53 protein-coding genes and 1 pseudogene (2 of these 54 running past the window's edge) are annotated in these 55118 nt (G+C 71.9%); 19 read left to right on the forward strand and 35 right to left on the reverse strand.

Annotated features, from left to right (window positions below; translation table 11 throughout):
• On the forward strand, positions 1-414 hold the 3' portion of the coding sequence (locus K311_RS0108870; protein ID WP_043797436.1) for a YceH family protein. It extends 261 nt beyond the left edge of the window; 414 of the gene's 675 nt are visible here — the last part of the coding sequence; the start codon falls outside the window, past its left edge; the stop codon is at positions 412-414.
• A gap of 3 nt (positions 415-417) precedes the next feature.
• On the opposite strand, the gene K311_RS0108875 is transcribed toward K311_RS0108870, so the two are convergent.
• The 5 genes from K311_RS0108875 to K311_RS17700 all read right to left on the reverse strand — a co-directional run bounded on the left by K311_RS0108875 (position 418) and on the right by K311_RS17700 (position 4044).
• Positions 418-993, reverse strand: a complete 576-nt coding sequence (locus K311_RS0108875) for a hypothetical protein (protein ID WP_026817016.1) — start codon at positions 991-993, stop codon at positions 418-420.
• Positions 994-1070: 77 nt separating this feature from the next.
• On the reverse strand, positions 1071-1964 hold the full coding sequence (locus tag K311_RS0108880) for a DMT family transporter (protein ID WP_245570644.1): 894 nt from the start codon (positions 1962-1964) through the stop codon (positions 1071-1073).
• 39 nt (positions 1965-2003) lie between these two features.
• Complete coding sequence (locus K311_RS0108885; RefSeq protein WP_026817018.1) at positions 2004-2426, reverse strand: hypothetical protein; 423 nt, start codon at positions 2424-2426, stop codon at positions 2004-2006.
• A gap of 202 nt (positions 2427-2628) precedes the next feature.
• On the reverse strand, positions 2629-3120 hold the full coding sequence (locus tag K311_RS18770; protein WP_051239799.1) for a hypothetical protein: 492 nt from the start codon (positions 3118-3120) through the stop codon (positions 2629-2631).
• Positions 3121-3150: 30 nt separating this feature from the next.
• Entirely contained in the window at positions 3151-4044 is an 894-nt protein-coding gene (locus K311_RS17700; protein WP_026817019.1) for a BON domain-containing protein, read from the reverse strand.
• Between the two features lie 299 nt (positions 4045-4343).
• Here K311_RS17700 and K311_RS0108900 point away from each other — a divergent pair, with 299 nt between their 5' ends.
• Both K311_RS0108900 and K311_RS16190 read left to right on the forward strand, forming a co-directional pair.
• Positions 4344-4841 carry a hypothetical protein gene (locus K311_RS0108900; protein WP_154659498.1) on the forward strand — a complete coding sequence of 166 codons (498 nt, stop codon included), beginning with the start codon at positions 4344-4346 and terminating at the stop codon, positions 4839-4841.
• Positions 4842-4925: 84 nt separating this feature from the next.
• Complete coding sequence (locus K311_RS16190) at positions 4926-6572, forward strand: ABC1 kinase family protein (RefSeq protein ID WP_051239801.1); 1647 nt, start codon at positions 4926-4928, stop codon at positions 6570-6572.
• On the opposite strand, the gene K311_RS16195 is transcribed toward K311_RS16190, so the two are convergent.
• Complete coding sequence (locus tag K311_RS16195) at positions 6569-7222, reverse strand: transposase (RefSeq protein ID WP_051239803.1); 654 nt, start codon at positions 7220-7222, stop codon at positions 6569-6571. The genes K311_RS16190 and K311_RS16195 overlap by 4 nt on opposite strands.
• Positions 7223-7317: 95 nt before the next feature.
• The gene (ku, locus tag K311_RS0108915) at positions 7318-8208 is read right to left on the reverse strand and encodes a non-homologous end joining protein Ku (protein WP_026817021.1); all 891 of its coding nucleotides are present in this window, start codon (positions 8206-8208) and stop codon (positions 7318-7320) included.
• Positions 8209-8609: 401 nt separating this feature from the next.
• On the opposite strand from ku, the gene K311_RS0108920 reads away from it, so the two are divergent.
• The 5 genes from K311_RS0108920 to K311_RS0108940 all read left to right on the forward strand — a co-directional run bounded on the left by K311_RS0108920 (position 8610) and on the right by K311_RS0108940 (position 11729).
• The gene (locus K311_RS0108920) at positions 8610-9188 is read left to right on the forward strand and encodes a DNA-deoxyinosine glycosylase (RefSeq protein WP_081683368.1); all 579 of its coding nucleotides are present in this window, start codon (positions 8610-8612) and stop codon (positions 9186-9188) included.
• Positions 9185-10126 (forward strand): NAD(P)/FAD-dependent oxidoreductase, encoded by a 942-nt coding sequence (locus K311_RS0108925; protein WP_026817023.1) that lies wholly within the window; start codon positions 9185-9187, stop codon positions 10124-10126. The genes K311_RS0108920 and K311_RS0108925 overlap by 4 nt, the downstream gene beginning before the upstream one ends.
• 62 nt (positions 10127-10188) lie before the next feature.
• Positions 10189-10626 (forward strand): PA2169 family four-helix-bundle protein, encoded by a 438-nt coding sequence (locus tag K311_RS17705; RefSeq protein ID WP_051239805.1) that lies wholly within the window; start codon positions 10189-10191, stop codon positions 10624-10626.
• A 154-nt stretch (positions 10627-10780) separates the two neighbouring features.
• Positions 10781-11407 (forward strand): ferritin-like domain-containing protein, encoded by a 627-nt coding sequence (locus K311_RS0108935; RefSeq protein ID WP_026817024.1) that lies wholly within the window; start codon positions 10781-10783, stop codon positions 11405-11407.
• 16 nt (positions 11408-11423) lie between these two features.
• A complete protein-coding gene (locus K311_RS0108940) occupies positions 11424-11729 on the forward strand; it encodes a PQ-loop repeat-containing protein (protein WP_026817025.1) in 306 nt (101 codons plus the stop codon).
• A gap of 90 nt (positions 11730-11819) precedes the next feature.
• Here K311_RS0108940 and K311_RS16205 read toward each other — a convergent pair whose 3' ends face one another.
• On the reverse strand, positions 11820-13856 hold the full coding sequence (locus tag K311_RS16205; protein ID WP_081683370.1) for a S9 family peptidase: 2037 nt from the start codon (positions 13854-13856) through the stop codon (positions 11820-11822).
• 66 nt (positions 13857-13922) lie between these two features.
• The gene (locus tag K311_RS0108950) at positions 13923-14114 is read right to left on the reverse strand and encodes a DUF1289 domain-containing protein (protein WP_026817026.1); all 192 of its coding nucleotides are present in this window, start codon (positions 14112-14114) and stop codon (positions 13923-13925) included.
• Between the two features lie 121 nt (positions 14115-14235).
• Between K311_RS0108950 and K311_RS0108955 the strand changes: the two genes are divergently transcribed.
• Entirely contained in the window at positions 14236-15666 is a 1431-nt protein-coding gene (locus K311_RS0108955; protein ID WP_161627308.1) for a sigma-54-dependent transcriptional regulator, read from the forward strand.
• Entirely contained in the window at positions 15653-15886 is a 234-nt protein-coding gene (locus K311_RS0108960; protein WP_026817028.1) for a hypothetical protein, read from the forward strand. The genes K311_RS0108955 and K311_RS0108960 overlap by 14 nt, the downstream gene beginning before the upstream one ends.
• Before the next feature lie 3 nt (positions 15887-15889).
• Here the strand turns inward: K311_RS0108960 and K311_RS18905 are convergent, their stop codons facing one another.
• From K311_RS18905 to K311_RS0108980, 4 genes are all read right to left on the reverse strand, one after another.
• On the reverse strand, positions 15890-16012 hold the full coding sequence (locus K311_RS18905) for a hypothetical protein (protein ID WP_281168216.1): 123 nt from the start codon (positions 16010-16012) through the stop codon (positions 15890-15892).
• Between the two features lie 165 nt (positions 16013-16177).
• Positions 16178-16357: a hypothetical protein gene (locus tag K311_RS16210; RefSeq protein ID WP_043797454.1), complete on the reverse strand. Its 180-nt coding sequence runs from the start codon at positions 16355-16357 to the stop codon at positions 16178-16180.
• Between the two features lie 77 nt (positions 16358-16434).
• Positions 16435-17301 (reverse strand): SDR family oxidoreductase, encoded by an 867-nt coding sequence (locus K311_RS0108975; RefSeq protein ID WP_026817029.1) that lies wholly within the window; start codon positions 17299-17301, stop codon positions 16435-16437.
• A 12-nt stretch (positions 17302-17313) separates the two neighbouring features.
• Positions 17314-17562 (reverse strand): hypothetical protein, encoded by a 249-nt coding sequence (locus tag K311_RS0108980; protein WP_026817030.1) that lies wholly within the window; start codon positions 17560-17562, stop codon positions 17314-17316.
• Between the two features lie 190 nt (positions 17563-17752).
• Between K311_RS0108980 and K311_RS0108985 the strand changes: the two genes are divergently transcribed.
• Complete coding sequence (locus K311_RS0108985) at positions 17753-18406, forward strand: hypothetical protein (RefSeq protein WP_154659499.1); 654 nt, start codon at positions 17753-17755, stop codon at positions 18404-18406.
• Positions 18406-19128, forward strand: coding sequence for a DUF4142 domain-containing protein (locus K311_RS0108990; RefSeq protein ID WP_026817032.1), 723 nt, complete (start codon positions 18406-18408; stop codon positions 19126-19128). The genes K311_RS0108985 and K311_RS0108990 overlap by 1 nt, the downstream gene beginning before the upstream one ends.
• A 106-nt stretch (positions 19129-19234) precedes the next feature.
• On the opposite strand, the gene K311_RS0108995 is transcribed toward K311_RS0108990, so the two are convergent.
• Entirely contained in the window at positions 19235-19831 is a 597-nt protein-coding gene (locus K311_RS0108995; RefSeq protein ID WP_154659500.1) for an RES family NAD+ phosphorylase, read from the reverse strand.
• A gap of 137 nt (positions 19832-19968) precedes the next feature.
• Between K311_RS0108995 and K311_RS0109000 the strand changes: the two genes are divergently transcribed.
• Both K311_RS0109000 and K311_RS16215 read left to right on the forward strand, forming a co-directional pair.
• Positions 19969-20466: a hypothetical protein gene (locus K311_RS0109000; RefSeq protein ID WP_026817034.1), complete on the forward strand. Its 498-nt coding sequence runs from the start codon at positions 19969-19971 to the stop codon at positions 20464-20466.
• Positions 20466-21800, forward strand: a complete 1335-nt coding sequence (locus K311_RS16215) for a mechanosensitive ion channel family protein (RefSeq protein WP_051239809.1) — start codon at positions 20466-20468, stop codon at positions 21798-21800. The genes K311_RS0109000 and K311_RS16215 overlap by 1 nt, the downstream gene beginning before the upstream one ends.
• 48 nt (positions 21801-21848) lie before the next feature.
• Here the strand turns inward: K311_RS16215 and K311_RS0109010 are convergent, their stop codons facing one another.
• Positions 21849-22082, reverse strand: a complete 234-nt coding sequence (locus tag K311_RS0109010; protein WP_026817035.1) for a hypothetical protein — start codon at positions 22080-22082, stop codon at positions 21849-21851.
• A gap of 148 nt (positions 22083-22230) precedes the next feature.
• On the opposite strand from K311_RS0109010, the gene K311_RS0109015 reads away from it, so the two are divergent.
• On the forward strand, positions 22231-23229 hold the full coding sequence (locus tag K311_RS0109015) for a magnesium transporter CorA family protein (RefSeq protein WP_026817036.1): 999 nt from the start codon (positions 22231-22233) through the stop codon (positions 23227-23229).
• Between the two features lie 127 nt (positions 23230-23356).
• Here K311_RS0109015 and K311_RS16220 read toward each other — a convergent pair whose 3' ends face one another.
• The 11 genes and pseudogenes from K311_RS16220 to K311_RS16240 all read right to left on the reverse strand — a co-directional run bounded on the left by K311_RS16220 (position 23357) and on the right by K311_RS16240 (position 34434).
• The gene (locus tag K311_RS16220) at positions 23357-24868 is read right to left on the reverse strand and encodes an ATP-binding response regulator (RefSeq protein ID WP_081683372.1); all 1512 of its coding nucleotides are present in this window, start codon (positions 24866-24868) and stop codon (positions 23357-23359) included.
• Entirely contained in the window at positions 24865-25677 is an 813-nt protein-coding gene (locus K311_RS0109025) for an EcsC family protein (protein ID WP_043797455.1), read from the reverse strand. Before K311_RS0109025 ends, K311_RS16220 begins: the two co-directional genes overlap by 4 nt.
• A gap of 204 nt (positions 25678-25881) precedes the next feature.
• A pseudogene (locus K311_RS18775) lies at positions 25882-26070 on the reverse strand (KGG domain-containing protein); the annotation flags it as partial.
• A 355-nt stretch (positions 26071-26425) separates the two neighbouring features.
• Positions 26426-27067 carry a hypothetical protein gene (locus K311_RS17710; protein WP_051239815.1) on the reverse strand — a complete coding sequence of 214 codons (642 nt, stop codon included), beginning with the start codon at positions 27065-27067 and terminating at the stop codon, positions 26426-26428.
• A gap of 169 nt (positions 27068-27236) precedes the next feature.
• The gene (locus K311_RS0109040; protein ID WP_026817038.1) at positions 27237-29501 is read right to left on the reverse strand and encodes an alpha,alpha-trehalose-phosphate synthase (UDP-forming); all 2265 of its coding nucleotides are present in this window, start codon (positions 29499-29501) and stop codon (positions 27237-27239) included.
• Positions 29498-31276 carry a glycoside hydrolase family 15 protein gene (locus K311_RS0109045; RefSeq protein WP_026817039.1) on the reverse strand — a complete coding sequence of 593 codons (1779 nt, stop codon included), beginning with the start codon at positions 31274-31276 and terminating at the stop codon, positions 29498-29500. Before K311_RS0109045 ends, K311_RS0109040 begins: the two co-directional genes overlap by 4 nt.
• On the reverse strand, positions 31273-32043 hold the full coding sequence (otsB, locus tag K311_RS0109050) for a trehalose-phosphatase (RefSeq protein WP_051239817.1): 771 nt from the start codon (positions 32041-32043) through the stop codon (positions 31273-31275). The genes K311_RS0109045 and otsB overlap by 4 nt, the downstream gene beginning before the upstream one ends.
• The gene (locus K311_RS0109055) at positions 32040-32492 is read right to left on the reverse strand and encodes a DUF421 domain-containing protein (RefSeq protein ID WP_026817041.1); all 453 of its coding nucleotides are present in this window, start codon (positions 32490-32492) and stop codon (positions 32040-32042) included. The genes otsB and K311_RS0109055 overlap by 4 nt, the downstream gene beginning before the upstream one ends.
• A 9-nt stretch (positions 32493-32501) precedes the next feature.
• Positions 32502-33044: a hypothetical protein gene (locus tag K311_RS17715; RefSeq protein ID WP_154659501.1), complete on the reverse strand. Its 543-nt coding sequence runs from the start codon at positions 33042-33044 to the stop codon at positions 32502-32504.
• Between the two features lie 164 nt (positions 33045-33208).
• Positions 33209-33571, reverse strand: coding sequence for an SH3 domain-containing protein (locus tag K311_RS18395; protein ID WP_026817042.1), 363 nt, complete (start codon positions 33569-33571; stop codon positions 33209-33211).
• A gap of 71 nt (positions 33572-33642) precedes the next feature.
• Positions 33643-34434: a hypothetical protein gene (locus K311_RS16240; RefSeq protein ID WP_051239820.1), complete on the reverse strand. Its 792-nt coding sequence runs from the start codon at positions 34432-34434 to the stop codon at positions 33643-33645.
• 182 nt (positions 34435-34616) lie between these two features.
• Between K311_RS16240 and K311_RS16245 the strand changes: the two genes are divergently transcribed.
• Together K311_RS16245 and K311_RS0109080 are read left to right on the forward strand one after the other, a co-directional pair.
• Positions 34617-35018, forward strand: a complete 402-nt coding sequence (locus K311_RS16245; RefSeq protein ID WP_043797473.1) for an HIT family protein — start codon at positions 34617-34619, stop codon at positions 35016-35018.
• 38 nt (positions 35019-35056) lie between these two features.
• Positions 35057-35491, forward strand: coding sequence for a hypothetical protein (locus K311_RS0109080; RefSeq protein ID WP_211223643.1), 435 nt, complete (start codon positions 35057-35059; stop codon positions 35489-35491).
• A gap of 62 nt (positions 35492-35553) precedes the next feature.
• Here K311_RS0109080 and K311_RS0109085 read toward each other — a convergent pair whose 3' ends face one another.
• From K311_RS0109085 to K311_RS16250, 5 genes are all read right to left on the reverse strand, one after another.
• Complete coding sequence (locus tag K311_RS0109085) at positions 35554-36609, reverse strand: 2-oxoacid:ferredoxin oxidoreductase subunit beta (RefSeq protein ID WP_026817044.1); 1056 nt, start codon at positions 36607-36609, stop codon at positions 35554-35556.
• Positions 36606-38513 carry a 2-oxoacid:acceptor oxidoreductase subunit alpha gene (locus K311_RS0109090; RefSeq protein ID WP_026817045.1) on the reverse strand — a complete coding sequence of 636 codons (1908 nt, stop codon included), beginning with the start codon at positions 38511-38513 and terminating at the stop codon, positions 36606-36608. The genes K311_RS0109085 and K311_RS0109090 overlap by 4 nt, the downstream gene beginning before the upstream one ends.
• Positions 38510-40318, reverse strand: coding sequence for an FAD-dependent oxidoreductase (locus K311_RS0109095; RefSeq protein WP_026817046.1), 1809 nt, complete (start codon positions 40316-40318; stop codon positions 38510-38512). The genes K311_RS0109090 and K311_RS0109095 overlap by 4 nt, the downstream gene beginning before the upstream one ends.
• A 366-nt stretch (positions 40319-40684) precedes the next feature.
• A complete protein-coding gene (locus K311_RS0109100; protein ID WP_154659503.1) occupies positions 40685-45046 on the reverse strand; it encodes an autotransporter outer membrane beta-barrel domain-containing protein in 4362 nt (1453 codons plus the stop codon).
• A 77-nt stretch (positions 45047-45123) separates the two neighbouring features.
• Entirely contained in the window at positions 45124-46692 is a 1569-nt protein-coding gene (locus K311_RS16250; protein ID WP_043797474.1) for a M4 family metallopeptidase, read from the reverse strand.
• Between the two features lie 240 nt (positions 46693-46932).
• Here K311_RS16250 and K311_RS0109110 point away from each other — a divergent pair, with 240 nt between their 5' ends.
• Complete coding sequence (locus tag K311_RS0109110; RefSeq protein ID WP_026817048.1) at positions 46933-49626, forward strand: LuxR C-terminal-related transcriptional regulator; 2694 nt, start codon at positions 46933-46935, stop codon at positions 49624-49626.
• A 55-nt stretch (positions 49627-49681) separates the two neighbouring features.
• Here the strand turns inward: K311_RS0109110 and K311_RS0109115 are convergent, their stop codons facing one another.
• The 3 genes from K311_RS0109115 to K311_RS0109125 form a co-directional block, all read right to left on the reverse strand.
• Positions 49682-50254, reverse strand: coding sequence for a hypothetical protein (locus K311_RS0109115; RefSeq protein WP_026817049.1), 573 nt, complete (start codon positions 50252-50254; stop codon positions 49682-49684).
• Between the two features lie 13 nt (positions 50255-50267).
• Positions 50268-51038, reverse strand: coding sequence for an energy transducer TonB (locus K311_RS0109120; RefSeq protein ID WP_026817050.1), 771 nt, complete (start codon positions 51036-51038; stop codon positions 50268-50270).
• 142 nt (positions 51039-51180) lie between these two features.
• Positions 51181-53253, reverse strand: coding sequence for an alkaline phosphatase D family protein (locus K311_RS0109125; protein ID WP_026817051.1), 2073 nt, complete (start codon positions 53251-53253; stop codon positions 51181-51183).
• Between the two features lie 137 nt (positions 53254-53390).
• Here K311_RS0109125 and K311_RS16255 point away from each other — a divergent pair, with 137 nt between their 5' ends.
• On the forward strand, positions 53391-54035 hold the full coding sequence (locus K311_RS16255) for a rhomboid family intramembrane serine protease (RefSeq protein WP_081683373.1): 645 nt from the start codon (positions 53391-53393) through the stop codon (positions 54033-54035).
• A gap of 74 nt (positions 54036-54109) precedes the next feature.
• Here the strand turns inward: K311_RS16255 and K311_RS18400 are convergent, their stop codons facing one another.
• Positions 54110-55118: the 3' portion of a hypothetical protein gene (locus K311_RS18400; protein ID WP_154659504.1), read on the reverse strand. The gene runs 461 nt beyond the window's last position; only the last 1009 of its 1470 coding nucleotides appear in the window; its start codon lies beyond the right edge, outside the window — the gene reads right to left on this strand; its stop codon occupies positions 54110-54112.

Below are 55118 nucleotides of genomic sequence, written 5' to 3' on the forward strand. Positions count from 1 at the left end.
GAGCACCGCCTCGCCGAAGCCTATTCGCTGACCCGCGCCCAGCAGGCGCTGCTGGCGCTGCTGCTGCTGCGCGGCGCCCAGACCGTCGCCGAACTGCATGCGCGCAGCGAAAGGCTGGCGAAGATCGCCGACCTCGAGGAAACGCGGCAGGTGCTCGAGCGCCTGGCCCAGCGCGGCATCGTCGCGAACCTCGGCCGCGGCCCGGGCCAGCGCGAGGACCGCTGGATGCACCTGCTCTGCGGCCCGGTCGAACTCGCCGACCTGCCGCCGCCGCGGGCGTCCCGCGGCCGCGACCAGGACGACGGCGACGCGCGGGACGACACGCGCGCTGCCCGCATCGATGCGCTCGAGGCGCGGGTGGAAGCTCTGGAGGCGCAGGTCGCCGGACTGGTCGCCGCGCTGGGCGGCGGCTGATCCTCAGGGATCCGGTTCCATGCTGTCGGTGCCGCCGATGACGACGGTACCGGTGCGCATCGTGTACACCGCATCGTGGCCGCGGCCGAACACCGCCTCGGCGACTTCGGCGTAACCCGGGCCATCGCCGTCGCGGCGCCAGTAGCGGCCGCAGGGCTGGCCGGTCGCCGCCGACACCGCGAGCCGCGCGTCACCCAGCCGCTGGCCGGTGATCCGCTGCGATTCGTCGCCGCTGGCGAACACCGCCTGGACTTCGGTCTCCGGCGACACCCGCACCATCCACACCGTCATGTCGGGCGCGGTCAGCAGCAGCGACACCGGCCCGGGCACTTCGATGTCGACCCGGCGGATCGCTTCCCGGCCCGGTTCGGCGCCCGGCGCAGGCCGGCCACCATCGACCACGAACAGCCGCCCGCCGACCGGCAGTGCCGAGGCCGGCAGCCGGCAGGCGCTCCAGTCGATCGCCGTGGCGTCCTCGACGACTTCGGTGCCGGGCGCTTCGGCGACGGCGGCGTCCGGCGGCGCGCCACCACAGGCGGCGAGCAGCAGCAGCGTCGGAGCGGCGTAACGCAGGGACATCGGAACCTCGAGGGCGTCGCGGGGGGCCCCAAGGTTACGCGGTCGCGGCGTTCCGGGGACGTGCACGCGCAGCTGCTTCAGGGCGGCGTCACGACCGCAGCCGCAGCGGCGAGCCGGCGCTCGCGGTGGATCAGATACAGGCCGCTGGCGACGACGATGCCGGCGCCGACGAAGGTCCAGCCGTCGGGCAGCGTGCGCCAGATCAGGTAGTCGAGCCCGAGGCCCCAGGCCAGCGCGCTGTATTCGAACGGCGCCACCACCGAGGCCTCACCGGCGCGGAAGGCTTCGGTGATCGCCACCTGGCCGATGAAGCCGCACAGGCCGACCGCGGCGATCACCCAGGCATCGCCGCCGCGCAGCGGTGCCCACTGCGGCCAGGCCAGCACGGTCGCGCCGATGCCCGACAGCAGCAGCGTCCACAGCACCATGCTCTGGGCGCTGTCGGTGCGGTGCAGCACGCGCACGGTGATCGCCGACAACGCATAGGCCACGGCCGAGCCGATCACCGCCAGCCCGGCGAAGGTCATCACGCCTTCGCCGGTCGGCCGCAGCACCACCAGCACGCCGAGCATGCCGACGGCGATCGCCACCCAGCGCCGCGGCCCCACCTTCTCGCCGAGCAGGGGCACCGACAGGGCGGTGATCACCAGCGGCGCGATGAAGAACAGCGCATAGGCACTGCTCAGCGGCATGCGCTTGATGGCGTAGGTGAAGGCGGCCAGCATCGCTACCGACAGGCCGCCACGCAGCAGGTGCAGCGGCCAGCGGATTCGCCAGAGGCTGCCGACGGTGGCGCCGCTCGCCAGCAGCCAGGCGGCCACCAGCGGCAGCGACGCCCACGAGCGGATCGCCGCCACCTGCAGCGGCGGATAGTGGCCCGACAACTGCTTCAGGCCGCCGTCCATCAGCGAGAACATCGCCACCGCGCAGAGCATCGCGACGATGCCGCGCAGGTTGTCGGACCGGGTCATGGCCGAATTCTGACGCATGCCGCCGCGCGGTGGACGACCTCAGCCTGAATCGCGGCGCGCGCCCTCCACCTGTCGGGCCAGCCAGTGCCAGGCCTCGGTGCGGTCGCTGAAGCTGCGGACGCGGCGGCCACCGCGGCAGGCCAGGTGCTCGAAGCTGCGGTCCGGCAGGTGCATCTCCGGCAGGACCAGCACCGCCATCGGCACTTGTGGCGGCCAGGCTTCGGCCAGCCGGAAGCCGAGGCGGAGCCGGTCGCTGGCACAGACCAGGTCGTCGGCTTCGGTCAGGTCGACGAGCACCGCCGCGACCGGCCGGCGCCGGCAGTCCTCGGCGACCTGCACGAGATAGGCATCGAGGGTCTCCAGGCGGGTACAGCCGCTGACCCGGCAGGTCAGGCGGTCGCCGCGCCGGAGCAGGCTGAGGCCGGAAGCCCCCGCCGTCGCCATTTCCGCCCGTCCGTCCATCGCCGCTCTCCCTGCGTCGCGATGGCTGCATTGGAGCGTGCGGCGGCGCCCGCCGGCATCGGCGAACGGCGCGAAGCGAGTGCGAAAACCGCGCGGCGGGATGGCGGCAACGATGCCGCCGCGCGAGGAAACCGCCGCGACCGGCGGCGGTCGCAGGCGTCGCCCGGTTCGGTGTTTCCGGACCCGCGCGCGGGGCGAACGCTCAGCGCAGCGAGAGCGGAACCGCGCTGCCGCCAGCGCCCGGATCGCGGCATTGTTGTTCCACCCATTCGCGCAGGCGGGTGCGGGCCGCGTCGCTGAGGTCGAGCCACGGTTTGGCGTCGACGTCACGGGCGAAATCGTGGGCCTTCGAGCATTCGGTCACCCGCGGCGGCGCACCGGACGCTTCCTCGGCGCGGGCGCGCTCGGCGGCGGCGCGGCGGGCCTCGTCGGCGAGACGGGCCTGCTCGGCCAGCCTCGCCTCCTCGGCGGCACGCTGCGCCTGCGCCTGGGCGAGCGCGGCACGGGCGGCCAGTTCCTCGGGCGTCGGACCCGCCTCCGGCGTCGCATCGCGGCGCCAGACCTCGACCGCGCCCCGCGGGCAGGGATCGGACTGGATCGTGATCGCCCCGCCGGCATCGCATTTGTAGAGCGTGCCGGGCGCGGCGACCGCGACGGCGGGCAGGCAGAGCAGGGCGAAGACGAGGCGCTTCATCGGAGGTGCTCGTGGCGCGAGACCGCCAGCTTACGCCGGCGGCGCATCCCCGGCAGCGTCGCGGCGCACGGTCAGGTGGTTGCGGATGTCGACGACTCCGCTGCACTGCTCGACCAGGTCCTCGACCCGGTGCTTGATCGCGCGATGGCCGACGCTGCCTTCGAGGGTGACGACGCCGTCCTGGGTGCTCACCGAAATGTCGCTGGCGTCGATCTCGTGGTCATCGCTCAGCCGCTCGCAGACATCCTCCTGGATGCGCGCGTCGGAACGCTTCCAGCCTTTCGGACCCTTGCCACGCAGGCTGCCGCCACCGGCAGCCTCGCCCTGGCCGCCCCAGTAGCCGCGCGCGCCGCGCTGCCCCTGCCACTGGCCGCCGGCGCTCTCGCCGTAGCCGCCGTAACCGCCCTGACCACCGAAATCACGGCCGCTGCCGTAGCTGTCCTGGCTGCCGCCGCCGTGCCCGCCGCGGCCGCCGCCGCGACGGCCGTCCTCGCGCCAGGGCGAAGGCCCGTAGCCGCCGCTGCCCTGCCCGCCCATGCCGCGCCCGCCGGGAGCGTTGTCGGCGTAGTAGTCGTTGCGGCTGTAGTCCTGGGTGCCGAAACCCTGGCCACTGCCGAGATCGCTGTAGCCGTGGCCGCCCTCGCGATAACCGCCGCCCTGGGTCTGGCTGACGAATTCGGTTTCGCGGAAGGAACGACCGCCGGCCCCCTCGCCGAAACCGGGATCGCGCGCGTCGTAGTCGCCGCCGCGGGTTCCGCGATCACGATGGTCGAACTGCCCGCCGGCCTCGTGGCCGTAGCCGGGCGCGCCGCCGGAGGCGTCGCCCCCGCTCGCACCCCAGGCCTCGCCGAAACGTTCCTGGGCACGGCCGTGCTGCTGCCGTTCCGGTGCCGGTCCGCGTCGGTGGTCCGCATTGCGCTTCATCGTCGTCTCCTGGGTCGGGTGGGAAGGAAGCCGCGGCGCGACCTCCTGCCGGAACCGTTGCAATGCACATGCCAGCGGCGTCGCGAGCGTCACCCGATTGCACGGTGGACGCGGGGGCCGCCGTGGCGCCCCCGGGGTGACCTCGCGGCCGTCGCCAGAGGGCGGAAAACGCCAGCCGGGCCGTGTAAGGATTTCGCGCCTCCGTTCCGGGAGGAAGACACGGCGTCGACATTTCCGACACGCGGTCGCGACGGCCACCGGCGGATCGTCCTCGTCCCCGTTCCACGCCGGAGGCCAACATGGCCACCTCCGCTCGAAGCCTGCCCTTGCTGTCGGCCTGCGCGGCCCTGCTCGCCACGGGCCTCGCCGCCTGCGCGCCCGACCCGGCCGACGCGCCGCCGATCGGCGCGGCAGAGGTGGACGCCGCGAGCCCGGCCGATACCGCGGTGATGGCGGTGCGCGACCGCGTCATCCCCGGGCGCGCCGACGGCATCGATACCGGAGCTGCCGCGGAAGTCGGCTTGATCGACGCCAGCGACGTCTACGCACGCGCGCAGGTGGAGTTCCGGCTCGCGCACCACGACGCCCGCGAGCGCCTGCTCGCCGCCCTCGAGGTCTGCGACGGCAAACAGGATCCGGAGCCCTGCGCCGCGCGTGCGCTGCGCGCCTACGACGCCGAGGTGGCCGACATCGGCCGGCGCACCGGCCTGCGCGCCGACGAGATCGTGCCGCTGGATTTCGCCGGCGGCGTCGGCGACGGCTTGCCGGTGGTGCTCGCGGGCGGCAACCGCGGCTGAGGCACGGCGGCAGGAAAGGATTTCGCATCGCAGCGACGCCGTGCCCGCGATAGTCGGCGCCACTCCCACGACGCCCCGCCTGCCATGAACGAAGCCTCGCGCCTCGCCGCCATCACCGCGTTCCTGCTCAAGCACCGCAGTTCGCCACTGTTCCGTCGCGCCGGTGTCGGACGCGAGGAAGCCTGCGATCCGGCGAAGGCGAAGGAATTCGCCGACGACCTCGAGGCGCTGGGGCCGACCTTCGTCAAGGTCGGGCAGACGCTGTCGACGCGACCCGACCTGCTGCCGCGCGAATACCTCGACGCGCTCGAGCGCCTGCAGGACGAGGCCGAGCCGGTGCCGCTCGAGCAGATCGAGGCGCAGATCGAGAAGGAACTCGGGGCGCCGGTGCGCAAGCTGTTCAAGGCGTTCTCGCCGGAGCCGATCGGCACCGCCTCGCTCGCCCAGGTGCACGCGGCGACGCTGCCGAGCGGTCGCCGGGTCGCGGTGAAGGTCCAGCGGCCGGACCTGTCGACGCAGGTCGAGACCGACCTCGCGTCGCTCAAGCGCCTGGTCGCCGCCGGTGGCGCGGTCGGCCTGGCGCCGGGCCGCTACGGCTTCGCCGAGTGGCTGGAGGAATTCCACGCGGCGATGCTCGCCGAGCTCGACTACCTCCAGGAGGCCGAAAACCTCGAGACCTTCCGCAGCCGGATGGAGGAGTTCCCCGACATCCTGGTGCCGGCGCCGGTGTGGGACTACACGACGTCGCGCGTGCTGACGATGGAGCTGGCCACCGGCATCCGCGTCACCGACATCCCCGAAGTGCGCCGCACCGAGATCGACCTGGTGCCGCTCGCGCACGACCTCGGCCGCGCCTACCTCGACCAGATCTTCGTGCACGGGCTGATCCACGCCGATCCGCACCCGGGCAACATGCTGCTCACCGCCGAGCACCAGCTGGTGCTGCTCGACCTCGGCATGGTCGGCCACGTGCCGCCGCGCCTGCGCGACCAGCTGCTGAAACTGGTGCTGGCGACGGTCGAGGGCCGCGGCGAGCAGGCCGCGGAAGTGTTCATGCACATGGGCACGCGGCTGGAGGAATTCGACGAGCCGCGCTTCACCCGCGAGATCAGCCGCAAGGTGTCGCGCTTCTGCCACGCCGAGGTCGGCGTCGAGTCGGAAGGCGAGGTGCTGCTGGAGATGATCCGGGTCGCGATCGACTGCGGCCTGAAGCCGCCGACCGAGCTGACGATGCTCGCCAAGACGCTGCTGAACCTGGAAGGGGTGATGCTGGCGCTCGACCGCGACGTGTCGATCAAGGGCATCCTGCGCGAGCACATGGAAAAGCTGTTCCGGGCGCGCGCGACGTCCAGCCTGGACCTCGGCCGCCTGGTCACGGATGCGCTGGACGTGCAGGAGCTGGTGCGCGAGGCGCCGCCGCGGCTGTCGGTGCTGCTGCGCACGTTGGCCGACAACCGCTTCCGCGTGCACATCGCCGGGCTCGAGGAATCGAAGCTGATCGAGGGCATCCAGAAGGTCGCCAACCGCATCACCGCGGGGCTGATCTCGGCGGCGATGATCGTCGGCGCGGCGTTGATCATGCGCATCGACGCCGGCCCGAAGCTGTTCGGCTACCCGGCGCTGGCGCTGGTGATGTTCCTGATCGCGGCGGTGGTGGGCGGAATGCTGGTGTTCGCGTCGCTGGTCGGCGACCGGCGCGCCCCGCCCGCCGACCACAAAGACCCCATTTAACAACTGGGGTCAGATTCCTCCGTTAAGCGGTCGTTCGCCGGCGGCTTCCCGAATGGCTCGCGCCGGCGCAGACAGAACCTGATCTCGTCGACGACGTGCGCCGGGAGCGGCCTGTCGAAGAGCCGCGCGTAATTCTCACCGCGGCGCCGGTCCTCGTCACCCAGACCGAGGAACGCCGCATGCGGCGTCAGCAGCCCGTCCGGCAACCCGGTCGCGTTCGCAATGTGGCTCGACCATGGCCACTCCCCGGCCGTGCCGACCATCCGCGCCCGCACCGGGTTCTCCTCGATGTAGCGGTAGCAGGCGAGCGTGTGACCCAGGCCGTACACCGGCGTCGAGTGATACCGCCCTTCCCAGAGCGTTCCGCTGCGTCCGTGCGTGTCGTTGACGTGGCGAACGAACTTGCGGCCCAGTGATTGCATCGTCGCGGCCACCGCGCCTTCCTCGCCCGGGGTCACGAGCAGATGCACGTGGTTCGACATGAGCACGAAGGCGTGCACCAGGCAGACGTTGCGCATCGCTGCCTCCCGCAACGCGCCCAGGTAGGTGCGCCGGTCCTCGTCGGCGAAGAAGCAGAGCCCGCGGTTGTTTCCGCGCTGGACGATGTGCTGGGTGAGGTCGGGATGGGTGATTCGTGGACGACGGGGCATGGCGGAACCTCCGGTTCGCGACGATCGTCGCGATCCGGAGGTCTGAAGTCGTCGGCAATTTCCCGATTCTTAACGGAGGAATCCGACCCCGGTTGTTAAGCCTTTTTGCGTTTGGCGGGTGCCTTTTTCGCCGCGGCCTTCCTCGCCGGCGCCTTCTTCGCTGCGGTCTTCTTCGCCGCCGGCGTGCGCTTGCCGCCCTCCAGGCTCTTCTCGAGCAGCGACATGAAGTCGACCACATTGGTGGCGGCGTCCTCGCCCGGCTCCTCGTCGCCGTCGCTGATGCGGGTCGTCGTGCCCTTCTGCTTCAGGCGCGCGTCGATCGCCTTGCGCAGCCGCGTGCGGAACTCGTCCTTGTACTGCGACGGATCCCACGGCGCCGCCATGCTCGACACCAGCCTGGCCGCCATGTCCTTCTCCTGCTTGCTGATCCGGTATTCCTTCTCGGCCTTGTCCGGCAGCTTGTAGTCGTCGAGGTCCACCAGTTCCTGCGGGAAGCGCAGCAGCACCAGGATCAGCGCCTTCTCGAAGGGCTTGACCATGCACAGGTATTCCTTCGTGCGGATCACGACCCGGGCGATGCCGACCTTGCCCTCGTCGCGCAGCGTTTCGCGCAGCAGCACATAGCCCTTCTCGGCCTTCTTGCCGGGCACCAGCACGTAGGGTTTCTCGAAGTAGCGGGCGTCGATCGCACCCTCGTCGACGAAGCCGGAGATCTCCACGGCCTCACGCCCCTCGGGCGCCGCGTTCTTGAAGTCCTCCTCCTCCAGCACGACGTAGTTGCCCTTGTCGTATTCGAAGGCCTTGACGATCTCCTTCCACGGCACTTCCTCGCCGGTCTCGGCATTGACCCGCTCGTAGCGAACCGCGGCGTTGTTGCGGCTGTCGAGCATGCGGAAGTGCAGGTCGGTCCTGCGCTCGCCGGCCATCAGGCTCACCGGGATGTTCAGCAGGCCGAACGACAGGGTGCCGGTCCAGATCGGGCGCATGGATCGTCTCCAGCGGTGGGTCGTGAAGACTCGCGCGGGCGCCGTGGTCTTCCGGTGAAGCCCGGCTTCCGGCGCGTTGCTCTTGCGCGGGGCCGGGCGATGCGAGGGCCACGAGCTCGTTTCCTCCTCGCGGCTCGGAAAGCGACTCGTGGCCCTCGCACCGCCCGGCACGGAGATCGTCGCGCGCCGGAAGGGCTTCGCCGGCTGGCGTGGCCCGCGTTCCTCTCCACGCCTCGCGGGCGCGGGCCCACGCTAACGGGGCCGGCACATCCCCGTGGTTACGCTTCCCGCGGACGCATCCCCGCTTCGTCCAGGCCGGTGCCCCCCCGCCCCTCGGGCCGCGACGCCGCCGCTCCTGACTACGAACTACCTCGTACGAACTACGAACTAGCACTCAAGCCATGCCCAAACGCCCCGCCGCCGCCAACCCGCAGATCCTCACCGGCCTGCCGCCGATCACCTCCCCTGCCGCGCGGGTGCTGGTGCTGGGCAGCATGCCGGGGGTGGAGTCGCTGCGGCAGCAGCAGTACTACGCGCATCCGCGCAATCACTTCTGGCCGATCGTCGGGGAGCTGTTCGGGATCGCGCCGGAACTGCCGTATGCCGAGCGCACGCAGCGGCTCGCGGACGCCGGTGTCGCGGTGTGGGACGTGCTCGCGGAGTGCGTGCGGCCTGGCAGCCTCGACAGCGCCATCGACGCGGCGACCGCCCGCGTCAACGACTTCGCCGGCTTCTTCGCCGCCTTCCCGGGCATCCGCGCGGTGTTCAACAACGGCACGTACTCAGCGAACACCTTCCGCACCCGAGTGATGCGGCCTGGGCTGCTGCCGGCCGGGATCGCGGTGACGCGGCTGCCGTCGACGAGCCCGGCGAACGCCTCGCTGGACTTCGCGGCGAAGCTGCGGGCCTGGCGCGTGGTCGCCGAGGCGGTGGCGGCTTCGAAGCGACACGAACCCACAAGCCGGAGAGCCGAAGCATGAGCCGTCGCCCGCTGGACTGCCTGATCGTCGGCGGCGGCCCCGCCGGCCTCGTCACCGCGACCTACCTGGCGCGCTATCGCCGCGAGGTCGTGCTCGTCGACGCCGGCGACAGCCGCGCCGCGAAGATTCCGAAGGCGCGCAACGTCCCGGGCTTTCCCGACGGCATTTCCGGACGCCGGCTGCTGCAGCGGCTGCGCGCGCAGGCCGAAACGGCTGGTGTCACGATGATCGCCGGCAGCGTCGAGACGCTGCGGCGCGAGGCGGATGACGACGACGGCCACTTCGTCGCCGGCGCCGGCCGGCGCCGCTTCCAGGCCCGCCGCGTGCTGCTCGCCACCGGCATGAGCGACCACGCGCCGGTCCCCGGCCTCGGCCGCCGCGAGACGCTGACCGGCGTCGTGCGCTGGTGCCCGATCTGCGACGGCCGGGAAGCGCTCGACAAGCGCGTCGTGCTGCTCGGCGAGGCCGATCACGGCGTCGCCCACGCGCTGTTCCTGCGTACCTGGACGCGCCGGCTCACGCTCGTGCTGGACCCGGCGGAGAAGCTGCCGGCGAAGGCCCGGCGCGAGCTGGATGCCGCCGGCATCGGACTGATCCGCGAGAAGGTGCGGCGCGTGCACGTGCCGCTGATGGCCGACGCGGAAGCGGCACGTGCGACCGGCGGCGAAGTCGAGTTCGCCGACGGCGACCGCCTCGGTTTCGATGCGATCTACCCGATGACCGGCGGCCGCGCCCGAGTGGAGCTGGCGCGGGCGCTCGGCGCCCGTTGCCGCAGCGGCGAGGGCATCCGCGTCGGCGCGCGCCAGACCTGTTCGGTGCCGGGCCTGTATGCCGCCGGCGACGTCGTCGCCTCGCTGCGGCAGATCAGCGTCGCGGTCGGTGAAGGCGCGCTCGCGGCAACCGCGATCCACAACAGCCTGCCGCGCAATTCCCGCTGATGCCGCACGCGGCATTCACGGCGGGCGAAATCCAATGGCCTCCGATTCCTCCGGAGGCCGCCATGAGCACCGAACGCGCAACCCTCGACGACCTGCTGCAGGCCCTGCTCGATGCGATCGCCTTCTTCGGCGACGCCGCCGACCACAGCCGCAACCCCGCGCATGCGCAGCTCTTCCGCGACCTGCGGATGAACAAGCAGAAGATCGCCGACGACCTGCGCGCCGCCGCGCCGATCGGCAGCTCGCCGCCGCAGCGCAGCAGCGTCGCCGCCGGCCTGCTCGCCGGTTGGACCGACCTGCGCGCGCGCCTGGCCGACGATCCCGATGCGCCCTACGCGCGCGCGCTGGAAGCGCAGGAGGACCGCCTGCTGTCCACCTTCCACGACGCCGTGAACCACGGCCCGCCCGGGCCGGTGCGCGACATCGCCCGCAGCTACCTGCCGCAGGTGCAGCGCATGCACGACCTGCTGAAGGCGCTGAAGGACCAGTACGACCACTGACGGGGTACGTCCCCTTCCTACAGGGTACGTCCCCTTCCTACAGGGTACGTCCCCTTCCTACGGGGTACGTCCCCGTTCAGGGGCGTGTGCACGCGGGCAACACGTGCGCGCTGCTCCACTGCCGGCCCCAACCCCCGAACCACGAGAGACCGCCATGGCCAGGAAGAAGTCCGACATCGAAAACCTCGACGAGCTGCTGTACCAGGCGCTGGAAACCGAGATCGGCGGCATCGCCGTCTACGAGAAGGCGATCGAATGCGCCGTCAACGACGACCTGCGCAAGGAGTGGGAGGAATACCTCGAGGAGACCCGCACCCACCGCCAGGTGCTGCTGAACGTCTTCGAGCAGCTCGGCATGGATCCCGACGTGCGCACGCCGGGCCGCGAGGTCTGCAACCACATCGCGATGTCGCTCGTGCAGGCGATGACGATGGCGCAGGAAGCGGGTGACCCGGCCAAGGCCGAGATCGTCGCCGGCGAGTGCGTCGTGCACGCCGAGACCAAGGACCACATGAACTGGGAACTGATCGGCATGGTCGCCGAGAAGGGCAGCGGCGACTTCACCGACGTGCTGAAGCAGGCCTACGAGGCGGTCGAGGATCAGGAAGACCACCACATCTACCACTCGAAGGGCTGGACCCGCGAGCTGTGGATCCAGGCGCTCGGCATGCCGGCCGTGCTGCCGCCGCCGGAAGAGGTCAAGCAGGTCGAGACGGCGATCGGTGCCTCGCGTGCCGAGCAGGCCCGCGACGACATGCTGCGCGGCCGCCGCAAGAACTGACCGGCACGACTCCGCGATGGAACCTGCGGACTGGCTCGGCTGGGGGGCGTCGGCGATCCTGCTGGCGACCCTCATCCGCCAGGTCGTCGTGCAGTGGCGCGAGCGCAGCACCGAGGGCGTCTCGAGCTGGCTCTTCGTCGGCCAGTGCGCGGCCAGCGTCGGCTTCCTGCTCTACAGCTGGCTGGTGGGCAATGCGGTGTTCGTGTTCACCAACGCCGCGATCCTGGCGACGGCGGTGATCGGGCAGCTGATCTTTCGGCGCAACCGGAGACTCGAGGAGCGAGGAGCGAGTAACGAGCGGAGAGTAACGAGTGGAGAGTGAGGGCCCGCGCTGCGCGCGAATGCCGATGCCGCCGACTGCTTCCCGCGCAATAGCGCCAGCCCCTACTCGTTACTCGTTGCTCTCCACTCTCTACTCGCTCCGCGGAATTTCCGCATTTTCCGTCCCATCCGCCCCCACCGGAATCCGCGCCGGCCGCGGTGCCGGCGCCGGCACCGGCGCGTTCTTCAGGTGCTCGTCGAGGAAGGCCAGCACGGCGCCGTAGCCGGCGATCTGGTTGGCCTTCTTGGTGAAGCCGTGGCCCTCGTCGGGGAACACCACGTACTCGACCGGCACGCCGTTCGCGCGCACCGCGGCGACCACGTCGTCGCTCTCGGGCTGGATCACGCGCGGGTCGTTGGCGCCCTGCAGCACCATCAGCGGCACGTCGATGTTGCCGGCGTGGTTCAGCGGCGAGGTCGCGAGCAGGAAGTCGCGCTGCGTCTCCGGGTTGCCGATCTCGCGGTACAGGGCCTCGCGGAAGGACTCCCAGTACGGCGGGATCGATTCCAGCGTGCGCACCCAGTTGGCGACGCCGAAGATGTCGACGCCGGCGCGGAACTCGCCCGGGTGGTAGGCCAGCGCCGCCAGCACCATGTAGCCGCCATAGCTGCCGCCGATCACGCCGATGCGGTCGGGGTCCACGTAGTCCTGCTGCGCCAGCCAGCGCTTCGCCTCGATCACGTCCCACAGCGGCTCACGGCCATGGCGGCCGTCGTCGGCGGCGTAGAAGGTCTTGCCGTAGCCGCTGCTGCCGCGGTTGTTGATGCCCAGCACCACGTAGCCGTGGTTGGCGAGGAACTGCTGCACCTGCGCGAATGCGCGCGTGGTCTGCCCGCCCGGGCCGCCGTGTACCCACACCAGCGCCGGCGCGCGGTTGTCGGCGCTGGCCTGGTGCGGCTTCCACAGGATGTTGGGGATCTGCAGGCCGTCGAAGGACGGGAAGCGCACGACCTGGCTGTCGACGAGGTCGGCGGCGTCGATCGCCGGGTTCAGTGCCCGCGTCAGCGCCCGCGGCTCGCCGCCGAGGTCGAGCACGTACAGGTCGCTCGGCTGGCGGTCGCCGTTGAGGTAGAAGGCCAGGCGCGCGTCGGAGCGGCCGATGCGCAGGTTGCGGATCTCGCCGCCGGGCAGTTCCGGCAGCGCCACTTCGGTGTTCGTCGTGGTGTCGAACAGCTGCACGCCGGTGCTGCCGTCGACATTGGTCGACACCGCCAGGTAGCGGCCGCTGTCCGACAGCGCGGCGTCGACGATGTCCCAGTCGGCGGAGCGCACGTCCTCGTGCGTCCAGTCGCGGGTGGAGACGCGGCGCAGCGCCGCGAACTCGCCGGCGTCGTTGGCGGTGTAATAGAGCCACTCGCCGTCCGGGCTGAAGTCCTGCGCGGCGAAGATCGCGTCGCCGGTGTGCTCCGAGACCTTCGTCGCCTTGCCGGTGGCCAGCTCGACGACGTGGAGGTCGCCGTCGTTGGTGGTGTTGGGGTCGGCGAAGGCGGCGAAGCGGCCGTCCGGCGACACCTCCGACGGCTCCCAGCCCTGGTCGTTGCGGAACACCAGTTCGCGCGCGTAACCGTCGCTGGCGTAGCGGTAGAGGTCGAAGAAGCGCGGGTCGCGTTCGTTGCTCACGACCCAGAAGTGGTCGCCGTCGCCGCTGAAGCCGAGGAAGTCGGCCTTGAGCGCGTGCTCCGGGCCGGTGCCCGGGGTCAGGTCGGTCTCGCTGCCGTCGGCGGCGATCACGTAGAGGTGGTCGAGTTCGTCGCCGCCCTTGTCGCGGGCGATCAGGATGCGGTCGTCGTTCGGGAAGAAGGACACCGCCCAGCTGTTGTCGGTGGTGGAGTTCGTGACCGGCATCCAGTCGCCGCCTTCGACCGGCACCGTGAAGACGTTCCAGACGCCGTCGCGGTTGGCGGCGAACAGCAGCTTCGACTCGTCGCCGTTGAAGGACACGCCGCCCATCTGGGTGCTGGCGACGAATTCCTCGATCGTGTACTGCCGCGACGGCCGGGCGACGGCCTCGGCGGCCGCCGCGGCCGTGCCGCCGCTGGCGGGCCCGCTGCCGCGCTCGCAGGCGGCCAGCGACAGCGCGGCCGCGAGCGCGGCCAGGGCAAGGATCAGGTGGCGGCTCGGGCGCATGCGGACTCCGGGGCGGTCGGCGGTGGATGCGCCGATCCTATCCCGACGTGAAGACAATCCAGAAACTCACGCGTTCGGCGGCCGCCGCTGCTCGCGGCGTTCCCGTGCCCGCGCCAGGATCCGCCGCTTCTCGTCTGCGTCGGCCGCGTGCCAGGCGACGATCTCGTCGATGTGGCGGCCGCAGCCGAGGCATACCGAAGCGTCGTCGAGGCAGCAGTTGCGCACGCAGGGCGAGCGTGGTTCGTCGGCGGTCGTCATCGTTTCCGGATTGCAATGCGCACGGTCGGGCACGCGCGGTGAATGCGCATCCTCACGCGACCTAGACCCGCCCGCAACATCCGCTGCGACAGAATCGCCGCACCCCCGGAGCAAGACGACGATGACCGCAACGCAGTCCCCCGCCTCACGGCGCGTGGCGATCGTGACGACGCCTGCGCCCACCCTGTTCATCCTCGACGACGACGTCGGCTTCGTGCATGCGGCCGCCGAACTCGCGCGCGCGCACGGCTGGGAGATCACCATCGCCGGCACGCTCGAGCAAGCACGCGCGCGCCTCGCCTCGGCGCAGTTCGACCTCGCCCTGCTCGACCTCAACCTGCCCGACGGCGACGGCCTCGCGCTGATCGACGCGATCGACCTCGGCCGCACCCAGGTCGTGCTCTGCACCGGGCGGCCGACGGTGGATTCGGCGCTGAAGGCCTTGCGCGTGCACGTCGCCGACTACCTGGTCAAACCGCTGCACGCCAGCCAGTTCACCGCCCTGCTCGACACCGCCGCGCGCCGCCGCCCGGCGACGGCTTGCGCCCCCGGCCGCGACTGGCACGGCATCGCCGGCGAATCGAAGGCGATCCGCGAACTGCGCCGGCAGGTGCAGCGGGTGGCGCCGACCGATGCCGCGGTGTTCGTCGAGGGCGAGAGCGGCACCGGCAAGGAACTCGTGGCCGGCGCGATCCACGCCGAGAGCGGCCGCCGCGGCGCCTTCGTCGCGATCAACTGCGGCGCGGTGCCGGCCGACCTGCTCGCGACCGAGCTGTTCGGGCACGAGCGCGGCAGCTTCACCGGCGCCACCGGCCGCCACATCGGCGTGTTCGAACAGGCCCAGGGCGGCACCCTGTTCCTCGACGAGATCACCGAGATGCCGGCGAAGCTGCAGGTGCACCTGCTGCGGGCGCTGGAGTCGCGGCGCATCCGCCGCGTCGGCGGCAGCGACGACATCGCCGTCGACGTGCGCATCGTCAGCGCGACCAACCGGCCGTTCGCCGACGCGATCCGCGAAGGCCGCCTGCGCGAGGACCTGTACTACCGCCTCGCCGAATTCCCGCTGGCGGTGCCGCCGCTGCGCGAACGCCCGGACGACATCCTGCTGATCGCCGACGTCTTCCTGCAGCGCCTCAACGCCCGCCACGACGTCTGCCGCCGGCTGTCGCAGGACGGCGCCGAGCGGCTGCTGCGGCACGGCTGGCCCGGCAACGTTCGCGAGCTGAAGAACGTGCTGCAGCGCGCCTTCATCCTCGCCGAGGACGAACTGGTGACGCCGGTGCCGGGCGCCGGCGCCACCGACGCGCCGCTGGCCGAAACCCAGGGCACGATCACCTTCGCGGTCGGCACGCCGATGCACGAGATCGAGCGGCGGATGCTGTTCAAGACCCTGGCCTATTTCGACAACAACAAGGCGCGCGCGGCGCAGGCGCTCGGCATCACCACGAAGACGATCTACAACCGCCTGCACGCCTACCGCAGCGCCGGCATCCCGGTGACCGAAGGGGAACCCGCCGGCGCGCGCCGCGGGACCGACCATGACGAGGCCTGAGCCACCGGGGGCAGCGGACGACGAGACCGCAGCGTCCGCCGCGCGCCTGCTGCACGACCTGCGCAACCGGCTCGGCTCGCTGCTGCTCAATGCCGAGGTGCTGATCGCGCGCCTGCCGGAAGGCGAGCGCGAATCGGCCTCGGCGCGTCACCTGGTCGCCGACGGGCGCCGGTGCGCGGCGCTGATCATGCAGCTCGAGGAAAGCCTGAAGCAGCGGTGACGCTCAGCCCTCCGGCTCGCCCTTCTGGAAGTAGTAGAAGCCGAGTCCGAAGATGATCACCGGCAGGGCGATCGCCACCACGCCCTGCTCCGCCACGCGGCCGGCCGCCGCTGGCTGCGGCGGCATCCGCTGCGTCGCCGCAGGCCGCGCAGACTAGCCGACGCCGGCGGCCGCCGCCTAGCCGTCCGAAGGACCGATGGCGGGCGACGTCATTCCGCCTTCCCCGACACGTCCTCGCCGAAGTCCTTCAGCGCGCCGGCGGCCGGTGCAGTTCGCGCCGCACGACCAGCTTCAGCCCCGACATACCGCGTCGACCGCGCACACTTTGACGTCGACTTCGGCTTCGTCCATGCGCAGCATGATGCCGCCGAGCGAGAGTTCGTCGACGGCGATTTTCGGGTCGTCGGCGCGCGCGGTCGTCGACGCGATGGACGCGAACAGCAGGGTCAGGCAGGCGAGGTGTTGCGGCATGGCGGCGCTCCCCGGGTTGGCCCGGGACATCCTACGCCCGGGCCGGCGCGCCCGCCCGCGCGGCAGGCGTCCGCGGATCAGCCGCCGAGGAACGAGCCGCCGTTGACGTGCAGCACCTGGCCGGTGATGAAGGCGCCGTCGGCACTCGCCAGCAGCACGTACACCGGCGCGATCTCCGCCGGCTGGCCGGCACGCCCGAGCAGGGTGTTGCTGCCGAACTTCGCGACCTTGTCGGGCGGGAAGCTGGCGGGGATCAGCGGCGTCCACACCGGTCCGGGCGCGACCGCATTGACGCGGATGCCGCGATCGGCGAGCGCCTGCGCGAAGGACTTCGTCATCGCCGCGATCGCGCCCTTGGTGCCGGCGTAGTCGAGCAGGCTCTCGTGGCCGCGCGCGCCGGTCACCGAACCGGTGTTGATCACCGCCGCGCCCTCGCCCAGATGCGGCAGTGCCGCGACCAGCACGTTGTAGTAGCTGAAGACGTTGGTCTCGAAGGTGCGCCGGATCTGCGCCGCCTTCAGGTCTTCCGGCTCGGCGGTCTCGTGCTGCTCGCCGCAGTTGTTGACGAGCACGTCGAGGCCGCCGAAGGCGCGCACGACCCGGTTCACCGCGGTGCGGCAGTTGCGTTCGTTCGCGAGGTCGGTGGCGAGCAGCAGGCAGCGCCCGCCCTCGGCCTCGACCAGCCGCTTCGTCTCGCGGGCGTCCTCGTTCTCCTCGAGGTAGGCGATTGCAATATCCGCGCCCTCGCGGGCGAAATGCACGGCCACGGCACGGCCGATGCCGCTGTCGCCACCGGTGATGAAGCAACGCCGGCCCTGCAGCTTGCCGCTGCCGCGGTAGTCGTCGCGGATCGTCACCGGCGCGGGTGTCATCGCCTTCTGCCGGCCGGGCTGGCGGGACTGCTTCTGCGCGGGGCGCAGCTTGCGCGTGGACTTCGACTTCATTAGCGGCTCCGCTTACATCGTCAGGAAGGAATTTCGCGGTCTCGGGATCGCCACCTCGACGTCGTCGTCGCGCCCGTCGAAATACTCGGCGGGAACGATCTGCCGCGACTCCGGCGCCTCCAGCAGCTGGCGCAGGCTGTCGTGGGCCGCGGCCGCGAACGTGCCGTGGCCCTCGGCCGCCGAGAACACCACCAGGTGCACCAGCGCATCGATCGCATCGGCCGCGGCCTGCGGCAGGGTCTGGGCTTCGCGGACGCTCATGGGGTTCTCCTCGCGGTGATCCTTCCGTGGTGCCTGCATCGTCCGTGCCAACCGGCGGCGGCCGGCACGCCTTTCCCCCCGCTCGGAGGCGGCCGGATCCGTGCCGAAAAAGCTTCCCCGCCGCCGCCCGGTGGCACGCGTGTTGCAGCGGTTCGGGTGAGCGCGCCGGTTGCGCGCGAAGGAGAACGTCATGGCACGACAGGACACTGCAGGCGAGCGCGAGCGACCGTTGCCGGTCGCCGATCGGGGCCAGTCGTACGAGCGCGCCGGTGCGAAGGATTTCGAGGACGAGAACTTCGGTGCCGGCGGCGATTACCGCGGCGAGCGCGACTTCGGCGGCTTCAGCGACCAGGACTACGGCAGCCAGGGCTATTCGGGCCAGGGCTACGGCGACCGCAGCTATGGCGATCCCGACTACGGCGGCCAGACCTTCGCGCGGCGCGGTGGCGGCGAGCAGGGCGACGACGGCGCCCAGGCCGCGGAACCCCAGGCGCCCGAACTGGCGGAAGGCACGTGTGGTTTCGCGCACCATTCCGCCGCCTACGCCGACCACGGGCGCGGCTACGGCGACCAGGGCTTCGCCGGACTGACCTACGGCGACCACGGCTCGGCACCGGCGGACGCCGGCAGAGGCCAGGGCTTCGGCGGCCAGAACTACGACGGCAAGGGGCGCATCCGCGTGCCGAGCGACGACATGACCACCGCCGCGCAGCCACGCCCGGACGCTCAGGACGAGGAATTCGCGCACGCGTCCGAGGCCGACGGTGACGATCGCGGGAGCAGCGGCCGCCCGGGCGAGGCCGGTGAGGCCGGCACCGGCGACGGCGACGAGGAGGAATCGTGATGCGCCGCCGCCCGGCGCGCGGCCGCGCCCTGGGCCGCGGCGCCCTGCTGCTGGTGCCGGCGCTGGTGATCGGCAACGCCCTCGCCGCGCAGAATCCGCAGGGCCCGACCGAAGAACCGACGTCGCCGCCGGTTGGCGTGGAAGGCGTCGACGGCCGCCAGGTCGACCCGCTGCCGACGAACCCGCCGCCGGCCATGCAGCCGCCGGTCGACGAAGACGGTTCCGTCGCCACCGCGGTCGACACGACCCAGCCACCCGCGCCGGAACCGGCGCCGCTCACCAGCGACGACGCTACTTTCCTCGCCGCGGCGATCGCTTCCGGCGAACGCGAGGTCTCGGCGTCGCGTCTGGCGCGCACCGCCGCGGCGGACGAAGAAGTCCGCGAGTTCGCGGCGCGGCTGGAGCGCGAACACGCCGCCGCGAACGCCGATCTCGATGCGCTGCGCGGCGGCAGTGCCGCCTCGCGCGTCGCGCCGTCGGCGCCGCGGAGCGAAGCCGGCCTGGTCGGCCTGCGCACCCTGCCCTCGACCGAGTTCGACGCCGCCTGGCTGCGCTGGCAGGCCGACGAGCACACGATGGCGATCGCCCTGTTCGAGCGCGCCTCGGCCGATGCCGCGCACAGCGAGGCGGTCCGTCGCGCCGCCGCCGGCCGCCTGCCGCAGCTGCGCCTGCACGCCGCCCGGGTCGCCGAACTGCAGCGCCGGATCGCCATCGCCGACTGAGGGTCCTCGTCTGGAACGCCCGCGCCGGCGACAGGACACCGGCGAGCCCGGGCATCCGGACTTTCGCGCCGCCCGCCTCGGCGTGGCGGCGCACTTTTTCCAGGCTCTAACGCAGCCGCGAGTCGATCTCGAGGGGCTGCGCGTCGCCGCGGCTGAGCTTGGCGAAATCCGGGTGCAGCGTGTTGATCAGGATGTTGTACTCGCCCGGGCACAGCGCGCTCGGCACGCGCAGTGCCAGCGACTGCTGCTCGAGCGCCCAGCGGTCGCCGCACATCCGCACCTCGTTGCGGTAAGGCCGCTCGCGCCAGAGCTCGTGCGGGTTGTCGAGCCGGCGCAGGGTTTCGCCGGGAAGCTTCAGCGGCACCAGCTTCCACTCGTCGCGGCATTCCTCGAGGTGCTGGTTGACCAGCGCCTCGAGCAGCGCGCCGGCCGGGCTCAGCGAGGCGATCAGCGCCGGCACGTTGGGGCTCAGCCAGCGGCCCTGGCCGCAGGTGCGCCACTGCTCCACCGGCTTGTCGACGCAGGGCGCGGCGAGTACCAGCCAGGCGCAGACCTCGTCGATCTCATTGGCCGCCTCGGCGGTGGTCGGTGGGGTGAAACCGGTGGCCGCCGGCGGGTCGCTGGCCGGGAAGGTATCGCGCAGCGCGGCGTCGAGCGCCGGCTCGGGATTCGCGGATTCGAGTTCAGGCTTGGTGGTCGGCATGTCGGCACTCGTCATGGCGGAAGGGAACGGACGTGGGTATTCCGTGCACGGACCATGCCGATGCCGCGTGACGACGCGGCGCACGTCGCTTTCACGAGCCGCCGCCAAGAATCGCCGTCAACCAAGAGGATGCCGCGATGAAGAGAAAGCACGTCTACCTGACCGACGACCTGGAACAGGCACGCGAGGCGATCAGCGCCGCGCGACGCGCCGGCGTGCTCGACGACGACATCGTCCTGATCGCGCGCAACGACATCGAGATGGAGGTGCTGCCGGAGAACCGGCGCTCCGCGGACACCGACTTCCAGCCGGCGGCGGTGAAGGGCGCGATGACCGGCGGCAGCGTCGGCATCGTCGCCGGCCTCGTCGCGATGGTGATCCCGCCGCTCGGCGTGACCGTCGCCGGCGCCGCGGCGATCGCGGCCCTCGGCGCGGTCACCGGCACCTGGGCCTCGTCGCTGATCGGCTCGGCGTTGCCGGATCCGATCCGTCGCCGCTTCGACGACGAAATCCAGGCCGGCCGCATCCTCGTGGTGGTCGACATCCCGGACGAGTCGCTGGCGCTGGTCGATGCCGAAGTGCAGCGGACCGGCGCGTCGCAGCTGCCGTTCGAGGAACCGTCGGCGATGACCTGATGCGGCGCCTCCCGTCGCTGCCTTCCCTGCTGGCGCCCGCGCTGGTCTCGGCCGCCCTGGTGCTGCCCGGGCCCGCGCGTGGCACTGCCGAAGTTCCGGTCGTTCCAGTCGCGACCGAAACTTCCGGAACCCCGGCCGAACCGGCGACCCCGCCGGCGACGGCCGAACTGCCCGGCACCCCCGATCTGCGGGCGATCCCCGGCCTCGAGGACGTTCGCGTCGTGCGCCGCGGCCGCGTGCTGGTGCTCGAGGGCAGCGTCGGCCGCGAAGCCGACCGCGAGCTCGCGCGCCGGGTCGCCGCCGCCGAGCCCGACGTCGCCGAGGTGCTCGACCGCCTGGTGATCGACACCGACGTCGGCGATCGCCTGCGCGACTGGCGCGCCGACAGCCTGGACCGGCTCGGCCGGCTGCTCGCGGCGACGCCGCTGCTGGTGGTCGCGGCGCTGATCGTGGCGCTGTTCTGGTGGCTCGGGCGCCGGCTGTCGCGCGGGCGCTGGGGGCCGCTGCAGCGCAAGGACGCCAATCCCTTCCTCGCCGGCCTCGCGGCGCAGGCGATCCAGCTGGTGTTCGTGCTGGTCGGCCTGCTGATCGGCCTGCAGTTGCTCGACGCGCTGGCGCTGGCGGGTGCGCTGATCGGTTCCGCCGGCGTGGTCGGCATCGCCGTCGGCTTCGCCTTCCGCGACCTCGCCGAGAACTACATCGCCAGCATCCTGCTCAGCCTGAAGCAGCCGTTCGCGCCGGACGACAGCGTGGTGATCGACGGCAACGAGGGCATCGTCGTCGGCCTGACCTCGCGCGCGACGCTGTTGATGACGCCGGACGGCAACCACCTGCGCCTGCCGAACGCGCTGGTGTTCAAGTCGGTGATCCTCAACCACACGCGCAACGGCCGCCGCCGCTTCTTCTTCGAAATGCGGCTGGCGCCGGAAGCGGACATCGACGCGGCCCTGCGCGAAGCGCTGGCGGCGGTGACATCGGTGCCCGGCATGCTGGAGAACCCGGCCCCGTTCGTGCAGATCGGCAATGCCGACCACGACTGGCTGTTGCTGCAGGTTTTCGGCTGGGTCGACCAGCGCGAGGCGAATTTCGGCTGGTGCCGCAGCGAGTCGATCCGGCGCGTGCGCGCGGCGCTGATCGCCGCCGGCATCGCCTTCCGCCGGCCGGTGCAGCGCTGGATCGAATGCGGCGAGCCGGAGCCGGTGGCAGCGACCGTCGAGGCGCCGCCCCCGCCGCCGCCGAAAGCCGAGCACCACGCGGTCGGTGAGGCGGTGGCCGAGGCGCGCCGGGACATGGGCGAGGAGGATCTGCTCTCCGCGGCCGCGCCCCGGGAATGACGCGGCGTCGGTGAACGCCCTGCGTCAGCGTCGGCGAGCTCCGTGCTTTCAGACCCTGTCTTCCAGCCCCCGCACTCCGCTGTGCGTCGCGCAATGCGCGCAGCAGAACATCTTCCCGTCCGCCTCGGCGCCGTGGCCGATGATCCGGCAGTCGCAGTGGGCGCAGCGTGGGGCGAAGGCGTGGATCGCGCATTCGAAGCTGTCGAAGGTGCCGCGGCGGTCGCCCTGGCTCAGGGTGAAGGCCTTGTCGTAGTCGTTGCCGCAGACGTCGCAGACGGCCATCGCTGTTCTCCTTGCGAATCGCGAACGGGTCTCCAGCCTCGCCGCCGGCCCGTGAGTCGGGCGCGAACGCTTGCCCGGTCGGCGCCGCCGCCACGGCGCACTCACGGTGCGGCTGGCATGGTCGCGCGGACCTTTCCCCGAGGTGGCGATGGCCGTCGTGGTTCCCCCTGCCGACCTGCCGCCGCTGCGCGCGGTGCTGTTCGACGTCGAAGGCGGCGGCGAGCGTCACCTCGACCTCGTCGAACTCGAAAGCCTCGAGGTCGGCCCGGGGCAGATGCTGTGGGTGGACCTGTGCGGGGCCGGCGACGACCTGGTCGCCGACGTGTGGCGGGCGCTGCGGCTCCCCGAATGCCACCTCGCCGGCAACGGGCATCCGGCGCTGGCGCGGCTGGGCACCCGCTTCGCGCTGCGTGTCGTTTCGGTGCGCGGCAGCCCGGCGGCCGGCTTCGAGGGCGACGTGCTCGACGTCTGCGCCGGCGACAACGTCGTCGTGACCAGCCACGCCGCGCCGCTGGCCTTCCTCGAGGAACTGCGCGGCGGCGTCGACGCCGGCCGCGGCGGCCGCGGCGAGCTCGGGCGGCTGAGCGCCGAAAGCTTCGCGGCGACGGTGCTGGACGCGCAGCTGTCGACCTATTTCGACGCGGTGTCGGCCTTCGAGATGGCGGTGGAGCGCCTGGAGATGGAGATCTTCGACGACCGCCGGCAGGAATGCCTCGGCGAGCTGCGCGAGCTGCGGCGGGCGGCGTCGCGGCTGCGGCGGATGCTGGCGCCGCACCGCACCGTGTTCGCGTCACTGTCGCGGCCCGACTTCCGGCCCGACGAGGGCGCGCAGGCGGACCGGCATTTCCGCTCGCTCGACGTGCGTTTCGAGCGGGCGATGGACATGGTCGAGAACTGCCGCGACCTGGTGATGGGCAGCTTCGACCTGTTCAGCAACCAGACCGCGCTGCGAATGAACCGCACGATGTACGTGCTGACCTTCGCGACCGTGGTGCTCGGCCTGATGGCGGTCGTGGTCGGCGCTTTCGGGATGAACTTCGCGACCCGGCTGTTCGACGCCGAGTTCGGCTTCTCCCTCACGGTCGGCGCCCTGGCCCTGCTCGGCGTCTCCGCCCTCCTGTTCGCCCGCTGGCGGCGGTGGTTCTAAGGGGTCGGCTTAACAACTGGGGTCAGATTCCTTCGTTAAGGCGCGGGCGGAGTGGCTGCTGCTGACGGATCTGCGAGCGTCTTAACGAAGGAATCTGACCCCAGTTGTTAAGCCCGGTCGTCGAGGCTTATCGGGGCTTGAGGGCCGGGAGGGTCTTGAAGAGCATGTCGAGCGCCAGCGGCTTCGCGAGGTGGGCGTCGAAGCCGGACTCCGCCGACAGCTCCCGGTCCGCCTGGGTCGCGTAGCCGGAGATCGCGACGATCTGCATGCCTTTCAGCTCCGGCTCGCCGCGGAACGCGCGCGCCAGTTCGTAGCCGCTCAGTCCCGGCAGGCCGAGATCGAGCAGGGCGATGTCCGGCTTCTCCGCGCGCGCCAGCGCCAGCGCGGTCTCGCCGTCGAAGGCCATCACCGCGCGGTGGCCGCCCATCTCGACGACCTCGCGCAGGATCTGTGCGGCGTCGACGTTGTCGTCGACCACCAGGACGGTCAGCCCGGCCTCCGCGGCCGTCGACTGCATCGGCAGCGTCACCTCGACGCGGGTGCCGCAGCCCGGCCCCGCGCTCTCGACGACGATCGTGCCGCCGTGCAGGTCGACGATCCGCCGCGCGATCGTCAGCCCGAGGCCGAGTCCGCCCGGGCCCCGGTCGAGCGCGCGGCGGTCCTGGGTGAACGAGTCGAACACCCGCGGCAGCACCTCGGGATCGATGCCGATGCCGTTGTCGGCGACCGTCAGCACCGCATCGTTCTCGCGCACGTCGACGGCGATGTCGATGCGGCCGTCCGGCGGCGTGTACTTCGCCGAATTGCCGACCAGGTTGCTGACGACCTGGGTCAGGCGCACGGGGTCGCCGCGCACCACCGGATCGTGCTTCAGCTCGACGGTCAGCGTGTGCTGCTTCTGGTCGGCGATCGGCCGGACGGCTTCGATGCCCTGCGCGACCGCGTCCGCGAGGCGCATCCGCCGCAGCTCCAGACGCACGTCGCCGCGGCTGATGCGGCTGACGTCGAGCAGGTCGTCGACCAGGCGGCCGAGATGGCGCGCCTGCCGCTCGATGATCGTCAGCGCGCGCGCGGTGCGTTCGGGATCGCTGGTGCCGAGCTGGGCCGCCGACGAGGCCATCAGGATCGGCGCCAGCGGATTGCGCAGTTCGTGCGCGAGCATCGCCACGAACTCGGTCATCTGCCGGTTGCTGGTTTCCAGCGACTCCATGCGCTTGCGCTCGGTCAGGTCGCGGGTGACCTTGGCGAAGCCGCGCAGGTGGCCGCTGTCGTCGTGCAGCGCGGTGATCACCACGTTGGCCCAGAAGCGGCTGCCGTCCTTGCGCACGCGCCAGCCTTCGTCCTCGAAGCGGCCCTCGGCGGCGGCGAGCTTGAGTTCGGTCTGCGGCCAGCCGGCGCGCAGGGCCTCCTCCGGATAGAAGCGCGAGAAGTGGTGGCCGACGATCTCCGCCGCCGCATAGCCCTTGATGCGCTGGGCGCCGCGGTTCCAGCTCATCACGATGCCGGCCGGGTCGAGCATGAAGATCGCGTAGTCGCGCACGCGTTCCACGAGCAGCTGGAACATCTCCTCGCGGGCGTGCGGCGGCATCTGTTCCGGATCCTGTACCGGTGGATCCGGGCGCGCGGCTTCCTGAGTCATGCGGCTTCCCCCAGCCGTTGCCACTGCTCGCGGATCACCAGCGCGCCATGTGTCCGCTCGAGCCGGCGGACGATGAAGTGGCCACGGGCCATGCGCTGGAAATGAGAGATGAAGATCAGGTTCAGCGCCGCGCCGCTGGCGGCGCCGACGATCGGCGCGGCCTGCGCCAGCGCCTTCTGGCTGACCGGGATCGAGAAGCGGCTGGCGATGCCCTCGATCAGCCGCACCAGCACCGGCGCGCTGCCGTTGGCGGCGGCGCCGGCGAGGTGCCTGGTCGCCGCGCTGATCTGCTGCGCGAGCGCGGCACGGGTCGCGAAGTAGCCCGATTCGGCACCGTCGTCGCTGCGGCTGCGGCCACCGAGCGCCAGCACTTCCAGACAGGCCAGGCGGGTGTCGACCTCGCGCGGGTCCTCGCCTTCGCTACGGGCGATGTCGGCGATCGAGCGCAGCATCGCGGTCGTCGTCAGCGGCAATTCGACCGCCAGCCCGGCCAGGCCGAAGAAACCGCCGACCGCGCCGGTACCGAGCACCGCGGCGCGGTGCAGGCCCTCGCGCGCGATCACGCCGGGCCTGCGGTCGCGCAGCGTGCGCACCGCGGCCGCGAAGGCCGTCTCCACCGCCTTGCGGCTGGCGCTTTCGACCAGGCGGCTCGCGGCCGCGGGCAGCTGCCGGGTCAGCAGGTATTCGATCGGCGCGCCGACCAGGTTCGCGAGTTGCACCGCCATGCCGGGGCTGGTCAGCAGCTCCCGCGCCAGTGCGAGATCGGCGAGGTCGGCATCCGGTGGGGTGGTGACGAGCACTGCTCTCATCTGGCGCCATCCTAGCGCCGGACGGCGAGCCGGCGGCGGGAAACCTGCGATCGGTGACGGGTCCTTCACATTGCCGACCGCCGTGTCGCCTGCGTGTGAACGGGGACGTACCCCGTAAGAAAGGGACGTACCCCGTAGGAAGGGGCGTAGCCGCAGACCGCAGGAGGCGGGCGGCCGAGGACGGGCCGCCCGCTCCGTCGCGGACTAGCGACCGCCGCGATTGCCGCCGCCGCTGGCCTCACCGCCCTTGCGGCCGGCCTCGCGGGCTTCCTGGCTGTCGAACTCGTGGGCGTTGCCGCTCCGGTGCGCGGCCTTGCCGCCTTCGGAGGCGATCTCGCGCTGCCGCTCGGGATCCATGCCTGCGAATCCGCGACCCTCACTCTGGTTCTGCTGACCCTGGCTGCCGCGGTTGCCGCCGCCCTGGCTCTGGCTCTGCTGGCCCTGGCTGCTGCGGCTGCCGCGCTGGCTGCCCTGGCTCTGGCTCTGCTGGCCGCGGCCGCCCTGCTGGTTGCGATTGGCCATTTCCGGTCTCCGTGGGGTTCGCAGCGACGTTGCTGCGAAGGAGAGCGCAGCAATGGCCGTGCCAAGCGGCGGGCAGGCGCGGAAAAGCGGTGGCGGCCCCCCTGCCCCACGCACGGCACCGCGTTCTTTCGGCTCCTTTCCCGCAGCGCACGCGCAGCGCCTCGTCAGCCTCCGGAGGCGCAGCCGGAAGAAATTGCGTGTCCGGGAATTCCGTTCCCGGCTGTCGCTAGTCGTCGTCGAGCGAAATCCAGCCGGCATTGACCCAGCCGGCGCGGCAGGGCCCCCGGTAGGGGCCGCCGTCGCCGCGCGCGCTGGCGAGGCCGCAGTCCTGGCCGCCGCTCACGGGGTAGACGATGCCGAGCCATTGCTCGTCGGCGCTGCCGTCGCAGACGAAGACGCGGCGGCCGTTGCCGAGGCCGTCCTGGCGCGGGTGCCGGGTGCCGGGGCCGTTGCGCACGTTGAGCTGGCCCGTGCGCAGCCCGGCGACCGTGCCGGCCAGCGCGCAGGCGCTGCCGGAGCCGTCGCCACCGACCAGCACCGCGACGGCGCCGCCGACGTCGCCGGGGACCACGGCCGATGCGCCGTTGCTGCCGTCTCGAGGCCCGGCCGCGGCGGCGATCGCCCGCGCCTCGCCGCCGCGCTGGCGGCAGTCGCCGGCCGTCGTTCGCACCACCCGTCCGGCGGCAAGGATGCTGACGTTGCCGTGCAGGCGGCGGACCTGCGGCGGCAGCCTGCAGCTGACCGGGTCGCCATCGGCCAGCGCCCGGGCGCCGTAATCGGCCGGCGCGGAAACCGACGTGGTGGTGGCGCAGGCGACCAGCGTCGCCGCGAAGGCGGCCGCGACGGCCGCGAACCTGAGCGTGGTCATGGCGTCTCCTGCCGGCTCCCCGCCGGTGGGGCTTACTGTGCGCCTGGAAGGGAGAAACGGGAAACGAGGAACGAGGAACGAGTGACGGCCCGCGCCCATGGCGCGGACGCGCTTTGCGCGAGTGGGAGTGATCGCGGCTGAAGCCGCTCCTACGGCGCGTTTCTCATCGTCAGCGTTGCCGATGCCGCCGCAGCCGCGCCTCGACGCGGGCGCGCAGCCGCCAGCGGCCCGCGTCGACGAGCATGCGGCCGGCCCAGCGGAAGACGTTGAACTCGGCGACATTGGTGCGCAGGCTGGCCATGCGTTCGCGCTGTTCGGGCTCGGACATCGTCACCGCGCGGTGCAGCGCGTCGGCGGTTTCCTCGACGTCGTAAGGGTTCACGATCAGCGCCTCGTGCAGCTCGCGGGCGGCGCCGGCGAAGCGGCTCAGCACCAGCACGCCGCGCTCGTCGTCGCGGGCGGCGACGAACTCCTTGCAGACCAGGTTCATGCCGTCGTGCAGGCTGGTCACCACGCAGGCATCGGCGGCGCGGTAGAGCTCGATCAGCTGGGCGTGGTCGTGGTGTTCGGCGAGCAGGTGCACCGGCTGCCAGCCCTCGCGGCCGAAGCGCGCGTTGACCCGCGCCACCAGCGCCTTCACCCGGTCCTGGAAGCCGTGGTACTCGTCGAGTTCGCTGCGCGTCGGCGAGGCCACCTGCACGAAGGCCAGGCGCCCGAGGTGCTCCGGATGCTTCTCCAGCAGCCGCTCGACCGCGTTGATGCGCTCGATGATGCCTTTCGTGTAGTCGAAGCGGTCGACCCCGACCGCGATGCGCGCATCCTCCGGCAGCCCGAGCCGCGCCCGCACCGCCTCGCGGCTGGCCGCGACCGCCGGCCAGGCCGCGCTCTCGGTCTCGTCCGGCCAGGCGATCGAGATCGGATAGCTCTCGACATAGGTCTCCTTGCGCCCGACCGAGATGATCGAGTGCTCGTGCTCGATGCGCGCCTCGAGATAGCGGTCGACGGTCTCGAGGAAGTTGCGGCAGTGGAAGCGGGTGTGGAAGCCGAGGATCGTGCTGCCGAGCATCCCGCGCAGCAGTTCGCGCCGCCACGGACAAATGCCGAACGACTCCGGATTCGGCCACGGGATGTGCCAGAACGTCAGGATCGTCGCCTGCGGCAGCTTCTCGCGCACCATCGCCGGCACCAGCGCCAGGTGGTAGTCCTGCACCAGCACGATCGGGTCCTCGCTGCGCGCCTCGGCGACCACCGCATCGGCGAAGCGCTGGTTCACCGCCTTGTAGGCCTCCCAGTCCGAGCGCCGGAACACCGGCCGCACATGCGCGACGTGGCACAGCGGCCACAGGCCTTCGTTGGCGAAGCCGTAGTAGTAGCCCTTCTCTTCCTCCTCGGTGAGCCAGATGCGGCGCAGCCAGTAGTCCTGTTGCCCGCCGGGCACGACGACGCGGTCGTCGGCATCGACCATGTCGCGGTCGGCGCTGCCGCTGCCGTGGGCGATCCACGTGCCGGAACAGGCCTGCATCACCGGCTCGACCGCGGTGACCAGACCGCTGGCCGGCCGCTTCACGAGCACGCCACCGTCGGCGCCGCGGTCGTGGATCAGCGGCTCGCGATTGGACACGCAGATCACCTGGTCGCCGCGCAGCTGGGTCAGCAGCAACGCGCGCAGGCGTTCGGCGGTCCAGGCGACTTCCGGGCCCTGCGAGCGCCGGTACTCGTCCTCGAGGTCGCGCAGGCGCGCACGCAGGTCGTCGGCCAGCGGCTCGAGCTCCGGCGGCAGCACCGCCGCGATGTCGTTGCCGTTGCCGGCGTCGCCGTCGCGGCCGAGCAGCGCGCGCACGCCGCGCACCCAGCCGTGGAAGCTCAGTTGCGCGACACCGATCGTCACCAGCGCCAGCACGAAGCCGAGCCCGGCGAGGAACAACACCAGCAGGCGGCGGCTGTCCTGGCTGCGATGTTCGATGAACGCCAGATCGTGCAGCAGCACCAGTTCGCCGACGCCGCCGCGCAGCGGATGCACGCTGATGTGCAGCGGGCCGCCGAACATCTCCAGGCGCTGGCGGCCGGCCTCGACGCGGGCACGCGCCTCGGTGCATTCCAGCGCCGCCGGGTAGGCCTCGCTGCGACCGACGACGGTGCCGGCGCGGTCGCACAGACCGATCGCGTACATGCGCTCGTCGAGGGCGGTGCGGCCGAACAGGCGCTCGAGCCGCGCGCGGTCGCCGGAACGCAGTGCTTCGGCCAGCGAATCCGACAGCGCATTGGCGACCAGTTCGCCGCGCGCATCGAGGTCGCGCGCGAACCAGCGCAGCTGCAGCCTGTCGAGGATCGGCACCGCCACCCAGGCGGCGAGCACCAGCACCGCCAGCAGCGGCAGCAGGAAGCGCAGCTGCAGGCGCAGCGTCGTCGCCATCGTGCGCAGGGCGGTCGTCATACGACGTCCTCCCAGCGCCGGCTCAGGCGCATCGCCGCATTGATCAGCCCGACCTGGGAATAGGTCTGCGGGAAGTTGCCCCAGGGTTCGCCGGTCTCCGGCTCGATGTCCTCGCTGAGCAGGCCGAGCGGATTGCGCCGCGCCAGCATGCCTTCGAAGAGCTCGCGCGCCTCGTCCTCGCGGCCGACCGCGGCGAGTGCGTCGATGTACCAGAACGTGCAGACGTTGAACGCGGTCGCCGGGGTGCCGAAGTCGTCGGCCTCGTCGTAGCGCAGCAGGGTCGAGCCACGGCGCAGCGCGCGACCGATGGTGTCGACGGTGGCGACGAAACGCGGGTCGTCGGCGGCGACGAAACCGAGGTCGGCGAACAGCAGCGCGCTGGCGTCGAGGCGATCATCCTCCGCCGCCTCGACGAAGGACCGTCGGCGCTCGCTCCAGGCCCGCTGCAGGATCGCCTCGCGGATCGACGCGGCCTGCGGCCGCCAGTGCGCCGCCTCGTCCTGCAGCCCGAGGTGGCCGGCGATGCGCGCGAGGCGGTCGCAGGCCGCCCAGCACATCACGCTCGAATAGGTGTGCACGCGGGCGCGGCCGCGGTATTCCCACAGGCCGGCATCGGGCACGTTCCAGAAGCGCGCGGCGGCCTCGCCCATCGGCCGCAGGCGCGCGTACATCGTGGCGTCGCCGCGGGCGCGCAGGCGGTGGTCGAAGAAGGACTGCGAGGCGGCCAGGACCACGCTGCCGTAGGCGTCGTGCTGCACCTGTCGCCAGGCATCGTTGCCGACGCGCACCGGGCCCATGCCGCGGTAACCGGCGAGCGTTTCGACGGTGCGCTCGTGCAGCTCGGTCTCGTAGTGGATGCCGTACAGCGGCGCCAGCGCGTCGCGGCCGGCGGCGAGATTGACGACGTAGCGGATGTACTCCTCCATGCTGCGCGTCGCCCCGAGCCGGTTCAGTGCCCGCACCACGAAGGTGGCGTCGCGCAGCCAGCAGTAGCGGTAGTCCCAGTTGCGCCCGGAATCGGCGTGTTCCGGGATCGAGGTCGTCATCGCCGCGACGATGCCGCCGCTGCCCTCGTACTGGCACAGCTTCAGGGTGATGGCGGCGCGGATCACCGCGTCCTGCCATTCCACCGGGATCGCCAGGAAGCGCACCCACTCGTGCCAGTAGTCGCGCGTCTGCGCGAGGTGGTCGCGGTAGAAGGCGCCGAGGTTCTGCGCGATCGTCTCGTCCGGCCCGAGCATCAGGTGCAGCTCGCGGTCGAGCACGAACGGGTGCTCGCCGAGCAGCAGCGGCAACTGCAGGTCGGTGCTCAGGCGCAGCGTCCAGCCGTCGAGCAGGAAGCGCACATGGTTGCTGCCGACGGTGCGCTCGGGCACGCGCCCGCCCCAGTCGGCGAGCGGACGCAGGCGGATGCGCACGCGCGGCGACCCGGCGAGCGGGCGCACGCGGCGGCCGATCGCCACCGGGTGGTAGACCCGGCCGTACTGCTTGAAGCGCGGGCAGAAGTCGGTGATCTCGACGATGCCGCCGTGGGCGTCGTGCAGTTCGGTGACCAGCACCGCGGTATTGCCCTCGTAGCGCTGGCGGCTGTCGACGAGGTCCTCGAGCTCGACCGCGAAATAGCCGCCGTCGTGGTGCACCGGCTGCAGCAGCGCACAGAACACCGGGTCGCCGTCGAAGGCCGGCAGGCAGCTCCAGACGATGCGGCCGCGACCGTCGACCAGCGCGGCGCAGCCGCCGTTGCCGATCACGCCGAGGTCGAGCGAGCGGTTCATGCCGGCACCCCCGAGCCGCGCGCGGTCGCCATCGCCGCCAGCCAGGCGCGGACCGCGGTGGGCGATGCCAGCGCGTGCGTCGCCACCGTCGGCCGGCGGCCGCCGACGATCACCGCGTGGCCGCCGAGTTCGCGCGCGGCGACGAAGGCCGGCTCGTCGGTGAGGTCGTCGCCGATCATCATCGGCACCCGGCCGCGGAACGGCGAGGTCTGCATCAACGCGGCCAGCGCACTGCCCTTGTCCTGGCCGACCGGCTTGAGTTCGGCGACGCAGTCACCGTGCTGCACCAGGTAATGGCCGTCGGCGGTCGCGGCGATCTCGGCGGCGAGCGCGCGCACCGCCTCGGCCTGCGCCGGCGCGCCGCGGTAATGCAGGGCGAAGCCGATGCCGGCCTTGGCCTCGACGAACACGCCGTCGAGCGCGGCGGCGCCGGCGCGGCAGGCGGCGTCGACGCGGCCGGCGACCAGCGGCGGCGGCGCCGTCGTCGTCAGCGTGCCGTCGACCGCGCGCCGCTGCAGCCCGTGCAGCGCGCCGGCGGGCAATTGCAGCGGCGCCAGCAGGCGGTCGGCTGCCGCCAGCTCGCGCCCGCTGAGCACCGCCAGCGCGCCGCCGAGCCGGCGCTGCAGATGCGCGAGCGCGGTGATCGCCGGCTTCGGCACGCGCACGCCGTCGGGCCGGTCCGCGAACTCGACCAGGGTGCCGTCGATGTCGAGGAACAGCGCCAGGCTCGGCGCCGCCGGCAGCGGCGGGGGCGGCAGCGCGCTCATCGCGGATCTTCCCGCGGGATCACCGAGATCGAGCCGTCGCGTTCCAGCACCGCATAGCGGATCTGCGCGAAGTTCGCGAGGCCGTGCGCGGCACGCGCCGCCTCGAGGATGTCGGCGCGGTCCACATGTGAACGCTGCAGGCGCTCCTGCAGCACCTCGCCGTCGTCCACCAGCACCGTCGGCACACCGTCGAGCCAGCGATCGGCCGCCTTCGAATGCTGTTTGACCCGCGCGAACAACCGCTCGAGCACGAACAGGGTGGCGACCACGACGAAGGCGTTGATCACCGAGAAGTCCTCGCCGATCAGCGCCTGCGACGCCGCTTCGGCGACGATCAGCACCAGCGCGAGGTCGAAGGGCGTCATCTCCGCGAGCGTGCGGCGGCCGCCGACGCGGAACACCACCAGCAGGAACAGGTAGACCGCGGCGGCGCGCAGCACGCTCTCCATGCCGGGGACTCAGGGCCAGACCAGGCTGCGCAGCCGCGCCGGTGCGCGTCCGGCGAGGCCGATGCCGGTGCGGGTCACGCCGGGCGCGGTCGGCAGCACGTGCATCCGCACCACCTGATCACCGGTGCCGGCGTCGAACTCGAGGATCAGCGCATCGGCTTCGGTACGCATCGCCCGCGGCTGCGGCGCGATCGTCTCCATGCGCAGGTCGCGCCAGCCGCTGCCGCTCAGTTCGAGCGCGAAGCGGCGGTCGCCGGCGATGCTGTCGGCCTCGATCGTCGCGACGATCTCGACATCGGCGGCATGGCGCGCGAAGCGCGGATGGTCGACGAGCACGCCGTCGCCCGCGGCGATCGCGCGTGCGAACGGCCCGCGGCTGCCGGTCAGCCCGAGCAGCGCCGCCGCCACCAGCAGGACGAGTAACGCCCAACCCACGCGCTGCACGCGGTGGAAGCGGCGTTCGAATCCGGGATGCTCGTCGACCTCGAGCGTCGTGGTTGGTGGCACGGCGTGCACTCGTGGCGAGGGGCCATCGAGTGTCGTGCGGGCCATGTGAAATCCACGTCTGTAGGAGCGGCTTCAGCCGCGATGCCCACGAACCCTCCCTGTAGGAGCGGCTTCAGCCGCGATGCTTTTCGCGCTCACGCGCGAAAGTGGAAAGCATCGCGGCTGAAGCCGCTCCTACAGAGGTTGTCGGGTTGGGCGGGTTGCGCGGGTTAGTCGGGTTCGTCGGGCTGGAGCAGCTCGGCGCGCACCCAGCCGCGCTCGCTCGCGCGGTCCTCGCACCACCAGGCGCCGTGCGCGGGGTCCTTCCACATCACCCGCACCTGGTCGCCGGCGGCGACGGTGAGTTCGGCGCTGCAGTATTCGGCGGTGGCGCGGCCGCGGTCACCGATCGCATCGATCACGTCGAGCGGCACCCAGCCGGCGCTGATCTGGCCGTCCTCGGCCCAGACATAGCCCGGACGATCGGGATGCGGCCGCCCGAGCGCGACCTCGTCCCCCGGATGCAGGGTCAGCGGGATCGCATCCGGCGCTTCCTGGTCGCCCAGCACGGTCGCCGTGATGGCCTTGAGCATGGTCACCGCTGTTTCTCCCGGAATTCCCGGCGCGCAGTTTCTCACGAACGTGGCGAAGGGAGCGGGATTCGCTAGCGGGCGTTCATCCGTGTCCAGACGCTCTTGCCGACGAAGACGACGAGCATGAAGCCGACCGCGAGCAGGTCGAAGAACACGAGCTCGAAGGGCCAGAGGTTGTGCGAGGTCGGGTCGCGGAAGGTGTCGACGACCAGGCGCAGCACGACGAAGGCGAGCGCGGCCAATGGCAGCGCCGCGGCGATGCGCCAGATCCCGCGCCAGCGCAGGACACCGTAGAGCGGCCACGCGGCGCCGGGAGCGGTGCCGAGCAGCGCGAAGACCAGCATCAGCGGCGCCGCCGCCAGTCGCCAGCCGAGGCTGCGCGGCTCGCGCGGCGGTGCGCTGCCGGCGGCGCGGCGGCGCTGGTTTTCGGCCTCGAGCGCGGCGACCCAGTCGGGCGGCGTCGGCGTCGACAGCGGGCTGCCGCGACGCACGTTCACCGGGAGCCGCAGCAGCACCGGGTCCTGGTAGCCGTTGCCGACCTGCACCCGGATCTCGTCGACGCGGGCGGTGCCGTCCATCAGGAAGAACCAGCCGACGACCTCGCCCTCGCCTTCGTAGCGCGCCGACGGGTGGCTGCCGGCGTTCGCCGGGGCGCCTCGCCAGAACGGGCGCGCCCAGATGCCGACCGGTTCGTCGCTGCGGTAGCGCAGGCGGACGTAGAAGTTCTGGCCGTCGGCGAGCACGACGTCGTCGCCGCGGGGCCAGGTGTCGAGCAGTTCGACCTCGGCGGCGGCGGCGGCCGGGCCGGTCAGTGCCAGCAGGGCCCACAGGGCCAGCGTGGTCAGCAGGATTCGAAGCTTCATGGCGGGTTCCCCGGTGTCGCGTCGGATGGATGCTGGCGGCCGGGTGCGGGGGCGGCAACGGCCGCGTGCCGCTGCGGCGGATCGCGATTCCGGCGGTGGCGCGTGGTGATACCGGGCTGGAATTGGCGGTTGCCGATCCGTAGTTGCGAGGGTGGCCTCGGCGCGAACGGGAGGGGACCGGGATGATCGAGCTGCGGAAACGCGAGCCCCTCACCGACGACGAATGCCGGGCGGTGATGCTGGCGGCGCGGCGCCTGGCGAAGGCGCTCGAGCGCGCGTTCGCACCGCTCGGCATCCTGACTTTCCAGAACAACGGCGTATACAGCGGCCAGGAAACGCCGCACTTCCACGTGGTGCCGCGCACGCCGGGCAGCGACTGGGGCATCGGGCCGCCGCAGCTGGCGAGTTTCGAGGCGGCCGGGCGCGTGCGCGGAACGACGCATGATGCGAGTGGCGATGCGGCGCGGCGCGAGCGGGTGCGGGTGACGCCGGCGCGGATGGCCGAGGTCGCCGCGTCGATCCGGTCGGCGATGGACGGATCATCGGTGCGATCATCGGTGCCAGGCACCGTTATTTCCGGTTAACCGTGCCCGGCACCGTTCCGGGGACGCCGACTCGAGGAATGCCGATGACACGCGCGATGTTCGCCGCCTTCGCACTCGCCCTCCCCGCCCTGTTCGCGGTGGGAGCGGCTTGGGCCGACTGCCCGCCGCTGCCGGCCGGCGCCGTCGAATTGAGCTTCGAGGTTCGTCGCTGCACGACCGTGCGCGCGCCGTGGCCGGACCGCCGGCGCCTGCTACGCATCGAGGTCGCGGATCCGGGCGTGCGCCTGCTGGCGGATTCAGGAGAGGAGATCGCCGCTGCCGGTCACGACGCCGTTCTCGTCGAAGGCCTGCGCGCCACGCGCGTGCTGTACGTCGATGCCGGTGCCGGGGCGCACTGCGGCGAGCACCCGGTCGGCGCGGCCCGGAGCGCGACGCTGCAACCCGCCTGCTGCGACACCCTTCCGCACCGCGGCACCTGCCGACTGCCCGGGCCGGTCGTCGTGCTCGACTAGAACGGTGTCAGAGACAGTTCCGCGCGGAACTGTCTCTGACACCGTTATTCCGACACCGTTATTCAGCGCAAGGCGGCGTTGATCTTCGCGAGCACGTCGGGACCCGGCACCAGCACGTCCTCGCGCAGCGCGTTCAGCGGCGTGGCGACCGTGCGCAGGTGCTCGTGCAGGTCGCCGGCCTGCGGGTCGACGTAGAGCAGGCCGGTGACGACTTCGCCGCGGGCCTGGCGGGCCTGGAGGTGGTTCATCGCGGCGACGCGGTCGCGCGGGTCGTGGTCGGCGTCGAGCTTGTGCAGGCGCAGCCGGCTGCCGTCGTGCTGTTCGACCTCGACGGTGGTGCCGGGCGCGTAGTCGACGGCGATCTCGGCGCGCGGCGGGATCACGTCGAGGCGGTTCACGGCCTCGTTGTGCTCGCGCACCCAGGCGTAGCTCTTGGTGCTGCCGTCGTGGTTGTTGAAGGCGACGCAGGGGCTGATCACGTCGATGAAGGCGGCGCCGCGGTGGGCGATCGCGCCCTTGATCAGCGGCACCAGCTGGCGCTTGTCGCCGGAGAAGCCGCGGGCGACGTAGGTCGCGCCGAGCTGCAGCGCGAGCCCGACCAGATCGATCGGCGAATCGGCATTGACCACGCCGCGCTTGGAGACCGAGCCCTGGTCGGCAGTGGCGCTGAACTGCCCCTTCGTCAGCCCGTAGACGCCGTTGTTCTCGACGATGTAGGCCATGTTCACGCCGCGGCGCAGCGCGTGCACGAACTGGCCCATGCCGATCGAGGCCGAATCGCCGTCGCCGGACACGCCGAGGTAGAGCAGTTCGCGGTTGGCGAGGTTGGCGCCGGTCAGCACGCTCGGCATGCGCCCGTGCACGGTGTTGAAGCCGTGCGACTGGCCGAGGAAATAGTCCGGCGTCTTCGAGCTGCAGCCGATGCCGCTGAGTTTCGCGACCCGGTGCGGCTGAATGTCGAGTTCCCAGCAGGCCTGGATGATCGCCGCCGAGATCGAGTCGTGGCCGCAGCCGGCGCACAGCGTGCTGATCTTGCCTTCGTAGTCGCGGCGGGTGAAGCCGACCTTGTTGCAGGCCAGCGACGGATGCCGCAGCGCCGGTTTCGCGATCCAGGTCATGACGCAGTCCTTTCCCGAATGGCCCCGACGATGAACCGCGCCGTGATCGGCGTCCCGTCGTAATGCAGCACCCGCTCCAGCCGCGCCGGATCCAGGTCGAATTCGTTGATCAGCAGGCTGCGCAACTGGGCGTCGCGGTTCTGCTCGATCACGAACACGCGCTCGTGCGCGAGCACGAAGTCGCGGACGCTGTCGGGGAACGGGAAGGCGCGGATGCGCAGGGTGTCCAGCGGGAGGCCGGAGGATTCGAGGATGGCGACGGCTTCGTCCATCGCGGGGGTGGTGGAGCCGTAGTGGATCGCGCCGAGGCGGGTGTTGGCGGAGGCATTGGAAGGAGGGGGAGGCATCGCGCCTGCAGGCGCTTCTGCATCAGAAGGCGTCGCGCCTGAAGGCGCTCCTACAGGGGGGGCGGACAGGCGGAGGATGGGGGCGGGGACGAGGTCGCGCGCGGTGTCGAACTTCTGCAGCAGTCGCTGCATGTTGTAGACGTAGTCGGGGCCGCGCTCGGAATAGCGTGCCTTCGGGTCGCGCGAGGTGCCGCGGGTGAAGTAGGCGCCGCGTTCGGGATGCGTGCCGGGCAGCGTGCGGTACGGGATGCCGTCGCCGTCGACGTCCTTGTAGCGGGCGAACTCGCGGCCGGCTTCCAGATCGGCGTGCGACAGCAGCTTGCCGCGGTCGTGCCGGCGCGCCGGGTCCCAGGCGAACGGCGCGCACAGGCGCTGGTTCATGCCGATGTCGAGGTCGCTGAGCACGAACACCACCGTCTGCAGGCGGTCGGCGAGGTCGAGCGCGGCGGCGGCGAACTCGAAGCATTCGTTCGGATCCTGCGGCAGCAGCACGATGTGCTTCGTGTCGCCGTGCGAGGCGTAGGCGGCGGCGAGCAGGTCGCTCTGCTGGGTGCGCGTCGGCATCCCAGTCGAGGGGCCACCGCGCTGCACGTCGATGATCGTCACCGGGATCTCGGCGAAATAGGCCAGGCCGATGAACTCGCTCATCAGCGAGATGCCCGGCCCCGAGGTCGTCGTGAACGCGCGCGCGCCGTTCCAGCCGGCGCCGACCACCATGCCGATCGAGGCGATCTCGTCCTCGGCCTGGAGGATCGCGAAGCGGTTCTGTTTGGTTTCCGGGTCGACGCGGAACTTCAGGCAGTACTTCTCGAAGGCCTCGGCCAGCGAGGACGAGGGCGTGATCGGATACCAGGCGCAGACGGTGGCGCCGCCGTAGACGCAGCCGAGCGCGGCGGCGGTGTTGCCGTCGACGAAGATGCGTTCGCCGACCGCATCGGCGCGGCGCAGCTGCAGGCCCAGCGCCGGCGGCAGGTTCGCCGCGGCCCAGTCGCGGCCCATGCGCAGCGCCTCGCGATTGGCGTCGAGCAGCGTGGCCTTGCTGCGGTACTGCTCGGCGACCAGGGCGTCGAGCACGTCGGCGTCGATGCCGAGCAGCTGCGCCAGCGCGCCGACGTACAGGATGTTCTTGAACAGCTGCCGCTGCCGCGGGTCGGCGTAGTGCGCGTTGCAGATCGCGGTCAGCGGCATGCCCAGCGGCACGATGTCGTCGCGCAGCCTGCCGGGCGGCAGCGGCCGCGTGCTGTCGTGGAACAGGTAACCGCCGGGCGACAGTTCGGCGACGTCGGCGTCCCAGGTCTGCGGGTTCATCGCCACCATCAGGTCGATGCCGCCGCGGCGGCCGAGCCAGCCGGCCTCGCTGACGCGCACCTCGTACCAGGTCGGCAGTCCCTGGATGTTCGACGGGAAGATGTTGCGCGGGCTCACCGGCACGCCCATGCGCAGGATGGCTTTCGCGAACAGCTCGTTCGCCGAGGCCGAACCCGAACCGTTGACGTTGGCGAACTTGACGACGAAGTCGTTCACCGCGGCGATCGGCATCACGGCGGCGCGGTTCATGCGGCGGCCCCGCGGGCGCCGCAGGCCTTCGCGGTCTGCAGCAGGAACTTCTGCATCTCCCAGGCGCCGGTCGGGCAGCGCTCGGCGCACAGGCCGCAGTGCAGGCAGACGTCCTCGTCCTTGACCATCACCCGCCCGGTCTTCAGGCGGTCGGAGACGTACAGCGGCTGCTCCATGTTCAGCGCCGGCGCGGTCAGGCGCGGGCGCAGGTCGGCCTCCTCGCCGTTGCCGGTGAAGCTCAGGCAGTCCATCGGGCAGATGTCGACGCAGGCGTCGCATTCGATGCAGCGCTCGCGCAGGAACACCGTCTGCACGTCGCAGTTCAGGCAGCGCTGCGCCTCCTTCCACGCGGTCTGCGCATCGAAGCCCAGCTCCACTTCCCGGGCGATGCTCGCCAGCGCCAGGTCCGGCGCCACCCACGGCACCTTGTGGCGCTCGTCGAGGGAGACGTCGTTGTCGTAGGCCCATTCGTGGATGCCCATCTTCTGCGCCTGCAGCGACACCTCGGGCAGCGGCCGCAGTTGCGGGTCGCGGCCGGACAGCAGCGCGTCGATCGACAGCGCCGCCTCGTGCCCGTGCGCCACCGCCCAGATGATGTTCTTCGGCCCGAAGGCGGCGTCGCCGCCGAACAGCACCTCCGGGCGCGTGCTCTGGTGGGTGCGCGGATCGACGACCGGCATGCCCCACTGGTCGAAATCGATGCCGAGGTCGCGCTCGATCCACGGGAAGGCGTTCTCCTGCCCGACCGCGACCAGCACCTCGCCGCAGGCATGGAATTCGTCGGGCTCGCCGGTCGGCACGAGCTGGCGGCGGCCGCGTTCGTCGCGCACCGACTTCACCTTCTCGAACAGCATGCCGGTCAGCACGCCGTTCTCGTGCACGAAGGCCTTCGGCACCCGGCAGTCGAGGATCGGGATGCCCTCGTGCATCGCGTCCTCCTTCTCCCACGGGCTGGCCTTCATCTCGTCGAAGCCCGAGCGCACGATCACCTTCACTTCCTCGCCGCCGAGCCGGCGCGCGCTGCGGCAGCAGTCCATCGCGGTGTTGCCGCCGCCGAGCACGATCACCCGCTTCGCGACCCGGGTGACGTGGCCGAAATACACGCTGGCCAGCCAGTCGATGCCGAGGTGGATGTGCGCCGCCGCTTCCTGCCGTCCGGGCAGATCGAGGTCGCGGCCGCGCGGCGCGCCGCAGCCGACGAACACGGCGTCGAATCCCTCGGCGAGCAGCGCGCGCATCGATGCGATGCGGGTGCCGCCGCGGAAATCGACGCCGAGGTCGAGCACGTAGCCGACCTCCTCGTCGATCACGGCCTCCGGCAGCCGGAAACGCGGCACCTGCGTGCGCATGAAGCCGCCGGCCCTGGCGTCGGCCTCGAACACGACGACCTCGTAACCGAGCGGCGCGAGGTCGCGCGCCACCGTCAGCGAGGCCGGGCCGGCGCCGACGCAGGCGATGCGCCGGCCGTTGCGGCGTTCGGCCGGCTTCGGCATCCGCGCGCGCACGTCGCCCTTGTGGTCGGCGGCGACGCGCTTGAGCCGGCAGATCGCCACCGGTTCGGGCTTCTCGCCATTGCCCTCCTCGACGCGGCCGCGCCGGCAGGCCGGCTCGCAGGGGCGATCGCAGGTGCGCCCGAGGATTCCCGGGAACACGTTGCTGTTCCAGTTGACGACATAGGCGTCGGCGTAACGGCCGGCGGCGATCAGGCGGATGTATTCGGGGACGGGGGTGTGGGCCGGGCAGGCCCACTGGCAGTCGACGACCCGGTGGAAGACCGCGGGATCCGCGATATCGGTCGGCCGCATGCCAAACCCCCTCGCTGCGCACGTCCGGTGAGCCCGACGCGGCCCGTCGCCGGACGCCGGCGGGTCGGGGCGAGTGTGCCAGAACCGCGGGCGGGTGGCGGCGGCGTCCGGCGCGCGGATCAGGGACAGATCGGCGTGTACCTGATCTTCCGTGTCAGGAATCCGGGGTCTGCCGCCGCCGGCGCCGGGCAGCCACTGCGAGGAGCCCCCGCACGACGCCGCATACCAGCGCCGTCATCAACATCGCCCGCACCCCCTTCGATCGACGTTTCGATCGGCGTTCATCCGCTTCGGTCGAAGAAAAAGGGGGCACGCATCACCCGGTCGTCGGGTCCGGGCGTCGCGAGCGTGCCCCCGGGGAAAGCCTTACCAGGCGTAGCGCAGCGTGAGCTGGGCGGCGACGAAGCCGTCGCGAGCGCCGCCATCGTTCCAGGCCAGGCCGGCGCCGAGCGCGAGGCCGCCGCGGCGGGCACCGAGGCCGAGTTCGAGCAGCGCCGAAGTGCCGTCGAGCGAGGTCTCGCCGACGATGCCGCCGTTGATGACGTGGCGCTGGCCGTCGTCGAACACATGCACCGCCGCCAGCGTCGCGTACGGCGCCAGCGTGAAGCCGCCGGCTTCGAATTCGTGTTCGAAGCCCAGGCCGACGCGGGCGCGGTTGGCCTCGCCGCCGCTGGCGGTGAAGTCGGAGCCGGCCCAGGCCAGGCTCGGCAGCCCGTCGATGCGGGTATGCGTCAGCTGCAGCTGCGGGCTCACGACGATGCCGCCGAGATGCCAGCCGCGGTAGCCGAGCTCGAGGTGGCTGCTGGCGGCGTCGACGTCGGTGGCGAGGTCGCCACCGGGCAGGCGCAGGCGCACGTCGACCTGGCTCCAGCGCTGCGACAGGTCGAGGTAAACGCCGCCCTCGCCCTGCCAGGTGGCGTACAGGCCGACGGTGTCGGCGCGGAAGCGGTTGCGGCCGCCACCGACGTCCTGGCTCGCGCGGCTGCGGCCGCCGAGCAGACCGACCGACAGCCGCGGCGTCAGCGCGAAGTCGATGCCGAGCTCCTGGCCGTTCGTGCGCTGGTGGAAGTCGATATCGGCGGCGCCGAAGCCGTGGTGCGCCGCACTGACATCGCCGCTGTCGGTGTAGGTGCGCAGCCACAACGCCGGCGCCGGCCGCCCTTCCGCGGCGACGTGGCCCATCCGCTGCCGCCAGCTGCCGCCCTGCGCCTCGACCAGGGTCGCGACGCCCGGCAGCAGCGCCGCGAACTGCTCGCCGACGCCGGTCAGGCCGTCGACGCGCACGCCCAGCGAGAACACGTCGGCGCCGGTGCCGGCGATCTGCGCACGCAGGTCGAAGTCCAGCGTCACCAGTGCCGACTGCCAGCCGACGTCGCCGAGGGCGAAGTTGCCGGCGGTGGAGACGCCGTCGACGCGCACCAGCTCGATCGCGAAGTCCGCCGCTTCCGGCCGCGCCAGCAGATTCACGTCGAGGGTGGTCACGCTGCCGGCGGCGATGTCGCCGGTGATGTGCAGGTGGTCGGCGGCGCCGCTGACGGCGTTCGCGTCCACGCGCAGGTGGCCGCTGCCGGCGAAGTCGCCGCCGATGCGCAGGCGGTCGCCGGTAGCGCCGTCGAGCAGGTCGAGAATGCCGGTATTCGTGAAGCGGCCGCCGCCGAGGTCGATACCGATGTCGCCGCCGCGCACGACCACCCGGCCGGCATTGTCGACGCGGTTGCCGCCGGCACCGAAGTCGGACTGGCCGAGCGCGAACCAGGTGCCGTCGGCGGCGTTCACCAGCACGTCGTCGCCGTCGCCGCCGCGCACCGCGCCGAGCAGTACGCCGGCGTTGCGCAGCTGCGAGGCCGCCGCCGCCGAGGTGTCGATCGCGATCCGTGCGCCGTCGCCGAACGCGGCGACGCTGCCGCGGTTATCCAGCGTCGCGAGACCGCCGCTGGCGACCGTCAGCGCGGTGGCGCTGGCGTCGGCGCCGTAGGCCGTGGCGACGATCGTGCCGGTGTTGAACGCAGTGACGTCGCCGCCCGCCAGCAGGTGGACGCCGATCGCGCTCGCCGTCGCACCCTCGGCGCGGGCGGCGATGGCGCCGCGGTTGTCGAGGCCGGCGTCACCGTCGCTGCTGTTGGCCAGGGCGCCGACCGCATGCGCGACGTCGCCGCTGGCGCCGGCGAAGAGGTCGCCGCGGTTGACGATGCCGGCGCCGTAGGCACCGAGCTGGGCGGCGCCGTAGGCGTTGGCGCGGCCGCCGTCGGCAGCGGCGACCGCGGCGATGCTGCCGTCGTTGTCCAGCGTGGTGATGCCGCCGTCGGTGGTGAACCAGCCGTTGCCCCAGTCGCAGCCGTCGGCGTCGCAGGGCACGTAGTACTGCGCGTGGCGGGCGTAGGCGAACGCGCCGACCGCCCAGGCATCGCCCTGCAGCGCGTCGGCGACCGCGACGATGTCGCCGCTGTTGACGGTCACCGCCTCGTAGCCGGCGAAGACGAAGCTGCCGTAGGCCGTCGCGTAACCGAAGTCGGCGCGGGCGTAGGACTCGATGCGGCCGGCGTTGTCGATGACGCCGTCGAGCACGTTCGAGTTGTAGCCGATCTCGGCGCCCCAGCTCGAGGCGATCGCCGGGGCGTCGTTGCGCGCCTCGCCGGTGACGATCGCCTGGGCGACCACGAGGCCGTCGTTGTGAATCAGCGCGTGGTCGGAATGGAAGACCTTCAGGCCCATCGCCACCGCGCGGCCGCCGTAGGCGCTGGCGGCGTCGCTGCCGGCGGTGGCGATCGCGAACACCTCGCCCTGGTTCACCACGTCGGTATTGTACTTGCCCTCGCCGACCGCGCCGTAGGCGCTGGCGATGCCGAACTCGGTGTCGGCGGTGGCGACGATGCGGCCGGTGTTGACCACGCTGGCGTCGTACTTCGCGTAGGCATGCACGCCGACCGCGCCGGCGCCGCCCTGGAAGAAGTCGAACACCTCGTCGGCGGCGGCGATCGCGAAGACGTCGCCGTGGTTGCTGATCGCGGCGTCACCCTGGAAGTTGGCGATCGCGCCGATGCCGAGCACGCTGCCGGCACCGTAGAACCCGGCGTATTCGCTCTCGAGGAAGCTGCGGGCGGTGCCCTGGGCGATCACCGTGCCGAGGTTGGTCACGCCGGCGTAGTAGGTGCCGCTGGCGAGCACGCCGGTGGCGCGGCCGAGGCCGAAGCGCTCGGCGTCGGCGAGCGCGCTGATGGTCGCGCCGGCGGCGTTGTACAGCGCGGCGGACGCGCCCTGCAGCGAGACGCCGGTGGCCTCGTTGATGGCGCCGTAGGAGCGCGCGATCGCGGTGATGTCGCCGTGGTTGTCCACGTGGGTGTCGCCGTAGAACGAGGCGGCGAGCACGCCGGTGGCGGTCGCGTAGTTCACCGACACGTTCACCACGCCGCGCCGGGTGTCGGCGATCGCCAGCACGTCGCCGCGGTTGACGACGTCGATGCCGGCGAAGTCGTTGCGAGCGTAGACGCCGGTGGCCTCGGCGACGCCGATGTCGGCGTAGGCCGCGGCGGCGATGGCGCCGTCGTTGCCGACCACGACCTCGCCGCCGTAGAAGCCCGACGAGCGCGCGGCGACGCCCCAGGCGGTCGCGAAGCCGGTGCTGACCGTGGCCAGCGCGGTCACGTCGCCGTCGTTGTCGGCCACGGTGTCGAAGACGCCGTAGACGTTGATCGCGCCGATGCCCATCGCCTCGGCGCGCAGAAAGCCGTCGACCGGATTCATCGGCGCCGTCGCCGTCGCCACCGCGCGCACGTCGCCGCCGTTGAGCACGACCGACGAATAGGCCAGCGCGAAGCCGTACAGGCCGACCGCGGTCGCCTCGACCTCGCCGTAGCCGGCGATGCCGCCGGTCGCGCTCGCGACGACATCGCCGCTGTTCACCACCACGCCGTGGCCGTAATACAGCGAGGCCGCGGCGACGCCGGTGGCGCGCGCGGCGTCACCGGTCGCGGCCACGACGACCTCGCCGCGGTTGTAGGCATAGGCCGAACCGACGACACCGATGACCTGCAGACCGGTCGCGTCGGCATCGCCGCCGGTCGCGATCGCGGCGACCGACACGTTGCCGAGGTTGTCGATGGTGCCGCCCTGGAAACCGTAGAGGTCGGCGCCGGTGGCGCTGGCGTCCCCGTATTCGGCGACCGCGGTGGCGCCCAGGCTGCCGGCGTTCTCGACCCAGCCGTAGGACGACTGCACCTGGACGGCGGTGGCGCTGGCGTCGCCGTTCACCGCGGACGCGGCGGCCGTCGTGCTGCCGTCGTTGAACACCGAGGCGATCTCGGCGAACACGTAGCTGCCGATCGCCAGCGCGTCGCCGTCGCCGGCACGGGCATCGGCCAGGAGGTCACCGCCGTTGACCAGCAGGCCGATGCCGCTCGGGTCGGCGATCGCGACGACGGCGTAGGCATAGGCGGCATCGGCGGCAGCGACCGCGGCGATGTCGGCATCGGTGTGGACGATCGCGTCGGGGCCGATTTCGAGCAGGCCGACCGCGGTGGCCACCGCCTGCGGGGTCGCGCCGGGTGCCGGTTCGGCCACCAGGCTCGGGTCGTGGATCGCCGGCGGGGGCGACGGCGCCACGACGTTCACCGGCGCGCCGGCGGTCGAGGGTGCGGCCCCGGCCTGCGCGGCGAGGGCCAGCGCCAGCGTCGACACGGCGAGGGCATTGCGGACCGCGCGCGCGACCGGCGCGACGGCGGGAAGACGCACGGGCGCGGCCCGGCGGGAAGAACGGATGGCGGTCATCGGAATTCCTGGACGGTGGCGGACGGGCGCGGAGCGGCGGCTCAGGGAACGGCGACGGCGTTCCAGGCCTCGGCGACGGCGGCGACTTCCCTGGAGTCGTCGCCGTACAGGTCGGCGGCGGCCTGCAGCGTCGCGACCCGGGCGCCGGCGTAGTCGGTGTCGGAGGTGAAGTAGACGGTCAACGCGCGGTACCAGATCTGCGCGGCGCGGTTGCGGCCGATGCCCTTCACCTTCGTGCCGTCGCAGGTGCGCGCCTTGTGGTCGACGCCGGCATAGGTGCGGGCGCCGCTGCCCTCGGCGAGCAGATAGAAGAAGCGGTTGCCGATGCCCGACGACAGGTGCACGTCGAGGTCCGCGACGTCCGCCGACCAGCAGTTGCGCGACACGCCGTCGGCGGCCGGGTCGAACAGGTAGCGCAGCGCCAGCTGGTCGGGGCTGCCGGGCACGTTCGCGAGCACGATCTGCTCGCCGATCATGTAGTCCGGCGGGTCGACCGGATTGTTCGCATGGAACTCGACCATCGCCGCGAAGATGTCGGAGGTGGCTTCGTTGAGGGCGCCGGACTCGCCGGAATAGATCAGCCCGGCGGTGCGCGAGGTGACGCCGTGGCTCATCTCGTGCGCGGCGATGTCCAGCGACACCAGCGGCCCGATGAAAACGCCGTCGCCGTCGCCGTAGGTCATGCAGAAACAGGCGTCGTTCCAGAACGCGTTCATGTAGTTGCGGCCGTAGTGCACGCGGCTGCGCGCGCCGACGCCGTCGCCGGCGATACCGAGGCGGCCGAAGCGCTTCTTGAAGTAGTCCCAGGTCATCGCGGCGCCGTACTGGGCGTCGGTGGCGACGGTGGCCGGGTCGTCGGTGCTGAAGTCGCCCCAGACGTTGTCGGCATCGGTGTACAGGCTGCCCGAGGTGCGGCTGTTGGAGCCGTCGATGGTCTCCATGCCGCCGCGTTTCGGATCGCGCAGCGAATACACGCCCTGCGCGAGCCGGGTCCGCAGCGTCACTTCGCCGGAATACAGGGTGCGCGCACTGCCGGTCGCGGAGGCGGTGTGGCGCGCGCTCCAGCGGTCGAGCAGCGCACCGGAATGGGCATCGACGATCAGCACCAGTTCCTGCTCGCCGCCGCTGGCCGGCACCTGCCAGGCCAGCCGCGGCGGCTGGCCACCGCGTGCATGGACGACCAGTTGCGGCGCCCCGGCGACGAAGCCGGCACCGGTGGCGGCGAGGGCGCGGCCGCGGGCGAGGTCGGCGCCGATGCCGGGCTTGGCCGACAACGCCAGCGGCGCCGCCAGCGTCGCGGAAACATCGCGCAGGACGCCGTCGCGCGAGTGCACGACGATGTCGCCGCCGATCACCGGCAGGCCCTGCCAGCGGCGGTCGAAGCGCACGTGTTCGCTGCCGTCGGCGTCGACGATCACGTCGCGCAGCGACCAGGTGTCGGCGCCACCGGCACCGAGCGCCTGCGGATGGGCCGCCAGAAGGCCGCGGGCGCGGTCGGCGGCGGCGCGGTCGCTGGCGCTGCGCTCGCCTTCCGCCGCGGCGGCGGCCCCGGCGCCGGCCAGCAGCGCCGCGGCGAGCACGGCGGCGAGCGTGTTCTTCCTCGAAAGCATGGTGGTTCTCCCCGTTCGTCGCGGCCCCATCCCCGGGGCCGGCGTCGACGGCGAGTGGAGCAGTCCGGGCGCCGCGAATCCCCCCCCGGGGAGGGGGGGCGGTCGCGGCGCCGCGGCGGCCGCGACGGACAATCGCCGCGGCAGCCCCGGGCCCGCGGACGCCGGCTCGCCAAGGCCGGCGCGTCGGCGGAGGATGGAGCGCCGCCCCCTCGCCCACCCACACCACCCCACCCGCGACCGATGTCCGACGCCGAGTTCACGCTGAAGTCCACGCCGCCACGGGTGCCGCGGGCGGCGCTGCTGCGCGAGCGGCTGGTGCGGGTGCGCGACGACGTGCGCGAGAGCACCGCGGTATTCGTGGTCGCGCCCGCCGGTTTCGGCAAGTCGACGCTGCTGCTGCAGTGGCGGCGGCGCTGGCTGGAGAAGGGCGCCCAGGTGGCCTGGCTCGACGCCGACGGCGAGGACGAACCCCTGCGCTTCGCCCGCGCCGCCCGTTTCGCGGTGCGCGCGGCGATCGGCCGCGCCGGAAGTGGGGACGACGACGGCGGCGGCCGGGCGATGCATGTGCTGACCGGCCTGCTCGCCGAAGTCGCGCGCACCGGCGCCGAGACCGTGCTGATGATCGACCAGGCCGAACGGCTGCCGGCGGCGACCCTGCACGGGCCACTGCAGTACCTGCTGCTGAACGCGCCGGGCAACCTGCGCATCGTGCTCGGTTCGCGCGAACCACCGGCGCTGCGCACCGCCGAACTCGCGGCGCACGGGCATGCGGTGGTGGTCGGCACCGACGATCTGCGTCTGCGCCCCGGGGAAGCACTGGAAGTGCTGCAGCGCCGCCTCGGCAGCCGCCTGACGCTGGCCGAGGCGACGCGCCTGCAGGACCTCGCCGAGGGCTGGCCGCTCGGCCTGCAGCTGGCGGTCGCGGCGATCGAGCACGAGGCCGACCTCGCCGCCGCGGTGCGCCGGATCTCCGCCCGCCGCGGGCACCTGCAGAGCTATTTCCTCGAGTCGCTGCCGGGCTGGCTGGCGCCGCCGGCCTACGCCTTCCTGGTGCGGGCGGCGATCCTCGCCCACCCGACCGTCGAGCTGTGCCGGGCGGTGACCGGCGATCCCGAAGCCGGCCTCCATCTCGACGCACTGCTGCGGCATTCGCCGATCCTCGCGCGCAACGAGGACGACGACCGCTACCACCTGCATCCGCTGGCGCGCGACTTCCTGCTGGCGCGCTTCGACGAGTTGCCGGCGCAGGAGCGGACGAGCCTGCACGCGCGCGCCGCCGCGGCCTGCGAGGCGGCCGGTCTATTGCACGAAGCGGCGCAGCACGCGCTGGCCGCCGGCGACGAGGCGGCCGCGACCCGGCTGGCGATCCGGGCCCTGTGGTCGCTCGGCACCCACGGCCGCCTCGACGAGGCCACCGGCTGGCTGGCGCGGCTGCCCGGCGAGACGCTCGCCGCCGACGCGACGCTGGCGCTGGTCGCCGGCTGGATCCATGCACTCGGCGACGGCCATGCCGAGGCCTTGCGACATGCATTGGCGGTGGCCGGGGATCCGCGCGCCTCGCCGAGCCAGGTGATGGCGGCGCTGCGGGTGGCCGGCGGCGCCGCGATCTACGCCGACCGCATCGACCTGCTGCCGACGCTGCTGGCGCGCTTCCCGCGCGCGAACGTGCCGATCGACGATCCGCTGTTCGCGGTCGCGCCGCTCAACGGCCAGGCCTTCCTCGCGCTGCATGCCGGCGACAGCGCGCGGGTGCGGGCGCTGGTCGCGCAGGTGCTCGGCTTCGGCAGCGGCGGTTCGCTGCGGCTGGCGAACGCGTTCGCGACCGCGATGGCGGCGCTGCGCCACCTCGCCGACGCCGAGCCGCGGCACGCCGAGGCGCTGCTGAAGCCGGCGCTGGCGCGCGCCGAACGCGAGGACGGCCGCCGCGGCACCGTCGCCGCGATCCTCGCGGCAGTGCGCGCGGCGACCCTCGGTGAGGCCGGCGACGGCGACGGCGTCGAGGCGGTGCTCGCCGATCGCCTCGACGTGGTCGAGAACGCGATGCCCGATCTCGTGCTCGCCGCCTACCGCGCGCTGATCCGCGCCGCCGCCGCCCGCGGCGACGAGCGCCGGGCCCTGACCCTGATCGCCAGCCTGGAAGCGGTCGGCCAGCGCCGCGGCCTGCCGCGGCTGCGCCTGCACGCGCTGACCGAACAGATCCGCCTGCACGCGCACGCCGGCCGTGCCGAAACCGCGACGCGGCTGGTCGCGACCCTCGACCGCTTCCTCGCCGCGATCCCGCCCGAACCCGACGCGCCGCTGAGCGCGCAGGCGCACCTGGCGGCGGCGCTGGCGCGGGCGCTGGCCGCGTACGCGAATGCCGACCACGCCGCCGCCACGCGCGAACTCGCCCGCGCCGATGCGCTGGCGACGCGCTGGCGGCGTGGCCGCGACGCGCTGACGATCCTCGTGCTGCGGGCGCTGCTGGGGGCCGACGGCGATCGCGAGGCGGCGGCGCGGCTGCTTGCGGAGGCACGCGGGCTGGCGGCGATCGGCGGCGTCGGCCGGGTGTTCGCCGAGGCGCATCCGGCGGCAGTGGCGCTGGCGCGGGAGCTGCTGCCGGCCGAGAACGGCAGCGGACGCAACGGCGCGCGGGCCGCGGCTTGGGGCGCCTACGCGGCGTATGCGGCGACGACTTCCGAGGCGGCCGAGGCGGCCGCCGGCGCCGCCCCGACCGTGGCGCGGGCCCCGGCGCGCGCCGGCCTGCTGACCGCCAAGGAAGCCGAGATCCTGCGCCTGCTCGGCCGCGGCCTGTCGAACAAGTCGATCGCCCGCGCCCTCGACGTCAGCGCCGAGACCATCAAGTGGCACCTGAAGAACGTGTTCGCGAAGCTCGGCGCGGGGACGCGGCGGCATGCGGTGGAGCGGGCGCGGCTGCTGGACCTGGTCGACTGAGGCGGGGCAGTGCTGGCGTGAAACGGGAAGGTGTCGACAGCGCCAGGGTCGCGGCTCACCGGCCTTCGTAGGCGGCCCGCGCCGGGGCGAGGCAGGACTCAAGGGCCGCCATCGACTCATCGATCACCGTCGCCAGCGGATGCGCGATGCCGGCGTAGCGCCAGGTGTTGTGGTTGCCCTGGCCGTCGAGGAACTCGAGCCGATAGGTGGTCGCGTGCAGCACGAGGGTGTTGCCCGGCGTCTCCATGTCGAAGCCGAGCGGGATCGACTCGCCGCGAAGGCGGTCGTAGACGGCCGCGGCCTGCGGGCAGTCGTTCACCGACAGGCGCACGATGCAGCTGCGCTCGCGGCCGCCGACGGCGGTGAGCACCAGCAGCGGCTGCTCCGGGCCGCCGAGGTCGCGGCGGAAGCCGCGGTCGAGCATCACCGCCAGCGCCGGTTCGCGTGCGCCATCGGGCAGCCTGGCGATGCGGAAGCTGGCGGCCGACAGCGGCGCCGATGCCGCCAGCAGGGTCTGTTCGAGCGGGGCGTCCTGGCAGCCGGTGGCGATCGCGAACGGGGTTTCGTGCGCGGCCGCGGCGGCCGGGTTCATCAGGCCGGCGAGCAGCAGGGTGGAAACGGACTTCATCGGTGACATCGCATCACTCCTGGGGTTCGCGCAGCTCGGGCAGGTCGACGTCGCTGTCGCTGGCCTTCGCGGGGGCGTCGGGGCGGGCGTCGTCGATGGGGAAGCGGGAATCGCAGGCGCCGGCCGCAGGCGCGCAGAAGGTCACAGGCACCAGGACTTCGGAGGCCATCGGCTGGCCGTCGACCTCGTCGGGCGTCAGCTGCCAGCCGCGGATCGCCGCCTCGGTGGCGACGCGGAAGTCGGCGGCGAAGCGCGCCGGCGTGGCGTCGCCGTGGGTGACGACGGTGCCGCCGCGGTCCATCACCTGCACCGAGCGCGCGCGCGACCGCGTGCGGTCGAGCCGGCCGTCGGCGTCGAAGAACGCGTGCACGACGACGCGGGCGCTGTAACCCGCCGACGCCGCCCGCTGCGGGAAACGCGGGCGGCCCTGCTCGCGGAGCTGCCAGCCGCCGCCCTGGTTCACGCCGACGATTTCGGCGCGGTAACCGTCGCCCTGCGGCTGCAGGCGCACGCCGACGTTCACCGAGGTCCGGCTCGGCCGCGCCTCGCCACCGCGGCGGGCGGGCGCGAACTCGGCGCGCTTCGCCGCGGCGAGCACGCTCTCGTGCAGCGCGGCCGGCACCTCGCCCTGCAGCTGCGCGTCGGTGATCGCGCCGGTGGCGTCCAGCGACAGGCGCACGGTGTAGGAACGGTCGACGGTGTCGGCGCCGATGGCGGGCAGCGCGGCGAAGAACAGCAGGGCTGCAGCGGCGGGCGCCCGCAGGGCGCGGAAGGAGATCGACATCGATGGGACTCGCGACCGGGATTGAGCCCCGAGTGTAGACGGCGCGCGCGGTGCCCCTGCCCCGCCCGCCGCAACTCGACCACTTCTGCTAAACGGTGTCAGAGACGGTTATCGCGATAACTGTCTCTGACACCGTTTTCGGTCAGATCGCCAGCCCGGGGTCGCCCTCGAGCACCGTGGTGTGCAGCTCCGGCCGCTCCCCCGCCCGCCACAGCGCCACCTCGTGGCGCACGCGATAGCGCAGCGGGCCGCCGTCGGCGGTCCCGGCGCGCGTCAGCGGCCGCGGGATGCACACGAAGTCGGTGCGCATGCGCTCGCCGTCGACGCGCACGGTGGCGTAGCCGTGGCCGGCCATGTCGACGAAGCTCAGGTGCGGGGCGTTGTCGGGATTGCTCACGGCATGCGCGGCGGCGAGATCGCCAGTGCGTGTGTACTCGAGCGCCGCCCGCACGCCGTGGTTGATCATCAGGTTCATCACAGGCTCGGGCCCGGTCTCGCGGTCGGCGATGAACAGCGGCCGCAGCGGATTGTCGCGGCGGCCGAATTCCCAGGCCTCGCCCATGCCCGGCGAGGTGATCGAGCCGCCGACGAAACTCACGCCGACCGGCTCGAACGCGCGCGGCGGCAGGTCCTTCGCCGCGTAACCGGCCCAGAACGCATGGCGGTCGCCGGCGACCGCGGCGAAACCGGTGATGCCGGCGTCGCGCACGGTGTCGAAGATCTGCGCGCGCTCGACGTAGCAGCCGCCCCAGTCGCCGCCGGCGAGGATCGCGTAGCCGTCCTCGGCCCGCCATTCGGCGACTTCTTTCGGCAGGTGCCGCGGATCGATGCGCCAGTCGGTGGTGCCGAGCGAGCTGCCCCAGATCTTCCAGGTCGCGCTGGCGCCGCGCAGGCGTTCGAGGAACCAGGCCTTCTGCTTCGCGCCGAGCATCGACTGCGCCGGCTCGTTCGCGCGGAAGTTCGGGATCTCGCGGCCGCGGTAGCGCAGCACCGGTGCCGGGCCGCCGGCGGTGTCGCGGCCGCCGTCGAGCTGGCGGGCGATCTCCTCGGGGTAGAACGGCAGCGTGTCGCCCTCGAACAGCGGCGCGAGCTCCGGCCGGTTGGACGGATCCGGCGACCGGAAGCTGCGCTGGTCGGTGATCAGCAGGTCGATGTGCCGGCCCCAGCGCAGCGCGCGATAGGCGATCAGGCTGTCGATCGCGGCGAGGTTGTTCGGCTCCAGGCCCAGGCCGGTATCGTCGAATTCCGTGACCTCGACGTCCTCGACCTCGGGCGCCGGGAACGCCTCCAGCGACGTCCCCGCCGGCAGCACCCGCGCCGGCTGGAACTCGAACCAGGCCTGGTTGGCCCAGACCTTCAGCCGCTGCCCCGGCACCGGCCCCTCGCCGAAGCCGGCGATCGACTGCCAGCCCTGCCACGAGAATTCGTGGTTGTCCCAGATCGGCACGAACGGCCAGCGCGCACGCGCGTCCTGCAGGTCCGGATCCCTCAGGTAGGCGTGGTAGAGCGCGCGGTAATCGGCCAGCGAGGCCGGCGCCATGAAGCGGCCGCCGGCGACCTTCTGCCCGTCCGGGAAGGTGACCGGGAACGTGATCGTGCGGTCGTAGCGCTTGCCGTTCGCCGCGACCTGGTCGGGGTACTGCACGACCTCGTAGATGAAATCGCCCAGGTGCAGCACGAACCCGAGACGCGCGTCCGGCGGCGCGCGCTCGTCCTCGAAGATCATCCGCCGGTACGCATTGAACGCACCCTCCGGCAGGCTCTGGCAGCTGACGAAGGCGAAGCGCGCCGGCCGCGGATCGTCGGCCGCCGGCGCGGTGAGCGTGCGGCCGATGCGGCTGCCGTGGCCTTCCTCGTCGACGAAGCGGTACCAGTACTCGCGCGCCGGCTTCAGGTCGCCGACGAGCACGCGGCAGGTCCAGTCCGACGCCGCCGACACCGGCGCGGCGGTGGTGGCGATCACGCGTTCGAAGCCCGGATCCTCGGCGACCTCGACCACCAGCGTCGCACGCGCGCGGCCGTCGTCGTAGGGGCGGCGCGTCCACAGCAGCACGCTGCCGGCGTCCGGGTCGCCCGAGGCGACGCCCTGCGGATAGAGATCGCGGCGTTCGCGCCAGCCGGACTTCGAGGGGCCGACCGAGGCGCAGCCCCAGGCGAGCGTCGCGCCGAGGGCGGTGGCGAGTTGCAGGAAGTGACGGCGGGAAAGTGTGGCCATGGCGGCACCTCGTGGACGGGTGGTGCCGGGACGCTAGGCCTCGAGCCACGGAGGGGAACGTGCCGGAAGTCCCCGCGCGCGTGACGACGATTCCTGTTTGCCCGCGAATCGCCAGATCGGCGCGTGATGCTCCGCGCATGCCATCCCCGACCCCAGCCGCCGAAGTCGTCGCGCCACGACGTCACCTGCCGTGGTGCACGCTGCTGCTCTGCGCAGCTACGGCCGTGATGAGTGTCTGGGTTGCCATCCACGTCAGCGGCGCCTGGTTCGGCCGCGTGCGCGTCGTCGACCTCGAGCCCTGGGGCCTGCGTTTCCACCAGCTGCGCGAACTCGAACTCTGGCGCCTGGTCACCGCGCAGCTCGTGCACGTGAAGCAGCCGCACATGCTCGGCGACGTGTTCTGCCTGGGCCTGGTCGGCGCCGCCGTCGAGCGGCACCTCGGCGGCCCGCGCCTGTTCGCGATCTGGCTGGTCGGTGGCGCCATCGCGATGCTCCTCAGCACCCTGACCGTACCGGCACCGTGGAATCTCGGCACCGGCGCCTCGCAGGCGGTGATGGCGATCGCCGGCGCCGGGCTGTGGCTGGCGTTCGCCGGCATCGACCGCTCGCGCTTCCTGCTGGGCGCGGTCGCCTTCGCGATCGCGCTGGCGTTCGCGATCGACATCGTGCATGTCGGCTACCCGAAGCTCGGGCATGTTGCGGGGGTGATGGCCGGGTGGCTGGTGACCGGCGCAATTGTGCGCGCTAATCGTCACGCGCGCGGCGGCCGACGCCATCGGTGAGTCCCTAAGCCGGCTTCCTCGTCAGTGCTGTCCTTCTCGCGGACCAGCCCAGCCAGCGCCGGATGGTCTCGAACCTACGCGGGCCGCAAACCTCGGAGCCGCTCCCCGACGCTGGCTAATCTATCTACCGCCTTCTCGACAACATCTAGGCTAGGCATCTTGTCTCCATGCGCACCATCCAGAGTTTGCGATGCATTGTGCGCCATAGCTTCGATTGCCTTCGCGAGGAGTGCCGTGAGCAACGCACTATCTTTCCCCCCGATCGCCTCCGCTTGCTTGCGGAAGTTTTCATACGAACTGGCAACCGCCTCTTTGTGGGCGTATTCCTGCTGCAATCTCTGGTACTCGCTGCGCCGCTTGGAAACATAGTAAGCAAGCCAGACGATCGCTCCATAGAAGGGAAGTTTCTGGGCCAGCCCGTTCAGGACTTGCTTCCAGTCCCCCGCCGCTCGCAATACAAACCAGCCTTCAGTCCAATCAAACACCGTCAGCAATGACATTGCTGCAAGCAGACCCACAGAAACATAGAAAGCCGCCCCTGCAAATCGAATTTGGCGATTGAACGAATCTTTTATCTGCCTGTACGAAGAAGCCAACCCTGCGCTCGTCGCACCCGGAAGGAGAGAATTGATCTCGTCAGTGAGTGCCAGGTACTTCTCCGCATGATCGGCCTGAAGCTGGACAAGGTTCGCCCGCTGCACCTGGATCTCTTTCGCCAATCCACCGGTATAGGTGCCCTCTTCGTCAGGCTCGCCGAACACTTCGTGATGAAAGTTGCCAAGCCTCTCTAGAGATGACTCAGCCTTCGACAACAACTCTGAAAGCCTTTGTCGATCCTTCTTCGCAGCTTCGTAGGCCTCGACAATTGAGGTCTTTAGCGCCGGTTTTCCGTCGCTACCGACGAGAAATTTCGAATGCAATGAGGAAAGCTCGTCTGCGCTTTTTTTGGCCAATTCTTGGGCAGAGAGAATCTGCTCACGGACTCCAGAAGCATCATCTTCGCCGAAAAGCTCAACTTGAAGACTCTTGACCTCGGCTGCCACCTTAGCGGTCACTTGCGATGCCGCGCTGGCATCGCCGCTA

The sequence above is a fragment of the Arenimonas composti TR7-09 = DSM 18010 genome, assembly GCF_000426365.1.
GTDB lineage: Bacteria > Pseudomonadota > Gammaproteobacteria > Xanthomonadales > Xanthomonadaceae > Arenimonas > Arenimonas composti.

Bases quoted from the DNA above. Each gene is read 5' to 3' on its own strand.
- K311_RS0109085 (WP_026817044.1), bottom strand. From the start codon at position 36,609: ATGACCTGGATCGCGAAACCGGCGCTGCGGCATCCGTCGCTGGCCTGC.
- K311_RS0108995 (WP_154659500.1), bottom strand. From the start codon at position 19,831: ATGCCGACCACCAAGCCTGAACTCGAATCCGCGAATCCCGAGCCGGCG.
- K311_RS0109040 (WP_026817038.1), bottom strand. From the start codon at position 29,501: ATGACGACCGCCCTGCGCACGATGGCGACGACGCTGCGCCTGCAGCTG.
- K311_RS16255 (WP_081683373.1), top strand. From the start codon at position 53,391: ATGCCATCCCCGACCCCAGCCGCCGAAGTCGTCGCGCCACGACGTCAC.
- K311_RS16245 (WP_043797473.1), top strand. From the start codon at position 34,617: ATGATCGAGCTGCGGAAACGCGAGCCCCTCACCGACGACGAATGCCGG.
- K311_RS16205 (WP_081683370.1), bottom strand. From the start codon at position 13,856: ATGCGCCCGAGCCGCCACCTGATCCTTGCCCTGGCCGCGCTCGCGGCC.
- K311_RS0109000 (WP_026817034.1), top strand. From the start codon at position 19,969: ATGAAGAGAAAGCACGTCTACCTGACCGACGACCTGGAACAGGCACGC.
- K311_RS17710 (WP_051239815.1), bottom strand. From the start codon at position 27,067: ATGACCACGCTCAGGTTCGCGGCCGTCGCGGCCGCCTTCGCGGCGACG.
- K311_RS16195 (WP_051239803.1), bottom strand. From the start codon at position 7,222: ATGCCCCGTCGTCCACGAATCACCCATCCCGACCTCACCCAGCACATC.
- K311_RS0108925 (WP_026817023.1), top strand. From the start codon at position 9,185: ATGAGCCGTCGCCCGCTGGACTGCCTGATCGTCGGCGGCGGCCCCGCC.
- K311_RS0108880 (WP_245570644.1), bottom strand. From the start codon at position 1,964: ATGACCCGGTCCGACAACCTGCGCGGCATCGTCGCGATGCTCTGCGCG.
- K311_RS0108980 (WP_026817030.1), bottom strand. From the start codon at position 17,562: ATGAGCGTCCGCGAAGCCCAGACCCTGCCGCAGGCCGCGGCCGATGCG.
- K311_RS0109015 (WP_026817036.1), top strand. From the start codon at position 22,231: ATGGCCGTCGTGGTTCCCCCTGCCGACCTGCCGCCGCTGCGCGCGGTG.
- otsB (WP_051239817.1), bottom strand. From the start codon at position 32,043: ATGAGCGCGCTGCCGCCCCCGCCGCTGCCGGCGGCGCCGAGCCTGGCG.
- K311_RS0108935 (WP_026817024.1), top strand. From the start codon at position 10,781: ATGGCCAGGAAGAAGTCCGACATCGAAAACCTCGACGAGCTGCTGTAC.
- K311_RS0109025 (WP_043797455.1), bottom strand. From the start codon at position 25,677: ATGAGAGCAGTGCTCGTCACCACCCCACCGGATGCCGACCTCGCCGAT.
- K311_RS0108960 (WP_026817028.1), top strand. From the start codon at position 15,653: ATGACGAGGCCTGAGCCACCGGGGGCAGCGGACGACGAGACCGCAGCG.
- K311_RS16190 (WP_051239801.1), top strand. From the start codon at position 4,926: ATGAACGAAGCCTCGCGCCTCGCCGCCATCACCGCGTTCCTGCTCAAG.
- K311_RS18905 (WP_281168216.1), bottom strand. From the start codon at position 16,012: ATGCCGCCGCAGCCAGCGGCGGCCGGCCGCGTGGCGGAGCAGGGCGTG.
- K311_RS0108975 (WP_026817029.1), bottom strand. From the start codon at position 17,301: ATGAAGTCGAAGTCCACGCGCAAGCTGCGCCCCGCGCAGAAGCAGTCC.
- K311_RS0108990 (WP_026817032.1), top strand. From the start codon at position 18,406: ATGCGCCGCCGCCCGGCGCGCGGCCGCGCCCTGGGCCGCGGCGCCCTG.
- K311_RS0108900 (WP_154659498.1), top strand. From the start codon at position 4,344: ATGGCCACCTCCGCTCGAAGCCTGCCCTTGCTGTCGGCCTGCGCGGCC.
- K311_RS17715 (WP_154659501.1), bottom strand. From the start codon at position 33,044: ATGGCCCGCACGACACTCGATGGCCCCTCGCCACGAGTGCACGCCGTG.
- K311_RS0108885 (WP_026817018.1), bottom strand. From the start codon at position 2,426: ATGGACGGACGGGCGGAAATGGCGACGGCGGGGGCTTCCGGCCTCAGC.
- K311_RS0109110 (WP_026817048.1), top strand. From the start codon at position 46,933: ATGTCCGACGCCGAGTTCACGCTGAAGTCCACGCCGCCACGGGTGCCG.
- K311_RS0109120 (WP_026817050.1), bottom strand. From the start codon at position 51,038: ATGTCGATCTCCTTCCGCGCCCTGCGGGCGCCCGCCGCTGCAGCCCTG.
- K311_RS0108955 (WP_161627308.1), top strand. From the start codon at position 14,236: ATGACCGCAACGCAGTCCCCCGCCTCACGGCGCGTGGCGATCGTGACG.
- K311_RS17705 (WP_051239805.1), top strand. From the start codon at position 10,189: ATGAGCACCGAACGCGCAACCCTCGACGACCTGCTGCAGGCCCTGCTC.
- K311_RS0109115 (WP_026817049.1), bottom strand. From the start codon at position 50,254: ATGAAGTCCGTTTCCACCCTGCTGCTCGCCGGCCTGATGAACCCGGCC.
- K311_RS16250 (WP_043797474.1), bottom strand. From the start codon at position 46,692: ATGCTTTCGAGGAAGAACACGCTCGCCGCCGTGCTCGCCGCGGCGCTG.
- K311_RS17700 (WP_026817019.1), bottom strand. From the start codon at position 4,044: ATGAAGCGCAATGCGGACCACCGACGCGGACCGGCACCGGAACGGCAG.
- K311_RS0108985 (WP_154659499.1), top strand. From the start codon at position 17,753: ATGGCACGACAGGACACTGCAGGCGAGCGCGAGCGACCGTTGCCGGTC.
- K311_RS0109055 (WP_026817041.1), bottom strand. From the start codon at position 32,492: ATGGAGAGCGTGCTGCGCGCCGCCGCGGTCTACCTGTTCCTGCTGGTG.
- K311_RS18395 (WP_026817042.1), bottom strand. From the start codon at position 33,571: ATGCTCAAGGCCATCACGGCGACCGTGCTGGGCGACCAGGAAGCGCCG.
- K311_RS0108920 (WP_081683368.1), top strand. From the start codon at position 8,610: ATGCCCAAACGCCCCGCCGCCGCCAACCCGCAGATCCTCACCGGCCTG.
- K311_RS0108950 (WP_026817026.1), bottom strand. From the start codon at position 14,114: ATGACGACCGCCGACGAACCACGCTCGCCCTGCGTGCGCAACTGCTGC.
- K311_RS16240 (WP_051239820.1), bottom strand. From the start codon at position 34,434: ATGAAGCTTCGAATCCTGCTGACCACGCTGGCCCTGTGGGCCCTGCTG.
- K311_RS0109095 (WP_026817046.1), bottom strand. From the start codon at position 40,318: ATGCGGCCGACCGATATCGCGGATCCCGCGGTCTTCCACCGGGTCGTC.
- K311_RS0109010 (WP_026817035.1), bottom strand. From the start codon at position 22,082: ATGGCCGTCTGCGACGTCTGCGGCAACGACTACGACAAGGCCTTCACC.
- ku (WP_026817021.1), bottom strand. From the start codon at position 8,208: ATGCGCCCGATCTGGACCGGCACCCTGTCGTTCGGCCTGCTGAACATC.
- K311_RS0109125 (WP_026817051.1), bottom strand. From the start codon at position 53,253: ATGGCCACACTTTCCCGCCGTCACTTCCTGCAACTCGCCACCGCCCTC.
- K311_RS0109090 (WP_026817045.1), bottom strand. From the start codon at position 38,513: ATGAACCGCGCCGCCGTGATGCCGATCGCCGCGGTGAACGACTTCGTC.
- K311_RS18770 (WP_051239799.1), bottom strand. From the start codon at position 3,120: ATGAAGCGCCTCGTCTTCGCCCTGCTCTGCCTGCCCGCCGTCGCGGTC.
- K311_RS0108940 (WP_026817025.1), top strand. From the start codon at position 11,424: ATGGAACCTGCGGACTGGCTCGGCTGGGGGGCGTCGGCGATCCTGCTG.
- K311_RS16220 (WP_081683372.1), bottom strand. From the start codon at position 24,868: ATGACTCAGGAAGCCGCGCGCCCGGATCCACCGGTACAGGATCCGGAA.
- K311_RS0109045 (WP_026817039.1), bottom strand. From the start codon at position 31,276: ATGAACCGCTCGCTCGACCTCGGCGTGATCGGCAACGGCGGCTGCGCC.
- K311_RS16215 (WP_051239809.1), top strand. From the start codon at position 20,466: ATGCGGCGCCTCCCGTCGCTGCCTTCCCTGCTGGCGCCCGCGCTGGTC.
- K311_RS0109080 (WP_211223643.1), top strand. From the start codon at position 35,057: ATGCCGATGACACGCGCGATGTTCGCCGCCTTCGCACTCGCCCTCCCC.
- K311_RS0108875 (WP_026817016.1), bottom strand. From the start codon at position 993: ATGTCCCTGCGTTACGCCGCTCCGACGCTGCTGCTGCTCGCCGCCTGT.
- K311_RS16210 (WP_043797454.1), bottom strand. From the start codon at position 16,357: ATGCCGCAACACCTCGCCTGCCTGACCCTGCTGTTCGCGTCCATCGCG.